Consider the following 52500-nt stretch of genomic DNA (forward strand, 5'->3'; position numbering starts at 1 on the left):
ATGACATGGATTCAAAACAGCTTATTGCCTGCCCTGTCTGCGACGTGCTGCACCGCGATCAGGATGTGGCGGCGCACACGGTGGCCAGATGCGCCCGCTGCGGCACAGTGCTGGCAGCCCCCAGAACCGGCGCCATGACCCGGATCGCGATGCTGTCGCTGACCGCACTGATCCTGCTGGCCGCCGCAGCCGGCTTCCCCTTTCTGGAGCTGAAGGCCCAGGGCCTGACGCACCGGGCCTCGGTGCTGGATGCGGTGATGGCGTTTTCGCGCGGACCGATGGCGCCCTTGTCGCTGGCCACCGGCTTCTTGATCGTGCTGCTGCCTGCTGCGCGCTACAGCGCGCTGATCTACACCTTGGCGCCGATGGCTCTGGGCTGGCGCCCTGCGCCGCGGGCCGCCGCTGTCTACCGCTGGGCGGAGAAGCTGAAACCCTGGGCGATGGCCGAGATATTCATCATCGGCGTGGCGGTGGCCCTTGTCAAAGTCTCCGGCCTGGCGCAGGTCGGGCTGGGGCCTGCGTTCTGGGCCTTTGCAGCACTCCTGGTGGTGACAATCCTGACCGACAACTCGATTTGCAGGCTGACCGTATGGAAAACCCTGAAAACGCGCAGCGTTTCCTGACCGCGGCTGCGGCCGGGCTGGCCGGCTGCCGCGCCTGCGGCACGGCGAACCCAGATGGTGCTCGGTCCTGCACCTGCTGCGGCAGCACCCTGGGCCCTGCGGGGCCGGCCAGCCTCCAGCGGGTCTGGGCCTGGCTGGCGGCGGGGCTGATCGCCTATGTCCCCGCCAACCTGTACCCGATGCTGCGCACCACCACCTTTGGCCGCAGCTCTGAGAACACGCTGATCGGCGGCATAGCCGAACTGTTCAGCCATGGCGCCTATGGGGTTGCCTTCATCGTGTTCTTTGCCAGCATCGTAATCCCGGTCGCTAAATTCCTGGCCATCGCTTATCTTGCGGTCTCGGTCCGCAGGTCCGCAGCCCTTGGCAGTCATGGCCGGCTGGTGCTCTATGAGATTGTCGAATTCATCGGGCGGTGGTCGATGATCGATGTCTTTGTCGTGGCGATCCTGACCGCCCTGGTTCAGCTGGATTTTGCTGCTGCCGTCACGCCGGGGATTGCAGCGGTCAGTTTTGCATTGTCAGTTGCCTTCACCATGCTGGCAGCCCAAAGTTTCGATCCGCGGCTGATCTGGAAAGCGGAAAAGCGAGAACATGAATGAGCACGCCTGAACCCGCCCCGATGACCCTCTCTGCGCAGCGCCTCTCGCCCTGGCGAAACCTTTCTTTGGTCTGGCTGGTGCCGCTGGCAGCACTGGCAGTTTCGCTCGGGGTCGCCTGGAAGGCCTATTCCGACCGGGGCGTGCTGATCAGCATCACATTTGATAACGCCTCCGGCATTGCCGCCAATGAAACGACGGTTCGCTACCGCGACGTGGTGATCGGTCAGGTCGAAGAGGTGGGGTTTGCCGAGGACCTGAGCAAGGTTTCAGTCTGGGCCCGCATCGACAAAGAGATTGCCCCCTATCTGGATCAGGATGCCGCCTTTTGGGTGGTGCGTCCCGAAGTGAGCGCGCGGGGCATCTCGGGCCTTAGCACCGTATTGTCCGGAGTGTACATCGAAGGCGCCTGGGATCAGGATCAGGGCAGTGCCGAAATCAGCTTTGAAGGCGCTGACCGGCCGCCGCTTGTGCAGCCGGGCCGTGGCGGGCGGCGGATCACATTGCGCACCAACGACGGACGGATGATCTCAGAAGGCGCACCGGTGCTATTCCGCGGTATTGAAGTCGGCCGGCTGGAACGCCCGCGCCTGACGGTCAGCGGCAACAGTATCGTTGTCGATGCCTTTATCGAGGCCCCGCATGACCGGCGGATCAATTCCGCGACGCGTTTTTGGGACAGTTCCGGCTTCTCAGTTTCTATTGGCGCCAGCGGGCTGTCGCTTGATGTGGACAGCATTGCTTCGCTGGTGGCCGGCGGGATCGAGTTTGACACCGTGTTCGATGGCGGCCGCCCGGTCAGTTCCGGCGCAGTCTTCGACATTCACCCCGACGAAGCCGCAGCCCGCCGCACAGCCTTTGCCCGCTCGCTGACAGGCGGGGTCGCCGTTTCGGTTGCCTTCGGCGAGTCGGTTGCGGGCCTGACCAGCGGCGCCGCGGTCAGGCTTGGCGGCGTCAAGGTCGGCGAGGTCAGCAGTCTGAACGCCGCTATTCAGAGCGTCAGTGACGAGGCGGAGGTGCGGCTGGTTGCCAAACTGCTGCTTGAACCATCGCTGATGGGCCTGCCGCCCGGAGCGGGGGAAACTGAAGTACTGGACTTTCTGGAACAGGCGGCAGCAGGCGGGCTGCGGGCCCGGCTGGCTGCTGCCGGGCTGTTCAGCTCTGAGCTGATTGTGGAACTGGTCACCTTGGAAAAGGCTGAGCCTGCACTGTTCAATCGCGACGCGGAACCCTTCCCCGAACTGCCCAGTGCTCCCTCCGACCTGCCCGATTTCACAGCAACCGCAGAAGGCGCATTGGAGCGTATCAGCGAGCTGCCGGTCGAAGAACTGATGGCGCAGGCAATCGCCACTCTGGCCAGCATCGAAGCCCTGGCTTCCGCTGACAGCACCCGCCAGGCTCCTGTGGCGGCGGTGGCACTGCTGGAGGATACCCGGGCGCTGGTCGCGGATCCAGAGACCCGCGCGCTGCCCGGCGAGCTGCGTGCAGCAGTGGCTGACCTTCGCACGATTCTGTCAGAGCTGCAGCAAGGCAAAGCCGTGGCCCATCTGACAGCAGCACTGGAGCAGGGCGGCCGGGCCGCTTCCAGCCTCGCTGCGGCAGCGGACGAATTGCCCGCGCTCGTCAGCGATTTCCGCTCCCTGGCGGCCAAAGCCAATGCACTGGAAGCCGAAGAGCTTATCCGCTCTGCCAGCCAGCTGATGAAGAGCGCTGACAACATGATCGATTCCGAGGGCGCCCGCTCGCTGCCCCCGACCCTGACCAGTGCGCTGGATGAATTGCGCCTCACCCTGGCGGAGCTGCGCAGTGGCGGGCTGGTGAGCAACGCCAATGCCACAATGGCCTCTGCCCGCGGCGCTGCCGATGCTGTGGCCGCCGCAGCTGAAGGGCTGCCGGCTCTCTCAGTCCGGCTGGAAAGGCTGGCCGCACAATCTGAGGCCTTGATCACAACCTATGGCGCCCGCTCGACCTTCAACTCCGAAACGCTGGATGCCCTGCGGGAGTTCAAATCAGCCGCACGCTCGGTCTCCCAGCTTGCCCGTAAGATTGAACGTCACCCGAATTCTCTTCTGTTTGGAAAGTAAGATGATAAAAGCCCTGTCTTTGATGCTGCCCCTGACTGTGTTGGCGGCATGCGCTCCGGCCAATGATGCCCGGTATCTGATCTCTGCGGTCCCAGGCGAAAAAATAGCCAACCTGCGCTCCCGTACGGTTGAGGTGCGGCTGGTCTCACTCCCGTCCTATGCCGCCGCGTCCGACATTGTCGCCGAAGGCGAAGGCGGCGCGCTGTTTGCGCTTAGCGGCGCACAATGGGCTGATGACCCGGCCCGCGGCATAGCCGCCGCCCTGGCCCGCGGGCTCACTGAACGGACTGGCGCCTCTGCTGCAATAGAACCCTGGCCGCTGAACACCGGCCCGGACGCGCGTCTGGATGTGCGAGTGGACCAGGCCTACGCGCGCGCCGACGGAGTTTTCGAACTGACAGGCCAGTTCGCGGTTTCCTCGCCCGAAGGCACGGTGCGGGAATTTGTGAAGCGTTTCGACATCCGGACACCGGTCAGCGGTCAAGGGCCATCCGCAACCGCAGATGCGCTCGCCAAGGCCCTGGCAGAGCTCGCCCGGCAGATTTCGTTGGCAATGTAACAGCCTCCTGCGCGCAGGTCATATGGAGGCCACTTCAGCGATCTGCAAAGGTTGCACTACTAAGCCGTGTTGACAAAAGGGATTCACATCGGGTGGCGGTCGTGTTTCAAGCTGGCATCTACGATGGCGACTAGCTTGGCACAAAACCTGCTGTCGGACGAGGAATGGGCCTTCTTTGAATGGTCATCCTGGCAACCCGCGCCCCGAACGGGCGCAAACCTATCAATCACCGTCTTGTTCTCGATGGAATTTTCTGGATTGCTCGAACTGGCACCCCTTGGCGTGATCTGCCCGAGAAGTTCGGCAAGTGGTCTAGCGTCTCCCGTCAGTTCCGGCGCTGGACCTTGCCCGCAGGCCGCATCCATAGGCGAGTGACAGCATCACGCGCGCCTTCAGGCAGGGGGCCATGGCGAGGATGCGCCTGACCTCGTTGCGGCTCAGCGCAACGGGAACCTTCACGGGCTTCTTGAGGTGGAACACTTCGGCCGCCAGGTCATGCCGGCGCAGGGTGACACGGAACAGAAACATCACCCCGGTCATGGTCTGGTTGCGGGTGCAGATACTCGTCCCGCTCTCGATCAGATGCAGTTGGAAATGCTTCACGTCATCCGGTGAAGCTGTCTCCGGAGATCGCCCGAGCCAGGAGGCAAACCGCTTGCAGGCCCGCAGGTGGCTGGTCTGCGACGCCGGTCCGAGATTGCGTGCCGACATATCCGCGATCATGCGCGCGCGGAGGGGTGCCGCCGGTGCAGGGTGCTGATTGGTCATGGGAAAACCCTCTGTCAACCGAGGCAAAATCACCTCGGCCAACAGCACACACCCGACCTCGAAAACCGCGAAACGAATACCGCTTCAGGCCGACACCGGCCAAGCAGAGCCCCCTATCGCGGAGCGATTTAGTGCTCGCGCAGATAGCGTCCTTTGCAAAGTCTGCGGATCTGGCGGCATGGCGAGCGATCCATGCCGCATGCGCACGAGGGAGAGCTGACCTTCGCCGCAGGCGCAGCCGCCGACCACCTTCGAACTGCGGGGATGTAGGACAGTTTGAGCATTCGCTGCGCCAGTGTCTGCAATGGCTTTAAAATGGAGGTGGCCGCATTCTCACCGGGCTGGATTTCACGATAGATGTATTTGTCGTCGCCATCCGGCTGAATGTTTCTAGCAGCGAGTCCAGTTCGCCAATCTCTTTCAACAAGATACGAACCACGAAACCATCCTCCCCAGTAACCTTGTCGCATTGTACGATCCTGTCGGTCTCCTGAATTTGCACTTCCAGCACATGGCGCTTGCCGGGGAGTGGCCGAAACCTCACTACGGCTTCGAGTGAGAAACCCAACGCGGCTGGAGCAATCTCAACCGCGAAGCTCTGAATTACACCTGTGTCCTGAAGCCGTTTCACGCGATCGCGGATGGTTGGCGCCGAGACCCCCGCCTCGGTGGCGAGGTCTTTCCAACTGACGCGCGCGTCACGCGCCAGAGCGGTCAAAATGCAGCGGTCAAGATCGTCCAGAGGGCTTCTCATAAAAAGCTAACTAGCACATTCAGCCTAATAAAGCACTATCCTTTTAGCGACAGACTTTTCTTAATGAAAGTACGGGCGGCCGGTTGAATGGTAGATTTTCTGCAATCTGACCTCATCAGCAGGAGACACCATGAACTGGGCACTTTGGATATCGTTCGCAACCTTATCGGCCGTGAATATCGTGACACCGGGACCGGCAAATCTGAACACGGTGCGCCGAGCCGTGCAATTGGGCGGCAAACGTGTCTTGCCAACAATTTTTGGCAACGCCCTCGGCCTTGCCGTTGGCGGGGCAATTTGTGCGGCACGGATCGCGTCCTTTGTGATAGCCTCGGGCCTTTTGTGGTCACTCTTTCGCTGGTTGGGCGTTACCTATCTTGCCTGGCTTGGCCTCAAGCTGATCTTTAGAAAAGAAAGGTTGTCCCTGACGGCACAGGCAGAGGCGCCTGTGGGCGCCAAGGCGCTGTTCTCTGAGGCATTCCTGCTTGCCGCGTCCAACCCCAAGGCGCTGCTCTTCTATATGGCGCTGTTCCCGCAAATCCTCGAGGCGGAGCGCGGTCTAGCGCCGCAGGCGGGTATCTTGATCCTGACCTATTGCAGCCTGTCCATCCTGTCTCTCAGCACCTATTCCGCGTTGGCCCATGTTCTGCGCACCCGGTTTATGACCCAGGCGAGATACGACAGGTTTCGGCAGGTTTCGGGGGTCGTTCTGTTGGGTTTTGCGGCCAAGCTTCTCACCGACTTGAGTTAGAGTAATGAAATACGGCCTTTTGCTCCTGCTGGGGGTGCTGTGGAGCATGCGCTTCGCAGCCATCAAGTCAGCGGGACAGTCGGGTATCCCGCCTCATGTGGTCGCCCCGGTGTCGATCCTGGGTATAGCGATCATCTATTCCGCAACCTCGGCCGTTGATCATGCGCAATCAGAACGAGGAGGGCCGCGCATCGCACGGCACAGCTACTTAGAAACCGGCATTGGACATCCTGCAGCATTGATAAATGAGGGCTCACTGCCGCCTTGCGGCGCCGCAATGACCAGACCACTGCCCTGAAAGACAGAGTGGATCTCGGGAGCTCCCTGGTAGGATGGGAACCAGCCCGAAGCGGCCGTAGACAAGGGATGCCGCACCAAGAATGCTGCCGGTGCGAAATTCTATGGTCAGTTTCCCAGAAGCGGACCCTCGGCAGAGCCAAGCTAGCCTCACGGGATGCTGCGGGTTGCACCGGTGGCAGCGGAGCGCAGATAGCGACCTTTGCAAAGTCGCGGAATCTGACAACCGAGTGGCGATCCTATGCTGCATGAGCACTGGACAGAGCCGACCTTCGCTGCGGGTGCAGCCACCAATCATCATCGAACGGACGGGATGCGGGACAGAGCTGCCGTTCGCGGCAGGTGCAGTATGGGCGAAGTCAAACGGCAGCAATGCTGAGTTCTCGACACCTGACTGTTTACTGGTTGCTTTGCAGTGAATGCTTGGTTTCGTGACAAACTGAGCAACAAGTAAGAATTAGAAGTGCAGGAAAGCTTGCAGCTCAGGGGGAAGAATAAGGAGCAATAGAAACGTGACCCGCTGCAATCATTCAGTGAATCGGTAAACACTCATGCTGGAATGGCCAAGCCGAGCTCTTGCTCCGCTCCAGTCATGCCTAATTAAGTTTTCTGGTGGAATCCAAAACTGGATGGCAGCTTCATCACCCCAAGTGAAGCCCATAACAGGGTCACTTGCCACCTGCAGCAATAGGATGGACTGGTCCTCATCTGTTTCGAGCTTTGGTTGTGTTTCGAAAGGTACTGCGAACAGATGTGGCCCGCGTGCGGAAAACAGATGCGAATTCCAGTAATTCAAAGCTTTTCTTGGAAACTTTGAGAGATCCATTTTGTCTCCAAAAGCTAACTCTGCCAAAACGCCTCGCATCTGGCGGGGTAAACCATGGGATAATTCGTTACTAAACGGAGCTGCTTTCCCCATTTCCACAATCAGGTTGTAGTCATCCATTGACATGGGTTCGAAAGGAGCCCCAGTTGTGAAAATTTCTTTCAGTTTGGATAGGAAAGGTTTCAGGAGTTCTTGGCCAGAGGGTAACATTTCGCTCTTCTCACGACTATCGTTCAAGCCTTCACGTGCCCGTAGAAGCGCATCCCCTGGGTTTCCCTCGATCACAAAGTGTCCGGCTCTTTGGACAGCAGCTTTGAAGTCTGCGCCGCTAAGGTGTTTAGAGCTTTCTATAACTTCTATTAGTGCCCCTTTGCGTTTCATATTCACCAATTCACGCTCGCGGGTTCCATAGAAGGGTCTCTGGGTGAACTCCCGCTGAATGCGGACAAAAAAATGCTTCGCCGCGATACGAAAAGGCGGACCGTCGCGCTCCACATCAAAAATATCGTTGTAACGTGCGCCAACCTCTTTAATCCAAGACTGGTAATCGCCCCAGTCCCTCAGTTGCAGATTGACGGGTGTTCGGTAGAAGCGATTTTTCGGGTGATCAGCGTGGAAGCTGGTAGCGTAATTAAAATTGGAACCGAACACCTGTGGAATGCTGGAGGGGGGTTCGCAAAATTCATACTCCTCAGCGACATAAAGAATATGAGGCTGCAAGCCATGCTTTTGTACTGTTCCTTCAAAATCGGTATCGATGAAGAATGCTAACCAACCGTTCCTTGGCAGGCGTAAATCTTTTGGTTGATCTGTAGCTGCACGTAGATCGATCTGAGCTATGAAATGCAGTGGGAGGCCTGTTTGCTCAGACTTTGGCCAAGCAGACTTGGGAATTTTGGGAAGGCCTCCAATCCAACTTGTGGATTGGCTTCCAGTGATAGCTCTCTCTATCATGTGGAACATTTTTCGCCCTCTTCCCGATCTCAGTTTGAATTTACTGCGACTTTTCAACCCTCCATCTACTCATTTCACCTGTGCGACCGTGTAGAGGATCATAAGCTCCTTGTTCAGAAGGATTGTCACAGCTTTGGTGATCCGTAAAGCATGTAGAAGCCATAGCTCCTGAGCGCCAGATTCCTCAGCGTCGCCCTGGTAGATTGAAGCGTCTTTAGACGCACAAGTTGAAAGCCAAAACCAACAGCGCGTCAGCCCGCCCTGACAACTTTCGGTGTTGGTCATTGAACGGCCGCATAGCGCCGTTCGCAACGTGCTGCACGCGCGAATACCTGGCAAGCGATCAAGGACCGCTATGGGCTCTTTCGACACCTTCGCTGCGCTCTCCCCGAACGGCTGCTGTTCGTATTGGGTCAGAAATGCTTGACGTTTGGGTCAGGATTAAATGACGTGAAACTCTTGTTTTCTGAAGTTTTGGATACCAAAAGAGTCAAAGGTTCGTGACGTCCCACATTACATGTGTCAGGCGACACATAGTTTTGCCTTCTGCGACAGAACCTTTCCATTCTTGAGGCTTGAGCATTTCTGTGCACGTCTCCTGTTGTGATCGATCTGACTGTCCTTCCGGATAATCAGGGCTGATTTGCAGGCCAGACGCCGAAGGCGTCTGCTCCTGCTGATCTGCCACGTGGCGAACGCGGGTGGGGGCGAGGCAATGCTTTTCGACAGGTAGGTGCGGCCCGCAGCTGAAAGCGAGGACATGGCCTGTCTAAAAGCATTACCCGAGGGGGAGGGCAGCGTCCTCACCCTGACGGCCAAGGGCGTTTGGCTTGTCCAAATCCCATTGGCCCTGAAAAAATGCCGGTGAAGTCTACGGTTCAGCCACAAGGGCGGGAACCGGACCTTCTCTGCAGGCGCGAGCCGATCCTGGCGAAACGTTGGAAGCCGACTTTCAGTCAACGCCACATGAGGTTTCTGTTCCGCAGCGCCGCAGGTCAGCTGCGAGCCCACAGCTGCCGTCGGCCGTCAGGCCCCCCCTCGCATCTGCAGCGTGCGGCAACCGGTGCTAAGCGGCCATTCACTGACCAGTTTTGAAAGACCGCGGTGCGGGCTAAGGCTGCCGTTTCCAGTTCGGTTGACCACATCAAGGTTACTTGATTCAATCTATCCAAAGTGATGAAATCATTGAATGTACGGAAAGATCCATATGCTCAAGTACTGTACCTTTGTGATTTGCCTGTTTTTTGGGCACAGTTCTCATGCAGAGGGTGGGCCGTTCCGTTATCTGGTCGATCACTATTTGATAGAAAACTTGGAACGCGACGGTGATTGGGACGTAACATTCTTTGAAACCTCGGTCGTATATGAATGTCTAAAATGCGAAGGGTCAGTTAGGGCGGAAATCGAGGTCTTCCCGGTAAGGGGCAAAGAAAACCGCGCCGAATTCCATGAAAGTTACTTGTACCAGCGGAAGCTGTACTGCACGAATCTCGTCGTTAATGGCAATGGTCGGTGTTTGAACACTCAGGCTAGGAGCATGCGAGTTGGAGCTCTTTCTGGATTCCGCTCGAGCCAAATCATTGGAAATAGAAAGGAAGTCGAAACTGCGTTTTTTAGTTATGACTGGGATCGTCAGCCTATCGTGATGAAGGCTACAGTATCCTCGGATATTGAGGCTGGATTCACCTTCGACATGCTTAGCACGCTGGAGTGGCATATGTGTAGGCTAACAATGTTCTGGTAGCGTTGATTTCGATGTACTTTGGGCTCGATCCTGCCGGGCGCTGCGGTGAGGGCAGACGGGCAGTTGGAGCCCATTGCGGACCTTGGCCATCTGGAGGCTCTTCGCCGGTGCAGAACGTAGTAATCGGCCCGAATTAGTCCTTCAATTCTTGTGCCTTGTAGGGACGGGAGGCCAAGCCCCCACACACGCTCGAGGTGGGGAGGTCGGGCGCAGACAGTCACTGGCCTCGGCCTATTTTAGCTCAGAATGTCCGACAACCTGCCCATTAATCACCCTCTCCAAGGGTGAATTCAATTTGGATTGAATTTTCCCTGCCATCGTGGGTCCTTAAGCCCTTCACTTACCTGATGCACTTTCTGAATAATATCGTCAGCCCCGCCTCCAAAGACTTGTCCGATCTCTTTTCGGGCAGCAATCTCGAGCACCTTCCCATGACAGGAATCGAAGGGAAATGGTTCAGTGCTATCAGCGGGGCGAAATTTTGAACCAAGTTTGCATTTATCAGTAAGGCCTGCGGTGACCCATGCAGGATTCTTTCTATGACGAGGGGTGTCATACAAAGATTCTTTTAACACTAACCTCGCTTTATCCAGTGCTGCTACAAGATCGTCTCTCTTCTGAGCGATTGCCGTCTCGATGACCTTATTGATTTCATCTATATTTCTCTCTGGAAAGCAAAGCTGAAGATGACCCCCTTTACAGAATGCATGCTCAATGTCGTTTCCCGTTGTGAAAATCTCCGCAACGTTATCGACGCCTCGTTCGGAAAACCATGAAGTAGATCGGATCTCTTCAAAAGTCATTTCTTCCTCCGTCCTATAGTCGCGATCTCGATGAATGACGATTGATGCATCGGGTCGCAAATCGCGCAGGAGGATTGCTAACTGCCTTGCTCCCAGAAGATTCCCACAACCGCTGTAAGAAATAAGAGCAAGGCTATCGTCAGCACCGTTGGATTTAGCTACTATCTGGACCAACTTAGTTTCGGTGTCCTCGGTAAGTAATATGACCTTCTTTTGGGGGTTGAAAGCGTCAGCACCAATTCCTAACGCACCAATTCTCATCATTACCGGGATTGCTGGCAAGTTCTTTTTGTCCAATACCACCTTGGCACCGTCATCCATCCAGCACACAGTCACATTTTCTTGCCTGTGCATTTGTTGCAAGAGTTGTGGAGAATGACTTGCCAGTACAATTCTAGTATGAGTTTTTTGAGTGATGCCTCTTAGTGCATCAAATAGTTTAGTTTGACTATCGGCATGTAAATGCGCGTCGGGTTCATCAAGCAGGAGAAGGGGAGGTGCAAAATAACATGCATAAGCCAGAATTTGTATTACTTGAAGCATTCCAGTGGATGCAAGATCTAGAGGCATTTCTTGCCGGTTATATTGGATCTCTATGTCAATGTAGCGATCTACATCATCATCATGACTTATTGTAATTCTTGCGCCTTCATATACCTCATCCAGTAATAAGCAGAAGGACTTCCACTTGCAATCCGGCAAGGAAAAAATCGGAGATGTGTTCCAATCTGCGACATCCCAAAAAATGTCATTATCTTCGTTCCTACCATCCTCGTTTTCGTACAGGTGATATAGCAGGCTCCTTAAGTAGGTGTTTGCATCTCCCTGCATTACACTTGAAGCGAGTGCTCCTTTGGTTCGAAGCTCCTCACGTGTCGAAATACCTGAAAGCCCGGGTGTGAAAACTGACGAACCATTCTCCCCCTCTGCTAGCAGTCCCGCGAAGTCACGATCACCCTCAATCCGTAAATTAATATTGGCATTTTTTCCTCGCTTAACGATTAGGGTAAAGGACTGCACGACTGGCCCTTCACCTTTATCCACGAGACCCTGCAAACCAATCTCGAAACCTTTGGTCTGTGTTGCAGATCTGCCGCGACGAAGATCCAGGAGCTTTTCAGTCGGGCGAAACGCTACTTCGTCATCGGAGACTGAACCTAGGAATTGGGGGACGTCGTTGCGATTTCGCCCCCTGAACGCAGCCTGAAGAAGAGAGATACTCAGCTGAGAAGCTTGTAAAACGCTACTCTTCCCGCTCGTATTTCCACCGACAAGAGCAGTGATAGGCGAAACTTCTAATTCGAGGTTCCCGATACGCTTAAAATCTGAGATCGTTATCTTTGTAATATCAATGGCTGGCAATTTCTTCTACCGAATCTCTGAGGGAGGGCCTCACTGTAGACGCTCATTCAGCCAATACAAGTAGTAGCGCAGCGACGTTATATCAATGATTGAAAGCGGCATGTTTTCAATCCGATACCTTCGGATAGTAGTATGTTTTGAAAGGCGGTGGCACGTCTCTTGTTCAAGGAAGGGTTGGACGCCCAAGTTGAACTCACAATCTCCACAATGCCCGTTATGCTATGTATGCAAGGGATACTATCTGCGCACAGCAGACACGGTGACTCGTCAGTGCTGCAGCTGCAGCGAATGTCAGTAAGGTCCGCAGTGTGTGAATTCACGCAGCATCAGATTTCGGCGTCGCAGCGAATGTCCGCAATGACGGGCCGCAGTGCAGCGGAGGAACGCAGTGGCCAACGGCCGCTTAGTACCGCCAATACCATTGGTTGCGGGGCGCTAAAACGGGCTGCAAGGAGACCTATTCGAATTGAACCCATTAGCAGCTTATGCAGAAGTTCAACCGTTGAAACTATCGGCGATATCCAACCCTTGTCGCTGCTGTGGCCGAGGCTGCACCAACCTGACCCCCAACACCATCAGCCCTAAGGAAACCATCAAGGCGGGCGGCGCCGTCTCGTTCAGGAACAAAGTGCCGGACAAGAAACCGCCAATTGTCACGAAATAGGCCACCTGGCTGGCAAAGACCGCGCCGGTCCGGGCAACGATTGCAAAATAGGCCGCGTAGCACAGAACATGCAGCAGGCCGGAGAGGATGAGTGCCGTAAACGACAGAGAGAGTGTGGCCAGGGCCAGCGGATCGGTGCCGCTGCCAAGGACCAGGGGCAGAGCAAGAAGGCAAGACAGGCCGGACGCATAGAACAGTGTTTCGACAGGGTTGAAGCGGTCGCGAGCGCTGGCGGCAATCACGTTGCTCTCAGCCGCGTAGCACAGCCCGGGCAGCAAGGCGATAGCTATGCCCCAGGCTGCCTGCTGACCCAGCAGCGTGAGCGAAATGCCCAGTAGCAGGAGGATGGACGTGGCGCCTAGGAGCAGACCGGAGCCGCGCCGGAGACTGAGCGTTTCCCGGCCCAGGCCGAGGGCGATCAGGTAGGCTGCCATCGGGGTGACGGCGATGCCGATGGACATCATGTTCGCCTGCACCATGCTGACGGCCGCAAAGCTCAGTCCGTGCGGCAGCAGCGTACCCAGCGACGCAACAATGAAATAGATACCCCATTGCGGTCTGGCCCCTCTGCGTTGCCCTTTCAGCCGCCGGAAAGACTGCCAGGCCAGCAGTAGGGCAAACCCGGCCAGCTGCTGCCAAAAGACCAGGGCAGCAGTGGAATGCCCACCCGCCACGGCGATCTTGTTTAGAGGTATGGTTGCTCCCCAAGCCAGCCCCAGGAAGATCAGAAGCAGTGTCCAGCGCATTGTGGTTTTCTCCTTAAACACATCAATCATTAAGATGCAGGCTGGCGCTGCCTGCCTGGCAGCGTGTGGCGGGACGGATCAGGGCGCAGAGGCCTCTGAGGTGATCCAGGATAAGGGGTTCCGGGCTGCGCGACCGGATGAGCAGGCCGAGAGTGTATATGCCGTTGGCCAGTAGCCCCGCGTTTGTGCGGCGCGCGGGTTCCGAGTCTTCAGGTACCGCACGCTGCAAGAACCTGACAAACCCCTGCGACAGTATCCGGCGGTTGCGGGCTGCCAGTTCGGCTGCCTGCTCATCGGTTCCGGACATTTCGACCATGCTGGTGCAAACGAAGCAGCCCAGCGGCTCGCCGCCCGGGGTCAGCCGCTCTTTTGCTCCCCGCAAGGCATCGCGTAGCCCTTCAGGGCTGGCGTCGGCTCGGGCAACACCGCGGACCAGCGGGCCAGTTACGTCCCGGTTGTAGCGCTCAAAAGCGGCCAAGTATAAACCATGTTTGGAGCCGAAGACTAAAAAAAGCCCGTAGTTGTTGACACCGGTGCCAGCGATCAGATCCTTCAGAGAGGCATCATGGTAGCCTTTGCGCCAGAACACCTTGAGCGCAGATTCCACGGCATCGTCCGGATCGAATTCCTTGTGTCTTCCCATGAGGCCCTTCCTGTTGATTGAGGCCGCGGCAGGCTGAGGCCGCCCACCGCGGCTGCGGGGATCACCACTTTTCCGCAAAGGGTCGGATTGTAGTCTCAAAGGACCAAGTGGTCCGGTGCTGGTGGGTGAGGTGATAGATTTCCTCTGCGATGCCGTCGGGGTGGGCAAAGAAGTCCTCCCTTGCGTGCGGCCAGTCCGCCGGCGGTACCAGCCAGCTGGGGCGTTCTGCGTCGCTGGCGCCCAGCCAGGTCACATCGATGGCGGCATCCACCGACAGGTAGCAGACGTGGATGCCTTCCGGCCCCAGGTCCCGCGCCAGTGCCTCGCACAGATTGCGCTGAGCAGCCTTTGTCGGGGCAAATAGCGCGTAGTTCGGCACACCGCGGTGCGACGCAGTATTGCCGGTGGCCAGAATTGCCCCACCGCCGCTGGCGGCCATTTTGTCCGCAAAGAAGCGGGCCAAGACCAGCAAGGCGGTAGCGTTGACCCGGAAGTTCCGTTCGATCTCCAGCGGGTCCAGCTCGCGGAACCGGCCAAAACTGTGCGACACCGCATTATGCACCAGTACCCGGGGCACACCCATTTCCGCCTCGATTCTGGTCAGGCAGGTTTCGAAGGCCTGAAGATCGGAGATGTCGCAGGCATAAGCCTGCGCGACGGGGTGCTGGTCTGCCAGCGCTTGCAGTCGGTCCGCGTTGCGGGCGATCATGGCTACCTTGTAGCCTTGCGAGATGAACTTGCGCACCGTGGCGCTGCCGGTGGCGTCGCCGACGCCGGTAATGATGCAGAGAGGTCCGGCCATGGTCAGGCCCACTGTTTCTTGCGGATTTCGGTATAAGGCGCGCCGTATTTTCCGTTCTCCTCACCGGCGGTGATGACGGTCATGATCGCGGGGTCGTACTCGTAGGTCCGGATCCACTGGCGGTGGCCCTTTTCCATCAGCATGTGAGAATGGGTCGAGCGCGCACGGCGGGTGTATTCCACCTCGACCATCCGGCAGGACTGGCCACCAAAGCCATAGGAATATTCATCGGCGCCGGGCTGCACAAAGCGGGCATGATACAGTTTCCAGTACTGGCCGTCGTGCTTGTAGATGGCGAAGGTCATCTCGTGGGTGTCGTACTGCCAGTGCCAGGTACTGTCCTGGTAGATCTTTTCCCAATCTGCCAGCAGGCTGCCGTCCCGGAACGAATGGCCTTCGATTTTCCAGCCCAGAGTGTCGGTCATTTTCGTGTCTCCTTAAGTTTTCACATCGATCATTATGAAAAGGCGGAAGCATGTCCCGCTCGCCGCATCGGGTTCCTGAAGGCCGCCGCCTTTATCCGGTCTTTTGTGCGGGTGCGGAGTTCGTCCGGGGTGTTTCCCAGTTGAACAGGGTTGAAACCGCAGCAAGGTCCTGCACGCCCAGCCCGGTCAGGCTGCAAACGATGACTTGGCGTTCGCTGTTGCGCAGCCGGTCATTGCCGGCCCAGGCAGCGCCCAATTCCTGCATCCCAAGTTCTGCCTCCGTCAGGCCAGAAGACAGGGCGTGGGCTGCGTTGCCATAGGCGCGGGCCTGTCCGAGGCTGTCGGTAAAGACCTTGTCGGCCCGGGCGAGCAGAGCGGCGGGTATCTCGCATTTGGTTTCGTCATCAGAGCCAATGCTGATAACTGTCTGTCCGGTCTTCACATCAGCGGCCTGAAACAAGGGTTCTATGGCGGCGGTAGCGCAGACAACCAACCTGGCTCCACGCATCGCTTCGGCAGTGCTGCCGGCGGTGGAGATCCGGCTTGCCGGAAACCCGGCCTGCAACGAAGCTGATAGCGATCTGGCTGCCTCAGGCCGGCGGGCCCAGATGCGGAGGCTGCGGATTTCCCGCAATTGCGCCAGCGCCTGGATCTGATGGCGCGCCTGGGTGCCGGCACCCAGCAGCGCCGCATCCACCGGGCCGGCGGAAAGGCAGCTGTGCGCGGCCAAAGCGCCGGCAGCGCCGGTCCGGTAGTCGGAAATCAGGTGGCCGTCGTGCAGCAGCGCAAGCGGCTGGCAGGTCTTGGAGCAGCAGGCAAGGATCAGCCCGCTATGGCCGCTGCCGGTGTCTGCTTTCAGGCTTTCCGACCAGCCCGCGAGCTTGACGGTGAAAATGGGGGCGCCAGGCAGAACTGCGCTTTTGACATGCACATCGGCGCCCGGCGCCGGGAACAGCACCTGAGCCGCCGCAGTGGCCTTGCCCGTGCTGTAGGCAATCATCGCCTGGCGCACTGGTGACAGCAGGGCTGCGTGGGACAGCCGGGCGGCGATTTCTTCGCGGGTGATATGGCGCAGGGCAAGGGTCATGGCAGCACCTCGAACCGGCCTGTGCCCAGGATTGAAACCTGACCTCCGACTTGGATAGCTCTGATCCCGTCCGGCCCGCTGACGACCCGCACCGAAATCCGGCTGGGGCGGCCTGCATGCTGCCCCTGCTTAAGTTCCAGTCCGCTTGCCGCGTTCAGCAGCCCGTGTTTGTGAGCATAAGCGCCGATGACGCCTGCGGCACTGCCTGTTGCGATGTCTTCGATCCGTCCGTCGTTTGTCCAGTGGCGCCCCTCGTTCCGATGAACATCGAACAGATAGGCAAACTGGGCGCCTACATCCGCCAGCCGATGCTCCAGATCCGGGACCCGGATGGCCGCCCTGTCCAGGCCCTGGTGAACCGGCACCACCAGATAGCGCAGCCCTGTGGAAATGACTTCCAACGGCAGGTCCGGGGCCAGATCCTCCGGCGCCAGCGAGAAACAGCTGGCAAGCTCCCGGGCGGCGGGGCCGTTCAAATCTGCCAGATACAACGGCAGTCCCTGATCCATCTGCACGTCAAACCCGGCTTCACGCCGGCCGGATCGCAGGCTGACCTGCCTTTCTCCCAAGGCAAAGACAGCCTCAGCGGTCTCTGCGGGGTGCTCAAGCTGGTGCAGCACAGCCGCGGCACCCAGCAGCGGATGACCCGCGAAGGGCAGCTCTTCCTCCAGATCGAATACCCGCAGCGGCCGGCTGCCGTCCGGCAGGGCAGGACCGGTCAGAAAGGCGGACTCGAAGTGCTTGAGCTCCCGGGTCAGCTGTAGCATCTGGCGGCTGTTCAGCGCCCGCGCATCAGGGAAAACCGCCAGGCTGTTACCGGAGAACGGGCCGTCCGAGAAAACATCGCATAAGACATAGTGCATGCCGCACCCCCGCTGAACTGAGCATCTGCCTGCTGGCTAGCTCAGAAACAGGGCGCGGGGCGAACTATATGTACATGAGCTCGCCTCATGAATATGAGGGTTAGCCCGTACTGAACAGCTTTGATTGCTGCGCGCGGATTACTGAAATTTCCTCATGCATCCACTTCCGCAGGGCCTGATACCCGTCGGTGGCGGCATTGGCCGGCGTGGTGACCAGCCAGTAGCGGGCGCGGGATTTTACCGGCTTGCCGACAGTTTCCAGGAATCCGGCCTCAAGATCATTTTCCACCAGAAGGCTGCGCCCCAGCGCAATACCCATGCCACCGATGGCGGCCTGAATGGCAAGATCGGCGCGGGCAAAGGCGTTGACCGAGCGCTCGAATTCAATATCCCAGCTGCGGCCAGCGAAATACTCCTGCCAGCTGAAGCCGGTGCCGTCGCTTTCGCCGAAGCGATCCACCAGAAGCCGGGCGCCGGGCTGGCGGCAATAGTCCTGCAGCGGCACCGGCCCCAGGTAGCCGGGCCGGCTGACAGGCAGCAAAACCGCCTGCAGCAGAGGCTCGGAATGCAGCCCGGGATACGGGCCCAGCCCATAGCGGATTGCGGCTTTGGCCTCGCCTGCGTGCAGATCGACTAGTCGATCATCCACGTCGACCAGCAGATCCAGTCCGCTGTCCTGCGCACGCTGCAGGGCGGGCACAACCCATTTCATCGCCACCGAAGAAGACACCGACAGGCGCAGGCTGCGGCTGGTCTTGAGGTCATGCAGCCGGGTGAGAGCAGCACGCCAGGCGCTGCCGCTGTGCTGCGCGGCGTCACACAGGATACGGCCGGCTTCGGTCGGCATGATCCGGCGGGTTGTGCGGTCAAACAGCGGCACTCCGAGCGCGTCTTCCAGGGCCTTGATCCTGTGGCTGACCGCCGATTGCTCGATGCCGAGGCGCTCCGCAGCGCGGGTAAAGTTCTGCTCCTCGGCAATCGCCTCCAGCAGGGGCGAGCTCTGGATCAGCTTGAGCAGAAGGGTGTCGGTCTGTTTCATGAATCTGGATCATAGTTATATCAATGTATTCCTGGCAAGGGATGGATCATGCTGAGGGCAATTCATGAGAAGGAACCGAAAGCATGACCCGCACTGAAGCCATAGTCACCGCCCGTATCGTCAACGGTTTCGTCACGTTCAAGGATTGCGGCGACCCGGAGCTTCTGAAGACCGGGCGCGACGGATTGAGCGACGAAGACCTGAAGCGCCTTGGCGAAGGCGGGGCCGCCCGGCCGTCCGCAACCGGTGGCAATCCTGCTGGCGTTGTGCTGGATGCGGACGGTCTGAGTGACACGCAAATGCTTGAAATTGCGCAGAAGGTCGGCCTGTCCGAAACCGCCTTTGTGTCCCGTTCCGAAACCGAAGGGGTCAAGCTGGATTTCTTCACTCCAACACGCCGCATTGCCCATTGCGGCCATGCAACCATCGCCTCCTTCAGCTATCTTGCTGAGCTCGGACGGGTGAGTGAGGGGGAGACCTCGAAAGAGACCGTGGACGGCCCGCGCAAGATCATCATCCGCAATGGCGCCGCCTATATGGAGCAGCTGGCACCTCGGTACGAAGACCCGTCTGAGTGGGCGGACCGGGGCGTTCAGGAACAGGATGTGCTGAACGCACTGGGGCTGGCACCGGAGGATCTGGATCCGCGCTTCTCTCCCAAGCTGGCCAATACCGGCAACAGTTTTGTGCTGGTTGCAGTCAAAGACGGTGCCGCGCTCAAGGCGGTGAAACCCGGCCTAGCGCAACTCGAGGCCATCAGCGAAGCCTTGGATCTGATCGGCTTTTACGTGTTCACGACGGATCCCGGTGCTACCTCTGCTGACGCCACCGCTCGCATGTTTGCACCGCGTTACGGCATCAGCGAAGAATCGGCCACCGGCATGGCAGCCGGACCGCTGGCCTGCGCGTTGTATGACCACCTCGGCGTGCGCAGGCCAAAGCTGCTGATCGAGCAGGGCCACTTCATGGAGCCCGCTTCGCCCAGCGAGATCACGGTTGAACTGAACCTCGACGCAGGCCGGGTCACCGGGCTGATGGCCGGCGGCTGCGGCGCGGCGATGAAGGAGCTGCAGATTAAGCTGGATCACAGCCCGGTACCGGCAGCGGGAGGGAGAAATGATTGATCTTTACGGATGGACCACCGGCAACACCTACAGGGTGTTGATCGCACTGGAGGAAACCGGGCTGCCCTACCGGACCGTGCCTGTGAACCTGCGCGAGCGGGATCAGGACAGGCCGGGGTTCCTTGCCCTCAACCCGATGGGCCAGGTGCCGCTGATCATCGACAGCGAAGGCCCTTGCGGCGCCCAGATCACCCTGAGCCAATCCATGGCGATCCTACTGTATCTGGCCGAAAAGTCCGGCCAGTTGCTGCCAGCCGCCCGGGCGGACCGCGCCCACGCGCTTGAAGCCCTGAGCCTGGTGATGACCGACCTGGTGGCACCCGTCAATTTCGGGCTCAGCCTGGAGCGCGAAGAGGGCAGCAGCTCTGCCCTGGCCTTCGGCGAGGCGCGGGCAACGCGCGCGCTTGCGGCCATCGAGCAGAGGCTCGGCATCTGCAGTTTCCTCGGAGGCACCCGTTTCGGAGCGGCGGACTGTGCCGTTTTTCCCATGATCCACCTGCTGGGTACCGGCCGCCTTAAGGACTTGCCGGCCACCCGGCGCTGGTACCACGAGGCGCAGGAGCGCGCATCGGTGCAGCGCGCGCTTGCAGCGGTTTTCTAACTTGATGAAAGGAGATTAACATGTGTGGCAATCATCAGAGCTTCGACGCTTATGCCTTTTCCAAGCAACCCGGCTTTGACGAAGCGGCGGTGCGCAAGGAATTCGCCAAGGCAGTGCCGCTGAAAACCGTGGTCGTCTATTGCTATGACCCGCGCATCGTCCAAGTGCCGCGGCTGGTCGCCGAAGAGTTCGGTCATACACACCCCGGAGAGATCGTTACTGATGACAGCGGCAACAAGATCGCTTCAACCACCAACATCTTCGAGGTTTGCGTGGCAGGAGGCCGGGCATATGACGCCCTGCGGTCCGTCACAGTGGCGCAGCACCTGTTCGGGATCGAGAACATCGTCATCGTTCACCACACTCATTGCGGCGCCACGTCCTTCACCAAAGAGGGGATCTTTGACGCTTACAAGCAAGAACATGGTGCCGATATTGAACCGCTTTACCCGGCAGAAAGCATTTGCATTAGCGACTACACTGCCTCCCTTGAGCGTGATGTCCTATTGATGCGGGACTCCGCCGGAACCCCCAAGCACGCCAATATCTACGGTTACATGTACGACATCGACGAGGAAAAGCTGATCAAGGTCGCGCAGTCGCTGGCCGTGTGACTTTTCGGGCCGGCGGCAGAGCCGTCGGCCTGCTGCAGCGCGTAAAGGATACTGCGTTAGCCACTTGCCAAAATTGGAGGTCCGCATGGGAGAACAGGATGTTGAAGACTGGTTGAAGGCCTATGGCAGGGCCTGGATCGAAGGCGACCCGGACGAGGCGGCTGCCCTGTTCACGGTAGCTGCAGAATACCATGAGACCCCGTTCAGCGAACCGCTGAGGGGCCGGGATCAAATCAGGCAGTATTGGCAAGAAGGTGCGGCAGACGCGCAGGAAGACGTCAGGTTTTCAGCGCAGATCTGGTCTATTGCAGGGAACACAGCAATTGCAGGATGGCAGGCCGCATTCAGGCGCAAAGCCTCTGGGAGGCTTGTAAAACTGGACGGGGTATTCCGGTTAGTCTTTTCCAGTTCCCGGAACGGCGTGATCTGCAACCGCCTGGAGGAATGGTGGCACCGAAGGGAGAGCCAGAGCTGATTGGCAACGCTCTGGATTTTCAGGCCAAGCTACCTGCCAATGTCCGATATCACGTGCTGCGCTGCAGAGCCGACCACCCCCACTCAATGTCCGCAAAGGGCCGTCCGCGTCGGTCGGATCCTGTCAAAACTTGTTGTTGACGGAGCGGCGGAGGCTGGCAGCTCTGGTGAAGGTTCTTTGATGTTCGCCGTGGAGTGAGGGTGCGGCTTGGCGTGGCATCGGCCTACTTTGGAAATGGACCATCCGCAGACGTGAGTTCGGTCTGCCTTCGGCGCACATGCGGTAAATCTAGAATAGCCTTTGCCGAGCTCTTATTGAAAAGAAGCCTCTAGCCAGGCCTCAAACAGTTGTTTGGCCGCATCATTTGAAGCCGTCGCTGGAACGTCCAGCAAGTAGTGAGCCTGGTCGACCGCCAACGGCTCACCAGCAATAGTAATCGGCTTCCCGGTCTCAATTGCTGTCTGCGCAAACCGTTCCAGCACCACGGCAAATCCACCGCCTGCTGCAACGATGTCAATCGCCGCGACTGTGGTGTCGACCGCAAAACGGGCAACCTCTTTGGCTGGCGCCAGGCCGGATGCGTTAAGATAACGCAACAGCATGTCCTCAAACCCCAGGATCTGAACCAGCGGCCCCCGCCGCAGCCTCTCTGGGCTCAATTTGCAGCCACCGGCGGCACAAATCGGGACAAGCCGTTCTTTCGATATCTTCTTCACCGCCACCCCGTCCCAGCTGCCAGAGCCGAACCGAAGCTCCACATCCACGTTCTCCGGCGCATCAGACCCGGCCCAGATGTTGGTGACCAGCCGCACTGGTATCCCTGGATGCAGTGCCGCAAACTCCGGCAGCCGGTGCGCGAGCCAAAGCCCTGCAGTGGACATCTGGACCCGTACCGTCAGCATCTGCTCAGCCTCCGCCCCAAACAGGCTGGCGGTAGAAAACGCCATATCCCCCAGCGCCTGGCGCAGCGAATAGGCATATGCCTTGCCCACTTCGGTTAAAGTCAGCCGCCGGGCCGCACGGGTGAACAGCTTGCAGCCCAGCTCCGCCTCTAGTGAACGCACATGCAGACTGACCGCGGTCTGGGTTAGCCCCAACTCCTGCGCGGCCTCAGTGAAGCTTAGATGCTGCGCTGCACTTTCGAAGGAGCGCAGCCAGATCAGATTGGGCAGTTTCCGCATTTATCACCAAATTTACTTTGTGATTATACTTCGATTTACTCGTTTTACTTTGCGCGTGTCACGCTCTTATCTCTTTCCCTGAACGATCACCGCGGCAGGGAGGCCGCTGAGTTATGAAACGCATCTATACCTTCGGCGGCTACCCGGCGCTGCGCAACCTGACCGTTGCGGACATTGTCGCCGGAAAGGGGCAGCGCAAGTTCGTCCAGACCACGGCCACCAGCCGAATTGAGGCCGCCGCAGCGGAGGCGGCGGGCATCGATCACCTGTCCATTGTCGACCATGACATTGCCGAAGCCCGGGCCGGTGCCCTCAACACCTTTACCACCGCCGCGCTGATGGCCAGCGATTATGCCACTCATGACGAGATTCTGCGGGCAGGCATCAGCGCCGCCGCCGCGGGGGCAGATGCGGTCTACACCCTGCGCAGCTTCGAGGCAGTTGAGAAACTCGCCGACGAAGGCCTCAGCGCTCAGGGGCACCTGGGCCTGGTGCCGCGTCTGTCGACAAATATCGGCGGCCTGCGCGCCTATGGCCGTACCGCAGACGAGGCGATGAAACTCGCCGAGGATCTGCGCCGCCTGGAAGACGCCGGAGCCTATGCGGTGGAACTTGAATGCGTGGCGGATGAGGCTATCGCCGAAATCAGCCCGCGCACCGGCCTGGTCACCCATTCCATCGGCTCAGGCGGGGCGGCAGATGTGATTTTTCTGTTTCAGGAGGACGCCTGCGGTGACACTCCGAACCCGCCGCGCCATGCCAAGGCGTTCGCGGACATGGCGGGCATCCGCAACCGGCTTGAGGCTGAGCGGCTGCTGGGCCTTCAGGCCTACCGCGCCGCAGTGCTGGACGGCTCTTATCCTGATGCCGCAACCAGCATCGCGATGAAACCCGGCGAACATGAAAAACTGCGCGAGGCTCTGGACAAGCGCATGCCCTTTCACCGCTGACCCCGCAGCGCATTCAGAACAGGACCGCCGACATGACCACCACTGATGTCAATACTGCCGCCCCGCAGGCCGAAAGCAGCGAACCCGGCCCGATGAGCCGCGAATGGCACTGGCACCCCGAACTGCCGGTGAAACACGCCCCCTATTGGCATTGGCCGCCCAAGCCCGGCAAGCTGGCCAAATGGCTTTGGCGGAACTGGCTGCAAGTTTCCGACCGCTCGATCTATCTGGCCCTGGCCTTTGCGGTCGCCTATTGGCTGCAGCCTGTCACCGCTGATCAGGCAGATTTTGCTTTCGGCTGGATGTCTTGGGTCTTCCTGCGCAACTGGCTGCTGCTGCTGATCGTCGCTGGGGGGCTGCATATGTGGTTCTATGGCATCGACGGCCAGGGCAAACTGTTGAAGTACGACCCGCGCCCCTATGCCAAGCGCAAGAACGCGCTTTACAAATTCGGCTATCAGACCTGGGACAACATCTATTACTCAATGGTCTTTGGCGCGACTTTCCTGTCTGTCCTGGAATGTGGCCTGCGCTGGAGCTACGCCAGCGGCCTAATCGGCACCCTCAGCTTTGCCGAGCATCCCGTCTGGTTCATCGCCCTGTTCCCGGTGCTGGCGCTTTGGCAGAGCTTCCACTTCTACGTGGTGCATCTGTTCCTGCATCAGCCCTTCATCTACCGCCATGTCCACGCGGTGCATCACCGCAACGTCAACACCGGACCCTGGTCCGGCATGTCGATGCACCCGGTGGAGGCCTTCGGATACCTCAGTGCAATCCTGATAGTACTGATCCTGCCGAGCCACCCTGTCCACATGGTCTTCCTCGGCTACTGGCTGATGTTGGGCGCGGCCTCGTCCCATTCGGGGTATGAGGCGATCTGGGCCCGCGACCGCCAGACCCTGCTGCTGGGCGCTTTCTTCCACCAGCTGCACCACCGCTACTACGAGTGCAACTACGGCAATGCAGAGATGCCCTGGGACAAGTGGTTCGGCACCTACCACAATGGCTCAGAGGAGGCGACCCGCCGTACCCGAGACCGCAAACGCCAGATGCACGCGCAAGGTAAAGAATAAAAATTGAAGCCCTGAGGATCCTGAACGGTGCAGAGCGCCGGTCAGGCCTTCCTTAGTGTCGAAGGTTTGATGCCGGGCCAATGAATAAGCCGGATTGTCTAACCTTGTGCTGGTGCGCAGAAATAGGCGCTCTGATCTGCTCGGCGATCAATGAAGACTCAATCGGGAACAAATGGCGTCTCCGTCCCGCACTGTGATGGAGTGGATGCCCCCTCCGACGGCATCGCGATGCGCCATGCTGGTGCTGTTTTAACAGACCAGAAACAGAGGAGGCGACAATGGAAATGGTTGCAATTATCGGAGTAGACTTGGCAAAGCGCAGTTTTCAGGTGCATGGGGCGACAGCTGGTGGCGATGTCTTGTTCCGCAATAGACTGTCCCGGGCGCAAGTTGTGCCATTTTTGGCACAACAACCAAACTGCACCGTTGCTATGGAGGCCTGCGCGACCGCGCATGACTGGGGGCGTCAGATCGGGGCACTCGGCCATGAGGTGAAGTTAATACCGCCCATCTATGTGAAACCTTTCGTCAAACGGCATAAAAACGATGCTGCTGATGCAGAAGCGATTGCTGAGACTGCATCACGTCCGACGATGCGAACAGTCGCCGTGAAAACACATGAGCAGCAAAGTAGGGCGGTTTTGTTCCGAACACGTGACCTGCTCCTGAGGCAACGCACGCAGCTGATCAACGCCTTGCGAGCTCATTTCGCCGAGTTTGGCAGAGTTGCGCCGAAGGCGACGACAAATATCAAACGTCTGAGAGAAATCTTGGAAGATCCGAAGAATGGCCTGCCACAAATGGTGACGGATATTGGATCGATCTATATTGGCCAGATCGCCACGCTGACAGAACAAATAGGCAGGCTTGAAAAACAGGTGCGCATCGAAGCGACAAGAGACGATGCTGCACGCCGTCTCCAGACCATGCCAGGCATTGGCCCGATCACTGCCATGGCTGTCTCTGCCTTCGCCCCGCCCAAGGAAATCTTTCGTCGGGGCCGGGATTTTGCTGCGTGGGTAGGGCTGGTACCGAAGCAACGCTCGACGGGTGGAAAGCAAAAGTTGGGCCGAACGTCGAAGATGGGGCAGAGAGATATCCGCAGGCTCTTGGTCATCGGTGCCATGTCCCTCGTGAAGGTGGCGGTTCACAAGGGTGCCCGAGAAGGATCTTGGCTCCAAAGAATGCTTGCAAGAAAACCACGTATGGTCGTCGCTATTGCGCTCGCAAATAAAATGGCGCGCCGGTTATGGGCCATGTTGGTGAGGAACGAAGATTACAGGGATCCGGCCATCGCCGCCGCGTAAGCGTTACGGTGGACGGTACGTCGGCAATGTAAGGAGGTCTTTGAGTGTAAGGGCAAATGATCGGAAAGATCGGGTTCAGTAAAACCAGGAACTCACACCGGGATAATCAACCCGCCACTGTGATGTGGAATTGAACCGCGTATCTCCATACCGGCCAGCGGCATCTGAAACGCCGCACAAACAGGCCTGACAGATGACCGCATCCGTTCACATTCCCAAAACGCTCAAAAAACAACTTGCATAAATAGGGGCATCCACAGATGTGAGTTCGCATGTCGCGTGACTATGTGCGCGCAGCGAATGCCTCATCTGAAGTGCCGCACCGCAGCACCCGGATACCGTGGCGAGTGATCGCTCTGGGCCGCGAGCGCGTGTAGTCTTAGATTGGAGGTGCTGCGCGCTCAGTGACCAACTGTCTAGCTGTGACCCTTTCGCGATGGATCATGTACAGCCCGGCACTGATGATGATGGCAATACCAAGCAGGCTAAGCATGTTCGGGAAGTCATTGAAGACAAGATAGCCGAACAGGGCCGCTACCGGCAGTTCAAAGTACTGCAGGGGAGCCAATGTAGCTGAAGGTGCAAAGGAGAGGGCATAGGTCATCATCATGTGGCTCACCGTCGCGAAAAAGCCTGCCCCCAGAAGCCACAACAACGCGAGGTCCGCCGGCCAAACAGGATCGAACAGCTCGGTGCCGGAACCTTGGGCAGCTATCAGCACTGGAACGCAGAACAGACTGGCGATCAGGCCAGTGTGAAATTGCAAAGCCACAGGATGCATCCGGCGTGACAATCCCCGCGTCACAAGAATGTAGAAAGCAAAGGCGACCGCGGTACCAAGCGGGATTATGGCAACAGCGCCAAAGGCCGCGAAGCTGGGCTGGATAACGAACAAAACCCCAACAAATCCCACAAGAGCCGCCCCGACACGACGAGGACCGACATCCTCGCCGAAATAAATCTTGCCGACCAGCAAGACAATGAACGGGGCCACAAACACGATTGCCAAAGCGTCGGCGAGAGGCATCACACGGATCGCTGCAATAAAGCAAAAAGTTGCAAACAGCAAAAGTAGTGAGCGGATTGTGAGTGCCATCAACTGACTTCGCGCCACACGCAACGGCAGCCTCATTATCCAGATGAACGGTGCCATCAACGCGCACTGCACTAAAAAGCGGGCAGCCGTAATCTGCCCAACTGGCACACTCGCTGATGCGAGTTTCGCAGCTACATCCAGCAACGGAGCAGTCAGGCAAAATCCAAGCATCAGAGCAACGCCTGCCAGGATGCGATCCGTAGATTGAGGTATGGAAGCAGTGGTGGTCATTCGATCATGTAGAAATGTCGCCCAATGCGTGTCTGCTCTCAACGCGACACCAGGCAAAAGTCTCGTAAACCCCGAGCTCTGGTTGGATTGGATTTCGCGCCTGCAGCTAACGTCTCCTTCGGCGGGCCGCATCGCAGTGTGCGAAAAGTAAGGGAATGGCAGGTTTGGGCCGCAATACTCCTCTAGGCCGTAGTTAGTGTACCGGGAGGTCTACCCAGGCGCTTTGGTGGGTGCTTGGGTGCTGGAAGGCTATTATCCTTGTGGATGGCGAATGCAGTTTGCCAATGAACCCCGAGCGCGCGAGCGAAGCCATTGAAGGTTGCAGCCCTGTACCAAATTTTCTGGAGTTTTTTGCGTGGTATCGCTGGTCGGGAGTGTCGCCGGAAAACGCTTAGCCCATTGTCTTTGAAGAGTTTTGACAGAGTGGCAGGTTTCATTCCGTTTCGCCTGGCGAGGGTTCCACAGCATCTCTTTGCTAAGTAGTGATTGTAGAGATCCCGTGCGAAATCGATGCCAGCCAAGGTCAGCATCCTTCGTACCAGCAGAGGGCTTACGTCAATGCGGTTGGCCAGTTCTCTTAAATCCGCGCATTCGAAATAGAGCTTGCGGATTTCACGCAGCTTGTATGGCTTCCAATCGTTGGGTTCCTTGCTCACGTAAACATGCAAAACCCCGCGGTATTTCGCTGCGAATACCCTGCTTGGCATCTCTCTGCTCCTCCCTCAGGCAGCTTTATCCTCCCTTTACTGCGTTGATCCACAGCCTTCTTACTTCAAAACGCAAGTTTCGGGTCATCCGGTTATAAAGATGGAAATTCGAGGCGTGTGGTGTAACTTGCTGAAAGTAAATAATAATTTGAAAGATTGGGAATGCCTTGCTATCGCTTCCGGTACTGGATTCGACAGGAGGATGACGCATATGACCTAGCCCACTGCCACCCCCTAAAACGGGAAAGGCCCCTCAGGGCGGCAACCCTGCGAGGCCTTTGAAATCCGTGTCGATGATACCCGACACGCTTTCTTCACCCGACATCGCAGCAGAGTCAACCTTCCCGTCGCCAAATTGAGGCGACGGGCCGGGAAAACTTTGCCTCAGACCAAAGTCAAAGAAGGGAGCGCCATGCTCAGCTTCCCTGCAGGCATGGCCAAATCAAACATGAAAGATGATATCGATCTAATGGAGGGCCTGAACTCTCCGCTTCCCAGCCGCGCATCACGCCGCATTGCGAAACGCTCGAAGGCAAGCTCGCGCGGCGTTGTTGCTGTGCATTTACCTGGCCAGAACAGGCCAAGGATCATCCTATTTGAAAGTAAGCTGGAGCAGCGGGTTCTGTTTCTTCTGTTAGCAAACGCTGCTGTCAAAGACATTCGTGAACAGCCTGAACCTTTCAAGTACGCCGGATCAGACGGGCGGCGAAAACACCATTTCTTCGACTTTCTGGTGGTTCTTGCGAGCGGCCGCACCATTGCTGTCGCGATAAAGCCCATGGCCCGCGTCAGGAAAACACGGTTCCTGGCGGAGCTCGAAGACATTCGGGCGGCGATGACAAGCAAGTTTGCAGACGATGTGGTTCTGATCACCGACCAAGATTTCACAAAGGCGGAGGCTTTGAATGCAGAACGCTTCAATGCCTTTGCCCGTACCCGCAACACCGCTTTGCAGCGTCAGCTTGCTGAGCTTGCCGCCTCAATCAGATTTCCCATGACAGTAGCAGAACTTCAGAGACGGCTTGGAGGTGGCGCCGAGTGCTTCAGAGCAATTTTTCTGGCGATCTTTGACGGCGTTTTGAACGCTGACATGGCCCGAGAAATAGATCCTTCCACCATAGTGACGCTGGGAGAATGCTCATGAACCATCGGATGCGTGTCACCTCTAACGATAGATTGACCATCAACGGGCAGTTTCTGCGGCTACGGATCGAAACGGACACCGGGTATGCCTTCGAGAACGTGGATGGGGCAGAAGGGGAGACCTATTTCAGCTTCGAGGACTTCGACGCCCTTCTTTCGGATCCAGATGTAACCTTCCAGCCGGGTTACTTTCTCATCGGGCAAATAGAAGCCCGTATGCATGCAGGCGCGGAAGCTTCTGAGCTTTCGCGCCAAGATATCCAGGATCGTGTTGTCTACCGGTTCATATGGGTTTCCGTTTCAATGCACTTCCTTGCCAACGAAGGCATGACCAAAACTGACCAGTCGATTGAGAAATTCATGCCGCAAATGGAAGCGCATGTGAATGCACTCGCACGGGCAGCCCAGCAGAAATGGAAAGCACCTCGGGCCGGACGCACAAGCTTGTTTCGTGATCCGCCTTCGACACGGACGCTGCGCACTTGGCTCAAAAGATACGAGAAAGGCGACTATTCCTATTTGGCGCTCATGCCCCGCACCCATCGATCAGGCAACAGGGAAAACAGGTTTTGCTTGGCTGCGACCCGGCTTCTAGGGGATTGTGTTTCGACCTATCTTTCGCGCCAGCGATTATCCAAGAAGCAAGTCGCGGACCTTTGCAAGACGCGCTTTAGAAAGGTGAATGAAGATCGTGAGGCTGAGGGCAAGCCTGCTTTGCCGGTGCCATCCCGCCGGGCGGTCGAACGCGCGATAAAAAAGCTCGATCCCTATTTTACATATGTTCAGCGCCAGGCTGCGCATTCCGACAGTATCCGGCCACTGAATCCGATGGCATCCGGCCACCCGTTCCGATTTGATCCGGCCACCGATTCCGGAGCATCCGGCCACCCTATTTGATGGGGGTTTGGCATCCGTTTTGAGGTGATCTTTCACCGGCTACGCTGCCGCTCATTTTCGAGCGGGAGAGAGCCCTATGAAGAGATTGCCAATGCGGAAGATCAAAGAAGTCCTGCGGCTTCGTGCCGATGGTTTGTCGTTGCGCCAGGTGGCGCGCAGCCTGTCCCTGGGGCGGGCGACGGTATCGGATTATCTGCGGCGCGCGGAGATAGCCAAATTGACCTGGCCGCTGCCAGAGGAGTTGTCGGACACGGAACTTGAAGCCCGGCTCTTTCCACCCTTGGCAGGCCAGGCCTCACGCCAAATTCCGCTGCCGGATTGGGCCTATGTCCATGCCGAACTGCGCCGCAAAGGGGTGACGCTGGCGCTCTTGTGGCAGGAGTACCGGGAGGTTCATCCTGACGGTTATGGCTACAGCCAGTATTGCAGCCTGTACTCTGGCTGGGAGGGCAAGCTTGCCCCGGTGATGCGGCAGCGCCACCCGGCAGGTGAACGGCTGTTTGTCGATTATGCAGGCCAGACGGTGGATGTGGTCTGCCCTGAGACTGGCGAGGTGCGGACGGCGCAGATCTTCGTCACCGCCCTTGGAGCCTCGAACTACACCTATGTCGAGGCGACCTGGACGCAAAGCCTGCCGGATTGGCTCAGCAGCCATGTGCGGGCCTTCAGCTTCTTTGGCGGCGTGCCTGCAATGATCGTCTCGGACAATCTCAAGTCTGCCGTCATCAAAGCCTGTTTCCATGACCCTGCCATCAACCGCACCTATGGGGATATGGCGGCGCATTACGACACCGCCGTGGTCCCGGCGCGGCCCCGCAAACCCAAGGACAAAGCCAAGGTCGAGACGGCAGTGCAATTGGCTGAGCGATGGATTTTGGCACGCCTGCGCAATCAGACATTTTTTGGCCTGGATGAACTCAACGCGGCGATCCGCCCTCTGCAGGACCGGCTCAATGCAAAGGTCACCCGGCATCTGGGAGCCAGCCGCCGGGCACTGTTTGATGACCTGGACAAACCGGCTCTCAAACCGTTGCCGCCGGAACCTTACGTCTTCGCCGAATGGAAGCAGCGCCGCGCCGGGATCGACTATCACATCGATGTGGACAGGCATTACTACTCAGTGCCGCATCAGCTGATCAAACAGAAGCTCTGGGTACGTATCACCGCACGGACGGTGGAAGTCTTCCATAAAGGTCAAAGGGTTGCAGCCCATGCCCGCACATCCGGCAACCGTCAGCATTCCACCGTGCGCGAGCACATGCCGCCCAATCACCGCCACCGCGCCGGCTGGACACCAGAGAGCATCCGCAGACAGGCCGCCCGGATCGGCCCGAATGTGGAGGCCTATGCCGAGGTCATCATGCGCCGCCGCAAGCACCCCGAGCAGGCCTGTCGCAGCTGTCTTGGTGTGATGAAGCTCGCGCGCAGTTTCGGCAATGGCCGCCTCGATGCTGCCTGCGAACGGGCGCTCGAGATCAACAGTTATACCTACCAATCCCTGCATTCCATTCTGAAGAATGGTCTGGATCGCGCCCCTCGGCACCGCACCACGGACGAGCCCGCGATCACACATCCCAACATCCGTGGTGCGGATTACTTCCATTGAAAGGACCAAATATGCTGACACATCCAACGCTGGAACAGCTCAAGACCCTCAAGCTTGACGGCATGGCCGAAGCCTTTGCAGAGATGGAGCGCCAGGACGGAACCGCCGCCCTCAGCCACGCCGAATGGCTGGCGCTGCTGATCGACCGGGAAACCGCCAGCCGTGAGACCAAACGCTTTGAAAGCCGCATGCGCACGGCGCGCCTGCGCCACGCCGGGGCGTCACCGGAGGATGTCGATTACAAGTCGCGCCGGGGCCTGGACAAGGCACTCTTCCAGAGCTTGCTGGGTGCCAAGTGGATCAAGGACAAGCGCAACCTGATGATCACCGGCCCCTGCGGCGTCGGCAAAACCTGGCTCGCCTGCGCTCTGGCGCAAGCCGCCTGCCGGGATGGCATCACCGTGCTCTACAAACGTGTTCCGCGGCTGTTCAATGAACTCGAAACGGCCCATGGCGACGGGCGCTTCCCGCGCGTCTTCAAAGCTCTGACGAAAACCCAGCTTTTGATCCTGGACGACTGGGGGCCGGATCGTCTCAACGCCAATCAGCGCCGTGATTTGATGGAGATTGTCGAGGATCGCTACGGCACCGGATCAACCCTGATCACCAGCCAGCTGCCGCTCAATACCTGGCACGAGGTGATCGGCGAACCCACCTTCGCAGATGCCATACTCGACAGGCTCGTTCACAATGCCTACCGCCTCGAGCTCGAAGGCCAGTCCTTCAGAAAGAAAGCCGCCAAAATGGATGACGAAAAGGCCCAAAACTGATACCCGAAACCTCAAGCCGCAAGACGGACCGCCGAGGGTGGCCGGATACGCCGGATTGAGTGGCCGGATGTCATCGGAATGACCGGCCGGATGCTCCGGAATGCGCAGCATGGCGTTGATGCAGCGAACCGCAAGTTCGCGGTTTACGAGACGGGCATTTCCGCCAGCTACCCAATGGAACGCGTTGAGATTGACGAATGGAAAGTCGATCTCATCTCAATCCTGGCAGAACGCGGTGCGCTGGATCATCTCTCAGACCAAGAACTGGCGGAGCTGGATCGGGGGCGCAGATGGCTTTACCTTGCCGTAGACTGCGCAACCCGCTGTGTCGTGGGGATGCGGCTGGCAGCAACCCCGAATAGCGAAGATGCCTATGCGCTCCTGCGCGACATCACCCGGGACAAGACTGAAATCGCCGCAGCGGCTGGATGTAAATCGGCCTGGCACCATTTTGGAGGCCTGGGAGCGATCTGCACCGATAACGGCGCTGCGTTCATGGACGATTTGTTCCGCTTCGCCATTCTGGAAGCCCATGGAAATCCAGAGTCTCCACCCACTGGTTTGCCTCATCTGCGGGGGCGTGTTGAACGCATTTTCGGAACGTTCGGAACATCCCTGATGCCGCATTTGGCGGGCCGGACATTTTCCAACAGTTTGGAGCGTGGAGATTACCCATCCGAACACCTCGCCTCGTTGCACGACGAGGTCCTTATGCAAACCCTCACGCTCTATGTGGTGGACGTCTATCACAACACGCCGCATCGGGGATTGAACGGCGAAACGCCAAACAATTGCTGGGACCGTCTGAGCAAGCAGATAGGTGTTGTCCCAAAACTTGCGGAAACCACACGCCGCCGCGCCTTCGGGGAGAGAGATCGCCGAACCGCCAACGGCCGGGGTATCAAGAAATTCGGTATCGATTATGCCTGCCCCGCGCTCCAGCATGTCTTTCTTCATGCCGATGATCATGAGGTGGAAATCAGGTGCAGCCTGGAGGATTTGGGATGGATTCTGGTCTACGTCGACGGAAAGTGGCGGCCGGCCCGAGCACTTCAGAAATGCTTCGAAGGCGTATCCTATGAGGAATGGCAGCGGACTGCTCGTGAGTTGCGTTTGCGGCATAAGGCGGAGGCGCAATTGCATGAGGCTGTTGTTGCGGACGCGCTTTCTAAGATCATTGAAATCAATGCACGGGAACAGGCGCGGTTTGGCACTGTTCTGAAAGCGCAAACACCTGCCGGACTGAAGCGGGCACGCGATGACCTGTTCGTGGGCTTGTCGATTATTCCTGAACAGGGAGAAGAGGACTTCGATCTGCCACCCGATCTAGATCTGTTTGGACATATCATTCCGCATTGCGGCGAGGGCGAACAATCCCACGCCTCCGAGACCTCTTCCGACAAGAGCGACAGCCCCAGCCACAGTCAACGATCCACCCGTTGGAGGCTCGACGATGACACATGATCACAAGCTGCCGCACGGCGAAGATCTGCATCTTCTTCTCGCCCGGTTGAGGGCGGAGTTCGTTTATTATAGCGGTTACGAACAGCTTTCAGAGACGTTTCACCGACAACTAATGCATCGCCGTGCGTCGGCCAGGCTGGGCACAAACGAGGAAGCGGAATGCATAGCGGTTGTGGGAGCAGCGGGCAGCGGGAAGACCACTGCAGTTGATCGACTGTTCGCAAAGTTTTCCGGTCTTGCGCTGCCCCAAGCAGGTTCAGAAATCGCCGAAGTGATTTGCATGCGGATCCCGTCCCCCGCGACTCTGAAGCATGTTGGAACGGCTCTTCTGCACGCTTTGGGGTACCCGCTTACGCGGGATCGTCCCACTGCATTCATCTGGGATCAGGTCCGCCATCTCTTGCGGCAAAGGCAAACGCTCTTCTTGCATCTTGATGAAGCGCAGGACCTGCATGCAACCAAGGGCGCTACAGTGCGCATCGATGTGGTGAACACACTTAAGTCACTGATGAACGACAAGGACTGGCCCGTTGGGCTGGTCCTCTCCGGCACGCCGGAACTCGTCGAGATGATTAACTCTGACCACCAGTTTGCGCGGCGGGCGCATATTGTCAGCCTGAGTGCCATTTCATGGGAGACCGACCATGAAAACCTGCGTCTGGTTCTCGAGCGGTACACTGAGAAAGCGGGGCTGTTTTTCGCTCCGGATCTTGATCTCTCAGATTTCGAACGGCGCCTCATTCACGCAGGTGCCAATGAGTTCGGGCTGACCCTCAAGATGTTCCTTATGGGCATCGAAGAAGCTTTACTGGACGGCTGTGTTGAGCTCAGGCGAGCGCATTTCGCGGAGGTCTATCATCGGAAAGCAGGGGGTATTCCAGCGTTCAACCCCTTTGTTGCTGAGGATTATTGGACGATTGATGCGCGCAGGCTTTGGGGAATGGGAGGAATGGAGGGATGAGTGCAATGGAAAGCAAGCAAGCGCCAGATCTTTGTTTCCCGATCCAGAGTGATGAGACTGCCACCTCCTACGTATCCCGGCTCAGCGGCTATTGCGGCCTGGGCTCACCTTCGGATCTGTCTCTGGACCTGGGTTTTCGCTGGCAGGATTTCATCCGGGGTGATGAAACCTGTATGCTCAGGCTGGCGCAGGTGACGGGAATAACCAAGGAAACGCTTCTGGCTCAGGCGATCCGGACGATTGCGCGAGGGCGCTTTCTGGTCTCCGGCCATGTATGCGCACGGGGCGTATTTGTCAGATCACGCCTTCGGGTGTGCCCTCGTTGCCTTGTCGCCGATCAGGAGCAGAATGGGCGGTTGGGGCGGTACCGGCGTCCCATTTGGCAGTTCACTTCCGTACGGTCCTGCCCGATCCACCACGTGCCACTGATCGCCCTTCCTGCGGAAAAGTACACAATCAACAACTATGATTTTCTGAACCAGACAGAGAAGCATTTCGGCCAGATACACCAAGCTGCCAACAGCGATGACAGCCTCGCGTTCACCGCTCTGGAAGTCTATCTGGCGCAGCGTCTGAAAGGGCAAAAGGCGAATGCTTTTCTTGACGCCATGCCCATCCATCTTGCCATGCGGCTCTGTGAAATGCTTGGTTTCGTTCTGGCCTTTGGTCCGGAACGGATGGTGTCGGAAGCCAGCGATGCCGATATGTCTGCTGCAGGCGAACAAGGGTTTCAGGCCCTGAAATTTGGTGAAGAGGGGCTCTTTCGGGCGCTGGATACGCTTGTGTCCCCGATCTCCCGCCGCACGGTACGTCATCAGAAGGATTTCGGTGCCTTTTTCGAATGGCTGCGGAACGCGTCCCTGGGCTCCGAGTTCGAAAACCTGAAGGACAAGGTGCGTGCCTATATCTTCCGGAACTATCCGTTTCGGGAGGGCGATACGGTTCTGGGGAAGCCGTCGCCTTCACCTGTTGTCTATTCGATCAATGGGGCTTGCAGGCAACTCAAAATGGAAAGGCAGCGCATGAACCGGTTTCTGCTCGAAACCGGCGAGGCCGTTGTTGATCGCACAGCCCAGGAGGTCTGGCTGAAAGACAAGATTTCAGCAGCGGAGCTGGAGCGCATAAAGTGTGAGATGTCAGGGCGGCTGTCTGCTGAGGTAGCTGCGCAAGCACTCAGAATTAGCATTGACCTGCTGACGGAGCTTCGTGGGGCTGGTCATCTGGCACCAGTCACGGATGCATTGGATCAGAGGCCGAAATTCCGGCAGGCGGAACTTGAGGCCATTGCTGCTGGCTTGCTTTCAGGCGTGGAGGATCCTGCACCGGTGGCAACGGATACCGTATCTCTCGTCAGTGCCGCCATGCGTGTGAGGTGCCGCAGCGTTGATATCGTGGAGCTGGTGCAGGCGGGCCGCTTGAAGACCTATGATTTAGGAGATGAAAAAAACGGGTTCGATAGAGTGGGCATCTCACTAGCCGAACTGAAAACTGTTCTGCCTCCTTTGGAGATGGCAGCGCTCCCAAAGGGGGACGCTGCCCGAAGGCTTCATGTGACTTACCAGACCATCATTTATCTTGCGCAGCATGGGATGCTGACGCTGCAGCGCCTGAGAAACCCCAAATCACGTCAGTTTCTGGCAGCTGTAACCGAGACAAGCCTTGAGCAATTCGAAAGCACATTTGTGACTTTGGGTCAGCTCGCGAGGCTGAACTGCCGGGCCTCGGGGCCGCTCAAATCACATCTTGAAGCCAAAGGTATTTGTCCGGCCGGCGTGCCAGCGGGGATTAGCTGTTACTACGACAGATACAGCACAGGGTTTCGGCTGAAACAATTCGGTCTCACGTTGCCATGCGTGCAAGGAGGACATTGATATGACTGCAGATCTGACCGACGAAGAACTTGCTGACGATTTGGAAGCGCAGCTCAGACTGATCACCGATGCCTACCGGCGCGGTGGCGACGATTATGAAGTGGATCAGGTGCTCTCGCATGTGAGCTGGGTACGGCGCATGAAGCGCAGGGGGATTTATGAGGTTTTCTCGGATGTTCCTGAAGGGGAGGAAGACCATGAGGATCCGGAGTGACTCAACCGGAGATCGGTTCACATAAAACCCGTTCGGCGACGTTCGCCTTTAGTTGCACCGGCTCCAAACATCCATGGGTTGCGAATGCCCGGACGCTGTGACGATCTCACAGCGCCCGGATCGACGTCAAATTTCTAACTGTCGTCTTTCTCATTCTCAGCGAGTGACTTGTCCACAGCCTCGAAGAAGAGCTGCTCCATTCGAAGCGGCATTTCGTAGATACTCCAGGCCCTCCGCGGATCCGGCCAGAGCTGGTCGAAGAGCTCCTCGGCCAAAACCACATATGAGACCCGCCCGCCATGGCGAAGGAAGGTGGGGCCGTTGTCGGCTTGCTTCATGAGACTGACGGCATTGTACTGAAGCGTTTCGATGTCGAAACGCTTGTCCTGGATTGGTGGAAAGTTGGAATGTTGCATGTGTTTTCCTTTCAAATACGCACGACGATTTCCACGGAAAGGTCCGTGCTCGGTGCGAAAATAGGGAAAACAGTCAGATCATAGGTTCTGGTAGCACAGCTGTTTTGCTCTGTCATCTCCGAGGCAGGAATTCAGTATCCGGCATTTGGTGTGCTGGCCCCTCTATCCGCAATGCGGGACAAAACCGGATTTTGTTTATTGCCTGCGGTCCAACCGCAGATGCGCTGTCAGGACTGATCCGCACTGAAGTGCCTGCGCGCGTCATGTTAAGAACTTGAGGCGCGCAAGCATCTCTCGAAATTTGCCGGGCATCTGGCCCGGCGTGGCGGGCTCAAACGGGTTCGCCGCCATTCCCCGCCGCCGCACTTGATCCGCCCCGCCGTGCGGCGTCTCCTGCGGTCCCCGCGCTTGAAGGGTCCGGGTCCCCAATGCGTTTCAAAGTCAGGTGCCGCTCAGGTCGCGAAGGCTTCCTTCTCGACAATCTTCTCGAACGCGGGGAGGAATTCGTCGTGATGGAGCGATAGATAGCGAATGACTGGCTCATTACTCATGAGCTTTGAAATATACCCACGTGCCAGAACCAGTTCGAGATGGTCTGTCCCGTAATTCTCTTCAACAAGGCGAACCTCCCGCTCAAGATTGGCTGACTCACGTTCCATGAGATCCAACTGTTCCCGGGATATGCCTTTGATCTTCTTGGGTGTCGCAGCTGATACAAGCAGGGCCTCTGGTGTCGCAGCCAAAAGCGAACGCGCGTAGTTGATGGTGAACTTGTTCATTGCGACCATCAGCTGTGCAGCTTCAATTTGCCGGATCGGTTTCATTTTTTTTAGAATTCGAAAGCCCGTGAGAGCCACCTGCTTGTCTTTCAGCAAGTCCGCTGCCTCTTCACATATCCCGTCAAGCAGCTGACGCTTTTGCTGCAAGGTTTTGACATTGATGTTGAGCGCATTTGCCAAGCGCGCTTCGGGCACGCCGAGAGATAGAGCCCTCAAAATCATCTTGTGTTCTTGAATTGGAGCCAGACGGCTGATCCGCTTGTTGTAGGTGTAGGCTTCGTCATCGGTTGAAACCAAACAACGGGTGTGATCGTGGCCAAAGTCCTTCAAAACCTCCAGTCTTAGATGGCCATCCAGCAACGTGTATTGAGACTTGTTGTGCTGATCGCGCGCAACAACAATAGGTTCTACCAAACCGGTTTCCTGGATAGATGACGCGATCAGTTTGTATTTCACACTGGCCTTCTTATGCTCGCTCACAAGGTAAAGCGGGGCAATCTGGTGGAAAGGCAGGGTGATCAGCTCTCGCTCGAAAGCTGCGGCTACTGTCTGTTCTTTGTCCGTCAAAGTCATGAAGCCGCTCCTGGAGAAGCAATTAGCCGCTCTGCAACTTGCTTTGGCAAACTATCCAGACCTTCTGCGCGTAGAAGAGTGACGAAGTTCTCGTCCGCCATCAAGGTTTTGAGCGCTTGGATAAGAAACAGCATCTCGCTGCGTGTTGCATTGGCCTTCCGCAAGAGCACTTTCTTCTTTTCTACGTCGTTCTGATAGGTCTTGATCAGGTTCTCGACTGATAGGCTTTTCGAACGTTGTGTGCGGAAAGATGAACTGCCCTTACCGTGCTTTTGGCGCACTTCCACCAACCGTTTCGCAGCTAAGAGCCGGGCTCCGCGCAGGAGTTTTTTCTCATAAGCTTGTCGTAGAACGCGCTGCACATCCACATCCTTCGCGTCAGCGATTTCCACCGCCACGCTTACTGGGATATTCCCGCTTTCCACTGCCCGAAGAAGGCGATGCTCGTTACTTTCCAATAGTTTAATCACACCTTGCACGTATTTCTTGGACAGTTGTGTCTTGGTTGCGATCTCAGAGTATGTATAGCCTTTGTCCTTGAGACGTTTGATATCTCGAAGCAAATCGAGTGAATGATGCTGACGGCGTGCCAGATTTTCGACCAGGCTCATGACGAGACAATCTTCGCTGCTTGCGTTGATCACAATTGCCGGGATTTTTGATTGGCCTAGGAACTTAAATGCTTCCAATCGACCCTGACCACACACGAGGTCATATGCTGGCTCTCCTCCAGTTTCAGGCTCACGTGCCGCTACAGTGATTGGCCTTTTCAATCCGAGCTTTGCGATGTTCGCAGTGATTTCGTTAAAGACTCTTTTGCTTCGGATCCTCGGGTTCACCACCGTGATGGCATCGACGGGCACAAGCACTGTATGTTCGAGTGAAGACTGATGCATCATGCCACTCCAAGGATAGGTGTTCGTTCCGCCATGGCAAAAAACTGCGTCAGATCTTCGTGACGGAATGCGTCCAAGGAAAGACCGTTGTTCTCCGATAGGCGCAGTTTGGACGTGTTCATGTCGAATGTGGGCAGGAGGTAGTAGTCGAGGGGGCTTTGGTTTGTCTGGTCCATCCGAACCACAATGGACAAGTCCGGCAATTGACCCGTGTTTAAGCGGATATTCCAGCGGTAGGCACCTGCACCAGTTTGCATGCAGCGCGCTATCACGATGGAGATAGAGAACTCGCCATTGATGGTGAGGATATCTGCCTGGTGACCATGACTGACATCGCCCCCGACAGCTTCGGTCCCAGTGATGATGTCTCGGATGACATCAGAGTGCAGACGGCGTAGACGCCTGTTGATTTCGATGTACCGATAATCTCTATCCGGCTTAAACCCGACCAGACGATAGGCACGCAGCAGGCTCCCAAATCGATGCTGATAAGCCCCACTGGATGGCAGTGATTTTGCTTCATTGATGACGAAACCAGACAGAAAGCCGTTTTGTTCTAAGGCGTCTTTCAATCCCTCCAGCATCTCTTCGTCAGACAACTGCTTTGCGCGTGCCGCTATGATCGCAGCTGCCGATTTGAACAGCTCGATATCTACTATAGCTTCAAAGGCGCCTTCGGAGCGGATCCAAGTGTCCGGATCATTCTGAACATGGCGTTTTTTCAGCTTAAACGATCTGCGGTTCCACAGATTGTTGCCGATGTACTTCTCGTTCGACAGGATTTGCCGGACAACGCTGGGCGTCCACGCACGCCCTAGATCGGTCAGGATACTTCGGTTGTTAAGGTCCGCCGCAATGTCCGTTTCATTCCACCCGCCGCCCACAAAACGCTGGAAAATTTGGTTCACCAGAGCGACCTCTTCAGCCGGGCCTGGCACAAGTGTCACCCGGTCAGTTTGAATGCTCTTGTGCGCTCCCCTCGAGAGAACGCCCTTTGTGCGACCGGCTTCATCAATCAGCATCCGTCGCAGCCCGAAGCCAGGAGCGCCACCCTGCCGGTACCCCAGCTCAATCAGGCGGCGCTGTCCGGCGAAGACCTTCTGTGAGAGCTCACGGCTGTACTCACCTGCCATCGCGCGCTTGACGCCTTTTACGATGGTGGACACAGGGCTACCGTCGTTTTCGAACTGTTCAGCACAGTATTCTACCGATATGCCTGCGCGCTTGCAGATGTACTCATAGTAGGCGCTTTCGTCAGCGTCCTGAAAACGGCCCCAACGGCTGACATCATATACCAGCACTGTCCTGAAATTTGTTTGCCCGGTTTCGATGTCATCAATCAGTTGGCTCAGACCGGCACGGCCCTCAATGCGCAATCCACTTTTTCCAGCATCTGAGTAAGTTCGCACGATTTCATATCCGCGCTCATCAGCGTATCGCGCGATTTCATCCGACTGGTTTTCAGTCGAATAGCGCTGGTGCTCAGTCGACATGCGCACATATTGCGCCGCGGCAATTAGGAGTCTGTCTCTTCTGTGGTCGTCGTTTGGCCAACTCAATGCCCTGGCCCTCCGTTTTCCAAATTTGCAAATCTGCACAGTTGAGTTGCGATTCTGCCCACAGTTTTAGCGGTAGAGGGCCGGAAACATGTTTCATAAAACGGGCAATACGTTTCATCGAACGGGTCAAGGAGCGGTTTCTGCGGCAGAATACCGGGAAGCAATCAGCGCAGCATTGTCGCAAGAACTTGGCGGTGCGGGCCGTGCGGCAAAAACCACAATGAGGTGGACGAATGTGAGCGAACGGACCGCAAAGAACTGGATAGCAGGATCGTATGGGCCGACAGGCGAAAATCTGATCGAGCTCCTGAGGCGTTCAGATGCTGTCTTGGTTGTCGTCTTGGAACTGGCGGGGCGGCAAGAGGTGCTTGCGGCCCATCGCATGGGCCTCCTGAGGCGAGAACTGGCTAGCATTCTATGCCGTTTGGACGAAATTTGCGGTGTCAGCGAAAGCTAGCCAGTAAGTCTAACGGTCAACGGAACCCGAAGTGCTGCTCACCCAAGTGGAAAAGTTATGAGTCGCAAAAGGTAACTTTGCTGCGGTAGTGGAGAATTTTTCCCTTTAAAATCAATCCATCATGTTTCCCAAAAAGGAAAAACTATGTGTCGCCCCACAACATGTTGTCAGGCGACACATAGTTCTGCCTCTTGCGACAGAACATTGCCTTTGCGCCGCATAGTGTTGCCTTCGGCCCTGTGATGACGCTGATCATATTTCCCTCTTTCAAAACTGGTTTTGAGCGAAGCCCTTCAGGGCGCTCGTCTCCAAAACCTGCTCCCGGTGAGGGTTGGGGATGGCATTGTTGCAGAACTCGCTCTTGAGGCCTGGCTCCCCCTTTCCCCTCCGAACTTAGGCGACGCGGATAATCTCAGCGGTGCCGAGTGCGTTGAAGCGGTTGATGAGTGCGATGCGGATATGGATCTCGGCGGTTTGGCGGTCGGGGTCTCTTGCGGCAATGCGCTCGCCGAATGCCTTTAAGCAGCGCATCTTTGCCTCGATCCGGCTTCGGACGTGGTATCCTGTCCAGCGCTTCCAGAAGGCTCGACCGTAGTGTCGGGTGGCTCGCAGAGTTTCGTTTCTGACCTGCGCAGCCGGACAATCTTCTTTCCACAACCGGCCATTCTTGCGGATCGGGATGATCGGGGCCGCGTCGCGTTCGAGGATCGCGGCATGGCAGCGTCGCGTGTCATAGGCACCATCGGCGATCACGGTGCCGATGTCTTCGTCCTCGGGGAACTGACCCAACAAGTCCGGTAAGACCGGGCTGTCCACTGCCCGGCAGTGGTTTGCGCAGCATAACCACGAGAGGGGCCGTCGCGGCTGGGGGTGAATTCGACGGCACGGATGTCAGACGTGGCAGCGTCCATCGCAAGAGGAACCTTGCGCCCCTCTCATTGATTGCTCTGCAATCAACTGCCGGGCAGCCATTGGCGCCGCCCCTGAGGGCCGTGCTTGCGGGCCTGCCACTCACCATCGCCAAGGAACTTGATCCCGGTGCTGTCCACAAGCAGGTTCAGCGGCCCATCGGCGCGGCGATATGGGATCTGGACGGCCAGCGTTCTATGGGCTTACGCGGCCCCACTGGGGCCACGGTCCCATCTCACTCTGTCGGCGGCACAGCGTAGAGAAATCCGGAACGGGCCAGTCCAGACCCGCCAGGTGCAAAAGGCTGGTGACCATCCCGACGGTCTGCCGGAGAGGCAGCTTGAACAGAACCTTGATCGACAGGCAGAACTGGATTGCCGCATCCGAGAAAACCGCAGGGCGACCGGGGCTGCCATCATGCGGCGCGAGCCAGGTCATCTCTTCGTCCAACCAACCTCTTGGGACATTGCTGCGCAATACCCTGCCGGTCAGTGGATCAGAAGCGACCCGTGCTTTCTGAGCGCATCGTTGTAGCTGGACCAATTCGTCGTACGGTAGCGGGCAGGTGCGGGCTTGCTCATCTGCCCCGTCTAACCGCATGGATTCGTGATGTGAATCCTTAGAACTCAGAGTTCTGCAACAACGCCAATGCCAAGCAAAACTGACTTTTCTGTCAGATCGTTGACCCAATTTCCGCTTTTGGCCCGCGCGTCCAGTTGCTTTTGATCTGATCTTCCTTCCGGAAAGTCAGGGCTGATTTGCAGGTTCAGTTGGCGAAGCCGCCTGTTCCTGCTGATCTGTCAAGTGGTGAACGCGAGAGTCCACCGGAGCATGCCCTTATTTGTCGCCGGTTTGTTGCTGGTGTTGCGCAACAGATGGCGACGCCGGGTATTGAAATCTCTTGGATTTGGTTGGATATGTTGCGGGTAATTTGAGCAGGTTTTTCAGAAGGACTTCCGACGCCGCCGCTACATGCAGGGATTGACTGCATGCTGTTGCCAAACAGGCGGCTTTGGGCAGAGATATTTTCTGATCCGCTGTCTTCATGCCTTTTCAGGGCAGCTATAATTTATTTTTTTCGGAGTTGTTCGTTGGATAACAAAGTCGACCGTTCCCCTTTATCTTGTTTGACTGCTGGCCTGGCCGCTGACACGGCTGTTGAGATGTCGCCGGATGGCGGGTTGCATATGCTGGAAATGGCGATTCAAAGGGCGGGAGAGGGTTTGACCCGATGGCAGGCTGGCAGTTTTGAGCAGCTCAGCACCATGTCCTTGGCAAGTGCAGAGATTACTCTGCTGCAGTTGATCGGCAAGGGCGGCCAGTCCAAAACAATCAAGGAACTGGCCCGGGCCACCAACCGGACCGACATTCCCAACATTCAGTATTCCTTGCGCAAACTTGCCTCTGCCGGGCTGACCCGCAAACAAGGGGCGGGCCGCTCCGGAGTCACCTACAGCTTGACTGAGGAAGGCTGCCATGTGTCAGAGAGCCTGCAGGATTTCCGTGAACGCCTGCTGCTGCAGGCACTGGCGGAGCACCCGGATCTAACCGGACGGTTGCACAGCGCTGCGGAAACCCTGGAAGAATTGACTGAGCTTTTCGGCGCGGCTGCTCGTCAGGCCGAAGCGCACAGCGGCTCCTGAGGGCGCAGCAGATCCCATTGCGCAGTGCGGCAGCGGCAGCGTAAGGTTTGGTCATGATCGAACTTAAAGACCTTCAGCTGCTGACGGCGCTGGCGCGGCATCAGCATTTCGCCAAGGCCGCTGCTGATTGCGGTATTTCGCAGCCTGCGTTTTCGATGCGGATCCGCAATCTGGAGGAACGGCTGGGTCTGTCCATCGTGCGCCGGGCCAACCGGTTCCAAGGGCTGACCGAGGAAGGCATGATGATTGTGCGCCGGGCGCGCTCGATCCTGGACGATGCCAAGGCATTGGAGCAGGAGATTGCGGCATCCCGCGGCGAAGTGACTGGCACTCTGGTGCTGGGGGTGGTGCCGACTGCCACCGCTTGGGCCGCGCAGCTGGTGGATCAGGTGCATCAGGCCTATCCGCGGATCCTGGCCCGCGTGGAAGTCACCACATCGCTGGCTATTCAGCAGCGCCTTTATGATGGTACAATTGATGCCGGGATCACCTATTCCGACAGCATGGGCCGGGATCTGGTGACAGTTCAGCCGCTCTATGAGGAAAGCTATGTTCTGCTGGCGCCGGAGCAGATGGTGGCGGGCCGGGGCGACGCGATCAGCTGGGCAGAAGCAGCAGAACTGCCGCTCAGCTTGCTGGATCAGCAGATGCAGAACCGCCGCATTCTGGACCGGATCTTTGCCGATCTAGGGTTGAAGCCGGAGATTGTGTCCGAATCCAACGGTTTCATGGCGTCGATGGTGCTGGCGCGTGAAGGCTCGGTGGCGACGATTCTGCCGCGTGCGTTGATGCACGCCTTGGGAAACCTCGGCGGAACCCGGGTTCTGACGCTGAACAAGCCGGAACAAACCCGGCAGATTTGCATCGCTTCTTTGGACCGGACACCGGAACTCACAACTGTGCATGCTTTAAAAGAGGTGGTTGCGACGTTTGTGGACGATGGGATGCCGCAAATGGCGTGATAAGCTAGGCTTATCGTGCAATCCAATTTCCAGATTTGACGATATTCATTCTTGATGGCATTTCGGGTTGAATTACGTGCTGACTGGAGGACCCCATGGCACCATTGGATGATAGCAAGGGCGTATGGAAGTCCGGCAAGGGCAAAGGGCGCAAGACGCCCAAAGGCCGCCAGGTTGACGACATTGCGCTGAGCGAGGTTCAGGAGCTGCTGGGTGACCGCCCGCGCAACCGTGACCTCTTGATCGAGTTCCTGCACCTGATTCAGGACAAATACGGCTGCCTCAGCGCCGCGCATATCCGGGCGCTGGCGGAGGAGATGCGCACCGGCCAGGCGGAAATCTATGAAGTGGCCACCTTCTATGCCCATTTCGATGTGGTGAAGGAGGGCGAGACCCCGCCGCCCGCGCTGACCATCCGGGTTTGCGATTCGCTGTCTTGCGAACTGGCAGGTGCCGAAGCGCTGCAGAAGGCGCTGGAAGACGGTCTTGATGCCTCTCAGGTCCGCGTGCTGCGCGCGCCCTGCATGGGCCGCTGCGATACCGCGCCGGTGCTGGAGATCGGCCACAACCACATCGACCACGCCACCGTCGAAAAGGTGGAAGCGGCGATTGCGGCGGATGATACCCACGCCCATGTTCCCGAGTATGAGACCTTTGCGGCCTACGAGGCCGAAGGCGGTTACGCCACGCTGAAAGACCTGCGTGCGGGTGGCGACTGGGAAGCGGTTCAGGCGAAAGTCAAAGAAGCCGGCCTGCGCGGCCTTGGCGGCGCTGGCTTCCCGTCCGGAACCAAATGGGGCTTTGTGCGCGCCAACGAAGGCCCGCGTTACCTTGCCGTGAACGGCGACGAGGGCGAGCCCGGCACCTTCAAGGATCGCTACTACCTGGAACGCACGCCGCATGTCTTCCTGGAAGGCATGCTGATGGCGGCTTGGGCTGTTGAGGCCGAGAAAGCCTTTATCTACATGCGCGACGAATATCCGGCGGTGCTGGAAATTCTGCGCCGTGAGATCGCCGCGCTGGAAGAGGCGGGCATCGTCGAGGCGGGCTATATCGACCTGCGCCGCGGGGCAGGGGCCTATATCTGCGGTGAAGAAAGCGCGATGATTGAATCGATCGAAGGCAAGCGCGGCGAGCCGCGCCACCGTCCGCCGTTTGTGGCGCAGGTGGGCATCTTCGGCCGTCCGACGTTGGTTCACAACGTCGAGACCCTGTATTGGGTCTGCAAGATCAACCGCGAAGGTCCGGAATGCCTGAATTCGGTTGAAAAGAACGGCCGCAAGGGTCTGCGCAGCTATTCGGTGTCGGGTCGGGTGAAGAACCCGGGCGTGCATCTGCTGCCTGCCGGTTCCACCATCACCGATGTTATCGAGGCCTGCGGCGGCATGCTGGATGGCCATACCTTCAAGGCATACCAGCCGGGCGGCCCTTCCTCCGGTCTGCTGCCCGCGTCGATGCATGACATCCCGCTCGATTTTGACACGCTGCAGCCGCATGGCACCTTTATTGGCTCCGCTGCCGTTGTGGTTCTGTCCGACAAGGACTCGGCCCGCGATGCGGCGCTGAACATGCTGCGCTTTTTCGAGGATGAAAGCTGCGGTCAATGCACTCCGTGCCGGGTGGGCTGCGAAAAAGCCGTCAAGCTGATGGGCGAAAAGAAGTGGGATCAGGGGCTGTTGGAAGAGCTGAGTGCCGCGATGGTTGATACGTCGATCTGCGGTCTTGGCCAGGCAGCACCCAACCCGATCCGCCTGACCGTCAAACACTTCCCCGAGGAGGTATAAGCCATGAGCGATAAAATCACTTTCACACTCGATGGCGAACAGGTCACGGCAGACGCAGGCCTGACCATCTGGGAAGTCGCCAACGGCCGCGGGCTGAAGATCCCGCATCTGTGCCACAAGCCGCAGCCGGGCTACCGTCCGGACGGCAATTGCCGGGCTTGTATGGTCGAGATCGAAGGCGAGCGCACGCTGGCGGCCTCCTGTATCCGCGAGCCTGCTGATGGCATGGTTGTCACCACCAATAACGCGCGGGCTGAGAATGCTCGCAAGATGGTGATGGAACTTCTGGTAGCTGACCAGCCGAAGAAGGAAGAGGCGCACGACAAGTCCTCCCACATGTGGGACATGGCCGAGTTGAACGGTGTTACGGAATCCCGCTTCCCCAAGCTGGAAGAAGGCCGCATTCCGCTGCTGGATGACAGCCATGTGGCGATGTCAGTGAACCTGGATGCCTGTATTTCCTGCGGTCTGTGCGTCCGCGCCTGCCGCGAGGTTCAGGTCAATGACGTGATTGGCATGGCGGGACGCGGGCATGATGCCTATCCGACCTTTGACATTGCCGACCCGATGGGCGCGTCCACCTGTGTGGCCTGCGGTGAATGTGTGCAGGCCTGCCCGACCGGCGCGCTGATGCCTTCTGCGGTACTGGACGATGCAGGTCAGGGCGACCTGAAAGACTATGACAGCGAGACCGAAAGCGTCTGCCCGTTCTGCGGCGTCGGCTGCAAGGTGTCGCTCAAGGTCAAGGATGGCAAGGTCAAGCATATTGAGGGCATCAACGGCCCGGCAAACGAAGGTCGCCTGTGCGTCAAGGGCCGCTTTGGCTTTGACTACATCCACCACCCGCACCGCCTGACCAAGCCGCTGATCCGCCGCGACGATGCGCCGGCCAAGGGGCTGAATGTCGATCCGGGCAACCTCTCCACCCATTTTCGCGAAGCGACCTGGGAAGAGGCGATGGATCTGGCTGGCAAAAGCCTGATGAAGCTGCGCGATGAAGATCCGAAATCGGTTGCAGGCTTCGGCTCGGCAAAATGCACCAACGAAGAGGCCTATCTCTTCCAGAAGTTCATCCGCCAGGGGTTCAAGCACAACAACGTCGACCACTGCACCCGTCTGTGCCACGCGTCGTCCGTTGCGGCGCTGATCGAAAACGTTGGCTCCGGTGCTGTGACCGCGACCTTCAACGAGATTGAAAACGCGGATGTGGCGATCATCATCGGCTCCAACCCGATCGAAAACCACCCGGTGGCTGCGACCTACTTCAAGCAATTCACCAAACGCGGCGGCAAGCTGATTGTGATGGATCCGCGCGGCGTGGGCATGCGTCGCTTTGCGACCGAGATGCTGCAGTTCCGCCCGGGCGCGGATGTTTCGATGCTGAATGCGATCATGCATGTGATCGTCGAGGAAGAGCTGTATGACAGCCAGTATATCCACCGCTGGACCGAGAACTGGGAAGCTGAAAAAGAGCACCTGAAGCAGTTCACACCCGAGAAGATGTCGGAGATCTGCGGCATCGAACCGGACCAGCTGCGCCGTGTCGCGCGGATCTTTGCCAATGCCAATGCGGGCCTGATCTTCTGGGGCATGGGCATCTCCCAGCACATTCACGGCACCGACAACTCGCGCTGCCTGATCTCGCTGGCCCTGATGACTGGTAACGTCGGCAAGCCGGGTGCCGGCCTACACCCGCTGCGCGGCCAGAACAACGTGCAGGGCGCGTCCGACGCGGGCCTGATCCCGATGTTCCTGCCGGATTACCAGACCGTGACCTCGGATGATGTGCGCAAATCCTTCACCGATGTCTGGGGCGGTGGCGACTTCTCAAACGAGAAGGGTCTCACCGTGACCGAGATTGTCGACCAGGCCTATGCCGGCAACATCAAGGGCATGTACATCCAGGGTGAAAACCCGGCGATGTCCGACCCGGATGCGGATCACGCCCGCGATGCGTTTGCCAAGCTGGAGCTGATGATCGTTCAGGATATCTTCCTGACCGAGACGGCGAACTATGCCGACATCATCCTGCCGGCCTCGGCGCTCTATGAAAAGAACGGCACCGTGTCCAACACCAACCGTCAGGTCCAGCGGGTGCGCCCCGCCGTGGCGCCTCCGGGTGAAGCGCGCGAGGACTGGAAAGTCACCGTGGAACTGGCGCAGCGCATTGGCCTGCCCTGGGACTACAAGGATGTCAGCGAAGTCTTTAACGAGATGAAGCTGAACATGAAGTCCCTGAACAACATCACTTGGGAGCGTCTGGAGACTGAGACCATCACCTATCCGTCGCTGCATGAGACCGACCCGGGTCAGGCGATTGTGTTCGGCGATGGCTTCCCGCGTCCCGAAGGCCGTGCCCGCTTTACTCCGGCTTCGGTGATCCCGCCGGATGAGGCGCCGGATGCAGAGTACCCGATGATCATGACCACCGGCCGCCAGCTGGAGCATTGGCACACCGGCTCGATGACGCGCCGGTCACTGGTTCTGGATGCGGTGGAGCCGGAAGCGAACTGCTCGCTCAACCCCAAAACCCTGCGGGCGATGGGCGTGGAACCGGGCGAGATGGTGCGTCTGTCCACCCGCCGCGGTTCGATCGAGATCATGGCGCGGGCCGACCGGGCAATTGCCGAGGATATGGTGTTTGTGCCCTTTGCCTATGTTGAGGCTGCAGCCAACATCCTGACCAACCCTGCGGTCGACCCCTACGGCAAGATCCCCGAGTTCAAGTTCTCGGCGGTCCGGGTTGAGAAGGTAGAAAGCCAGATCGCTGCCGAGTAATCCCGGCCGCGTGTGAGCGAGATCAGAGCGGGCGCGGAGCTGATGGCTTCGCGCCCGTTTTGAGTTTGAGGTTTCAGGTTATCCAGCAGAACATCTGAGGCAGGCGGCCGGCCTGTGCCCCGAGCGGTCAGTTACATCAGCTGTGGCGGGCCAGAAAACGGTCCAGATCCCGCTTTGACGGTGGCGCGCCGGTGAAAACCTCAACCCAGCCGGGCATAAGTGAAATCCGGTATTCCGTGCTTTCGTGCACCTGCATCGAGATATAGCCGATCTGGGTGTAGATCATCGCCCGGGCGCGTATCAGTGCGACGCCGGCGTCGAAACCAAAGCGGATGAACATCTCTGTTAGTGCCTTCTCGCGCCGGGTATCGGCCTGGTCCAGCCGTGCCTGCAGGTCAGGATCGTTGCGCGCCCAATTGCGGATCGCCAGATCCAGCCGGGAGTCGAACAGGCCTGCATCAATCCAGCAGTCAAAAAGGTTGAACAGCGCCTCGGCAATGGTTTCGGCATAAGCCTCGGATCGGGCGATCAGGTTCCCGGTGTTCTTTTCCTCCCAGCGCCGCACCATCGCCTCCAGCAGCGCCTCGCGGTCTTTGAAGTGCCAGTAGAAACTGGTGCGGGCCACGCCAAGCCGCTTGGCCAGTGGCATCACCTTCACGGCTTCCACGCCGCTCTCGGTCAATACTTCGTAAGCGGCTGATAGCCAGTCTTCGTCACCCAGCCGGGTGCGGGTAATGTCCTGAGTGTCCATGTGGCAGCCATAACAGCGGGGCAGGGCGGGTGCAACTTTTCTTGACAGGTATGATTGTTTAATCGACACATATGTCAAGATCGGTTGGCGACTCGCCAATGCCGCGCTTGCCCAGACATCGTTCCAGGAGACCCGCATCATGTCCAAGGACCCGCTGCTGCAGCCTTATCAGCTGAAGCACCTGACGTTTCGCAATCGGATCATGACCACCAGCCATGAACCGGCTTACCCTGAGGACGGGATGCCCAAGGCACGCTATGCCGCCTATCACGCGGAGCGGGCCAGGGCGGGCGTGGCGCTAACGATGACCGCCGGGTCTGCTGCAGTCAGCAAGGACAGCCCGCCGGTGTTCAACAATATCCTGGCCTATAAGGATGAGGTGGTGCCGTGGATCCGCAGCCTGACGGATCAGGTGCATGAACATGGCGCCGCCGTGATGATCCAGCTTACCCACCTTGGACGCCGCACCGGCTGGAACAAAGGCGACTGGCTGCCCTCAGTCAGCTCGTCCAGGCACCGCGAACCGGCTCACCGCGTCTTTCCGAAACTGGCCGAGGATTGGGATATCGCCCGGATCATCAGCGATTTCGCCGATGCCGCAGAGCGGATGAAAGACGGCGGCATGGATGGGATCGAACTCCAGGTCTATGGCCATCTGATGGATCAGTTCTGGTCGCCGCTGACCAATGATCTGGACGGGCCATACGGCGGCCAGACGCTGGAGAGCCGGATGAAATTCCCGATGGACGTGCTGCAGGCCGTGCGGGACCGGGTCGGAGAGAAATTCATCGTCGGCCTGCGCTACACGGCGGATGAGGCGCAGAAGGGTGGCATCACACCGCAAGAAGGCCTTGAGATATCCAAGCGCCTGGCGGGCAGCGGTATGGTGGATTTTCTGAACGTGATCCGCGGCCGCATCCATACTGACCCTGCGATGACCGACGTGATCCCGATTCAGGGTATGAAATCAGCCCCGCATTTAGATTTTGCCGGGGAGGTGAAGAAGGCAACCGGCATGCCCACATTCCACGCCGCCCGCATCCCGGATGTGGCAACTGCCCGCCATGCGGTTGCCGCGGGGCTTTTGGACATGGTTGGCATGACCCGCGCCCATATGGCTGATCCGCATGTGGTGAAGAAAATCATTGAGGGGCGCGAGGATGAGATCCGCCCCTGTGTGGGGGCGACCTATTGCCTGGACCGGATCTATCAGGCCGGGGATGCGCTGTGCATCCACAATGCAGCGACGGGCCGCGAGTTGTCGATGCCGCATGAGATTGCACCTGCTAAGGCCCGCAAGAAGATTGTGATCGTTGGTGCCGGACCCGCCGGGCTTGAGGCTGCGCGGGTGGCGGCAGAGCGCGGTCATCATGTAACCGTGTTTGAAGCTGCGGCAGAGCCGGGAGGCCAAGTGCGTTTGACCGCACGGAACCCGCGCCGGGCAGAAATGATCGGGATCATTGACTGGCGCATGGCTCAATGCGCCGCGCGGGACGTGGAGTTCCGCTTCAGCACTTGGGCTGAGGCCGCAGACGTGACAGCGCTGAACCCGGATGTGGTCATCGTTGCGACGGGAGGTTTGCCAAACACCGAACTGTTCGAAACCCGCGGCGAGACTTCGCATGTTGTTTCTGCCTGGGACATCATTTCCGGTGACGTGAAACCGGCAGCAAATGTGCTGATTTATGACGAGAGCGGCGACCATCCTGGGCTGATGGCAGCAGAGATCGCCGCCAATGCTGGTGCCAGAGTAGAAGTGATGACGCCTGACCGGACCTTTGCCCCCGACATCATGGCGATGAACCTGGTGCCCTACATGCGGGCGCTGCAGGACAAGGACGTCACTTTCACCGTGACCCGCCGCTTGCTGGAGGTAGCGCGCAGCGGCAATAAGCTGACAGCCTCCATCGGGACAGACTACAGCGGTCATGTGTATGAGGCCGGTTATGATCAGGTGGTTCTCAATTACGGGACGCTGCCGCTGGATGACCTGTACTTCGACCTGAAGGAGCAGTCGTCCAATCGTGGTGAGATCGAACAAGGGGCAATAATTGCAGGCCGCCCGCAGAAGATACTCTCCAACCCGCAAGGGCAGTTTCAGCTGTTCCGCATCGGCGATGCGGTTTCTGCCCGCAACACCCATGCGGCAGTTTATGATGCGCTACGGCTGATGAAGGATATCTGATATGCGTTTGGGATTTTTGGGATGCGGCACCATCGCTTCTGCCGTGGTGCAGGGACTGGCCGGCAAGGGCCACCAGATCACGGTTTCGGAGCGCAGCAAGGCGCAGTCCGCGGCGCTTGCTGAGGCTTAC

Annotated in this window: 47 protein-coding genes and 2 pseudogenes (1 of these 49 only partly in view); 28 read left to right on the plus strand and 21 right to left on the minus strand. The window is 58.1% G+C overall.

Translation table 11 applies throughout. The features are described from left to right. Window positions 1-5 precede the first annotated feature (5 nt). From K3557_RS00005 to K3557_RS00025, 5 genes and pseudogenes are all read left to right on the plus strand, one after another. Complete coding sequence (locus tag K3557_RS00005) at window positions 6-623, plus strand: paraquat-inducible protein A (protein WP_259996520.1); 618 nt, start codon at window positions 6-8, stop codon at window positions 621-623. Continuing rightward, window positions 590-1225 carry a paraquat-inducible protein A gene (locus tag K3557_RS00010; protein ID WP_259996521.1) on the plus strand — a complete coding sequence of 212 codons (636 nt, stop codon included), beginning with the start codon at window positions 590-592 and terminating at the stop codon, window positions 1223-1225. The genes K3557_RS00005 and K3557_RS00010 overlap by 34 nt, the downstream gene beginning before the upstream one ends. Continuing rightward, window positions 1222-3306: an MlaD family protein gene (locus K3557_RS00015; RefSeq protein ID WP_259996530.1), complete on the plus strand. Its 2085-nt coding sequence runs from the start codon at window positions 1222-1224 to the stop codon at window positions 3304-3306. Before K3557_RS00010 ends, K3557_RS00015 begins: the two co-directional genes overlap by 4 nt. A gap of 1 nt (window position 3307) precedes the next feature. Then, window positions 3308-3865: a membrane integrity-associated transporter subunit PqiC gene (locus K3557_RS00020; protein WP_259996532.1), complete on the plus strand. Its 558-nt coding sequence runs from the start codon at window positions 3308-3310 to the stop codon at window positions 3863-3865. 123 nt (window positions 3866-3988) lie between these two features. Next, window positions 3989-4212, plus strand: a pseudogene (locus K3557_RS00025) (transposase); the annotation flags it as partial. Here K3557_RS00025 and K3557_RS00030 read toward each other — a convergent pair. Beyond that, window positions 4178-4633: a phage integrase N-terminal SAM-like domain-containing protein gene (locus K3557_RS00030; protein WP_311198482.1), complete on the minus strand. Its 456-nt coding sequence runs from the start codon at window positions 4631-4633 to the stop codon at window positions 4178-4180. The pseudogene K3557_RS00025 and the gene K3557_RS00030 sit on opposite strands and share 35 nt — an antisense overlap. A gap of 310 nt (window positions 4634-4943) precedes the next feature. Next, window positions 4944-5351, minus strand: a complete 408-nt coding sequence (locus K3557_RS00035; protein ID WP_259987378.1) for an Lrp/AsnC family transcriptional regulator — start codon at window positions 5349-5351, stop codon at window positions 4944-4946. Window positions 5352-5517: 166 nt separating this feature from the next. Between K3557_RS00035 and K3557_RS00040 the strand changes: the two genes are divergently transcribed. Together K3557_RS00040 and K3557_RS00045 are read left to right on the plus strand one after the other, a co-directional pair. Next, on the plus strand, window positions 5518-6138 hold the full coding sequence (locus K3557_RS00040; protein WP_259996534.1) for a LysE family translocator: 621 nt from the start codon (window positions 5518-5520) through the stop codon (window positions 6136-6138). 4 nt (window positions 6139-6142) lie between these two features. Next, window positions 6143-6436, plus strand: a complete 294-nt coding sequence (locus tag K3557_RS00045; RefSeq protein WP_259996536.1) for a hypothetical protein — start codon at window positions 6143-6145, stop codon at window positions 6434-6436. Window positions 6437-6961: 525 nt separating this feature from the next. Here the strand turns inward: K3557_RS00045 and K3557_RS00050 are convergent. The 10 genes from K3557_RS00050 to K3557_RS00095 all read right to left on the minus strand — a co-directional run bounded on the left by K3557_RS00050 (window position 6962) and on the right by K3557_RS00095 (window position 18393). Then, window positions 6962-8224, minus strand: coding sequence for a YwqG family protein (locus K3557_RS00050; protein ID WP_259996538.1), 1263 nt, complete (start codon window positions 8222-8224; stop codon window positions 6962-6964). Window positions 8225-8284: 60 nt separating this feature from the next. Then, window positions 8285-8500 (minus strand): hypothetical protein, encoded by a 216-nt coding sequence (locus K3557_RS00055; protein ID WP_259996540.1) that lies wholly within the window; start codon window positions 8498-8500, stop codon window positions 8285-8287. 1749 nt (window positions 8501-10249) lie between these two features. Continuing rightward, window positions 10250-12124: an AAA family ATPase gene (locus K3557_RS00060; RefSeq protein ID WP_259996542.1), complete on the minus strand. Its 1875-nt coding sequence runs from the start codon at window positions 12122-12124 to the stop codon at window positions 10250-10252. A gap of 495 nt (window positions 12125-12619) precedes the next feature. After that, complete coding sequence (locus K3557_RS00065) at window positions 12620-13534, minus strand: DMT family transporter (RefSeq protein WP_259996544.1); 915 nt, start codon at window positions 13532-13534, stop codon at window positions 12620-12622. 22 nt (window positions 13535-13556) lie between these two features. Continuing rightward, the gene (locus tag K3557_RS00070; RefSeq protein ID WP_259996546.1) at window positions 13557-14177 is read right to left on the minus strand and encodes a TetR/AcrR family transcriptional regulator; all 621 of its coding nucleotides are present in this window, start codon (window positions 14175-14177) and stop codon (window positions 13557-13559) included. Between the two features lie 61 nt (window positions 14178-14238). Next, complete coding sequence (locus K3557_RS00075) at window positions 14239-14979, minus strand: SDR family NAD(P)-dependent oxidoreductase (protein WP_259996549.1); 741 nt, start codon at window positions 14977-14979, stop codon at window positions 14239-14241. A 2-nt stretch (window positions 14980-14981) separates the two neighbouring features. Then, window positions 14982-15404 carry a hypothetical protein gene (locus tag K3557_RS00080; protein WP_259996551.1) on the minus strand — a complete coding sequence of 141 codons (423 nt, stop codon included), beginning with the start codon at window positions 15402-15404 and terminating at the stop codon, window positions 14982-14984. A gap of 91 nt (window positions 15405-15495) precedes the next feature. Continuing rightward, on the minus strand, window positions 15496-16491 hold the full coding sequence (locus tag K3557_RS00085) for an ornithine cyclodeaminase family protein (RefSeq protein WP_259996553.1): 996 nt from the start codon (window positions 16489-16491) through the stop codon (window positions 15496-15498). Further along, complete coding sequence (locus tag K3557_RS00090) at window positions 16488-17354, minus strand: PhzF family phenazine biosynthesis protein (RefSeq protein WP_259996555.1); 867 nt, start codon at window positions 17352-17354, stop codon at window positions 16488-16490. Before K3557_RS00090 ends, K3557_RS00085 begins: the two co-directional genes overlap by 4 nt. 100 nt (window positions 17355-17454) lie before the next feature. Next, window positions 17455-18393, minus strand: a complete 939-nt coding sequence (locus K3557_RS00095; RefSeq protein ID WP_259996557.1) for a LysR family transcriptional regulator — start codon at window positions 18391-18393, stop codon at window positions 17455-17457. A gap of 83 nt (window positions 18394-18476) precedes the next feature. On the opposite strand from K3557_RS00095, the gene K3557_RS00100 reads away from it, so the two are divergent. From K3557_RS00100 to K3557_RS00115, 4 genes are all read left to right on the plus strand, one after another. Further along, the gene (locus tag K3557_RS00100; protein ID WP_259996559.1) at window positions 18477-19517 is read left to right on the plus strand and encodes a PhzF family phenazine biosynthesis protein; all 1041 of its coding nucleotides are present in this window, start codon (window positions 18477-18479) and stop codon (window positions 19515-19517) included. Further along, a complete protein-coding gene (locus K3557_RS00105; protein ID WP_259996561.1) occupies window positions 19510-20118 on the plus strand; it encodes a glutathione S-transferase family protein in 609 nt (202 codons plus the stop codon). The genes K3557_RS00100 and K3557_RS00105 overlap by 8 nt, the downstream gene beginning before the upstream one ends. A 20-nt stretch (window positions 20119-20138) precedes the next feature. After that, window positions 20139-20732: a hypothetical protein gene (locus K3557_RS00110; protein WP_259996563.1), complete on the plus strand. Its 594-nt coding sequence runs from the start codon at window positions 20139-20141 to the stop codon at window positions 20730-20732. An 85-nt stretch (window positions 20733-20817) separates the two neighbouring features. Further along, the gene (locus K3557_RS00115) at window positions 20818-21207 is read left to right on the plus strand and encodes a nuclear transport factor 2 family protein (RefSeq protein ID WP_259996565.1); all 390 of its coding nucleotides are present in this window, start codon (window positions 20818-20820) and stop codon (window positions 21205-21207) included. Window positions 21208-21518: 311 nt separating this feature from the next. Here K3557_RS00115 and K3557_RS00120 read toward each other — a convergent pair whose 3' ends face one another. Continuing rightward, the gene (locus tag K3557_RS00120; RefSeq protein ID WP_259996570.1) at window positions 21519-22388 is read right to left on the minus strand and encodes a LysR family transcriptional regulator; all 870 of its coding nucleotides are present in this window, start codon (window positions 22386-22388) and stop codon (window positions 21519-21521) included. Window positions 22389-22501: 113 nt separating this feature from the next. Between K3557_RS00120 and K3557_RS00125 the strand changes: the two genes are divergently transcribed. From K3557_RS00125 to K3557_RS00135, 3 genes are all read left to right on the plus strand, one after another. Then, window positions 22502-23338: a 3-methyl-2-oxobutanoate hydroxymethyltransferase gene (locus K3557_RS00125; protein WP_259996571.1), complete on the plus strand. Its 837-nt coding sequence runs from the start codon at window positions 22502-22504 to the stop codon at window positions 23336-23338. A 32-nt stretch (window positions 23339-23370) separates the two neighbouring features. After that, on the plus strand, window positions 23371-24411 hold the full coding sequence (locus K3557_RS00130) for a sterol desaturase family protein (protein WP_259996580.1): 1041 nt from the start codon (window positions 23371-23373) through the stop codon (window positions 24409-24411). Between the two features lie 278 nt (window positions 24412-24689). Beyond that, on the plus strand, window positions 24690-25718 hold the full coding sequence (locus K3557_RS00135; protein ID WP_259996589.1) for an IS110 family transposase: 1029 nt from the start codon (window positions 24690-24692) through the stop codon (window positions 25716-25718). Window positions 25719-26097: 379 nt separating this feature from the next. Here the strand turns inward: K3557_RS00135 and K3557_RS00140 are convergent, their stop codons facing one another. Next, window positions 26098-27045 carry a DMT family transporter gene (locus K3557_RS00140; RefSeq protein WP_259996591.1) on the minus strand — a complete coding sequence of 316 codons (948 nt, stop codon included), beginning with the start codon at window positions 27043-27045 and terminating at the stop codon, window positions 26098-26100. Between the two features lie 1155 nt (window positions 27046-28200). On the opposite strand from K3557_RS00140, the gene K3557_RS00145 reads away from it, so the two are divergent. The 8 genes from K3557_RS00145 to K3557_RS00180 all read left to right on the plus strand — a co-directional run bounded on the left by K3557_RS00145 (window position 28201) and on the right by K3557_RS00180 (window position 36678). Beyond that, on the plus strand, window positions 28201-28896 hold the full coding sequence (locus K3557_RS00145; RefSeq protein ID WP_259996593.1) for a TnsA endonuclease N-terminal domain-containing protein: 696 nt from the start codon (window positions 28201-28203) through the stop codon (window positions 28894-28896). Further along, entirely contained in the window at window positions 28893-29792 is a 900-nt protein-coding gene (locus K3557_RS00150; protein ID WP_259996595.1) for a hypothetical protein, read from the plus strand. Before K3557_RS00145 ends, K3557_RS00150 begins: the two co-directional genes overlap by 4 nt. A 76-nt stretch (window positions 29793-29868) precedes the next feature. Further along, window positions 29869-31398, plus strand: a complete 1530-nt coding sequence (gene istA / locus K3557_RS00155) for an IS21 family transposase (protein WP_259996598.1) — start codon at window positions 29869-29871, stop codon at window positions 31396-31398. A gap of 11 nt (window positions 31399-31409) precedes the next feature. After that, on the plus strand, window positions 31410-32168 hold the full coding sequence (gene istB, locus K3557_RS00160) for an IS21-like element helper ATPase IstB (RefSeq protein ID WP_259996600.1): 759 nt from the start codon (window positions 31410-31412) through the stop codon (window positions 32166-32168). Between the two features lie 78 nt (window positions 32169-32246). Continuing rightward, the gene (locus K3557_RS00165) at window positions 32247-33632 is read left to right on the plus strand and encodes a Mu transposase C-terminal domain-containing protein (protein ID WP_259996602.1); all 1386 of its coding nucleotides are present in this window, start codon (window positions 32247-32249) and stop codon (window positions 33630-33632) included. Continuing rightward, window positions 33622-34593 carry a TniB family NTP-binding protein gene (locus K3557_RS00170; protein WP_259996604.1) on the plus strand — a complete coding sequence of 324 codons (972 nt, stop codon included), beginning with the start codon at window positions 33622-33624 and terminating at the stop codon, window positions 34591-34593. Before K3557_RS00165 ends, K3557_RS00170 begins: the two co-directional genes overlap by 11 nt. Further along, window positions 34590-36464 carry a TniQ family protein gene (locus K3557_RS00175; protein WP_259996606.1) on the plus strand — a complete coding sequence of 625 codons (1875 nt, stop codon included), beginning with the start codon at window positions 34590-34592 and terminating at the stop codon, window positions 36462-36464. Before K3557_RS00170 ends, K3557_RS00175 begins: the two co-directional genes overlap by 4 nt. 1 nt (window position 36465) lies before the next feature. Continuing rightward, complete coding sequence (locus K3557_RS00180; RefSeq protein WP_259996608.1) at window positions 36466-36678, plus strand: hypothetical protein; 213 nt, start codon at window positions 36466-36468, stop codon at window positions 36676-36678. Window positions 36679-36812: 134 nt separating this feature from the next. On the opposite strand, the gene K3557_RS00185 is transcribed toward K3557_RS00180, so the two are convergent. From K3557_RS00185 to K3557_RS00210, 6 genes and pseudogenes are all read right to left on the minus strand, one after another. Beyond that, window positions 36813-37094, minus strand: a complete 282-nt coding sequence (locus K3557_RS00185) for a hypothetical protein (RefSeq protein ID WP_259996610.1) — start codon at window positions 37092-37094, stop codon at window positions 36813-36815. Between the two features lie 452 nt (window positions 37095-37546). Then, window positions 37547-38446 (minus strand): plasmid partitioning protein RepB C-terminal domain-containing protein, encoded by a 900-nt coding sequence (locus tag K3557_RS00190; RefSeq protein WP_259996612.1) that lies wholly within the window; start codon window positions 38444-38446, stop codon window positions 37547-37549. Then, window positions 38443-39345: a plasmid partitioning protein RepB C-terminal domain-containing protein gene (locus K3557_RS00195; protein WP_259996614.1), complete on the minus strand. Its 903-nt coding sequence runs from the start codon at window positions 39343-39345 to the stop codon at window positions 38443-38445. Before K3557_RS00195 ends, K3557_RS00190 begins: the two co-directional genes overlap by 4 nt. Then, window positions 39342-40835: a recombinase family protein gene (locus K3557_RS00200; protein WP_259996616.1), complete on the minus strand. Its 1494-nt coding sequence runs from the start codon at window positions 40833-40835 to the stop codon at window positions 39342-39344. The genes K3557_RS00195 and K3557_RS00200 overlap by 4 nt, the downstream gene beginning before the upstream one ends. A gap of 916 nt (window positions 40836-41751) precedes the next feature. Next, window positions 41752-42848 (minus strand): annotated as a pseudogene (locus tag K3557_RS00205) (IS5 family transposase). Window positions 42849-43104: 256 nt separating this feature from the next. After that, on the minus strand, window positions 43105-43314 hold the full coding sequence (locus K3557_RS00210; protein WP_259996618.1) for a hypothetical protein: 210 nt from the start codon (window positions 43312-43314) through the stop codon (window positions 43105-43107). Window positions 43315-43394: 80 nt separating this feature from the next. Between K3557_RS00210 and K3557_RS00215 the strand changes: the two genes are divergently transcribed. From K3557_RS00215 to fdhF, 4 genes are all read left to right on the plus strand, one after another. After that, complete coding sequence (locus K3557_RS00215) at window positions 43395-43910, plus strand: winged helix DNA-binding protein (protein WP_259987832.1); 516 nt, start codon at window positions 43395-43397, stop codon at window positions 43908-43910. Window positions 43911-43963: 53 nt separating this feature from the next. After that, a complete protein-coding gene (locus tag K3557_RS00220; RefSeq protein WP_259996620.1) occupies window positions 43964-44872 on the plus strand; it encodes a LysR family transcriptional regulator in 909 nt (302 codons plus the stop codon). Window positions 44873-44967: 95 nt separating this feature from the next. After that, window positions 44968-46656 (plus strand): NAD(P)H-dependent oxidoreductase subunit E, encoded by a 1689-nt coding sequence (locus K3557_RS00225; protein ID WP_259996623.1) that lies wholly within the window; start codon window positions 44968-44970, stop codon window positions 46654-46656. 3 nt (window positions 46657-46659) lie between these two features. Further along, window positions 46660-49434 (plus strand): formate dehydrogenase subunit alpha, encoded by a 2775-nt coding sequence (gene fdhF, locus K3557_RS00230; protein WP_259987826.1) that lies wholly within the window; start codon window positions 46660-46662, stop codon window positions 49432-49434. Between the two features lie 136 nt (window positions 49435-49570). Here fdhF and K3557_RS00235 read toward each other — a convergent pair whose 3' ends face one another. Continuing rightward, a complete protein-coding gene (locus K3557_RS00235) occupies window positions 49571-50185 on the minus strand; it encodes a TetR/AcrR family transcriptional regulator (RefSeq protein WP_129369429.1) in 615 nt (204 codons plus the stop codon). A 139-nt stretch (window positions 50186-50324) separates the two neighbouring features. Between K3557_RS00235 and K3557_RS00240 the strand changes: the two genes are divergently transcribed. Both K3557_RS00240 and K3557_RS00245 read left to right on the plus strand, forming a co-directional pair. Continuing rightward, entirely contained in the window at window positions 50325-52370 is a 2046-nt protein-coding gene (locus K3557_RS00240; RefSeq protein ID WP_259996627.1) for an NADH:flavin oxidoreductase, read from the plus strand. Window position 52371: 1 nt separating this feature from the next. Next, window positions 52372-52500 carry the 5' portion of an NAD(P)-binding domain-containing protein gene (locus tag K3557_RS00245; RefSeq protein ID WP_259996629.1) on the plus strand. Its footprint extends 597 nt past the window's final position, so the window shows 129 of its 726 coding nt (coding positions 1-129); the start codon lies at window positions 52372-52374; the stop codon falls past the right edge of the window.

Source organism: Leisingera sp. M523 (assembly GCF_025141335.1).
Classification (GTDB): Bacteria; Pseudomonadota; Alphaproteobacteria; order Rhodobacterales; family Rhodobacteraceae; genus Leisingera.

What these genes read in the sequence shown, in the direction of transcription:
- K3557_RS00020 (WP_259996532.1), top strand. Translation starts at nt 3,308, where the DNA reads ATGATAAAAGCCCTGTCTTTGATGCTGCCCCTGACTGTGTTGGCGGCA.
- K3557_RS00070 (WP_259996546.1), bottom strand. Translation starts at nt 14,177, where the DNA reads ATGGGAAGACACAAGGAATTCGATCCGGACGATGCCGTGGAATCTGCG.
- K3557_RS00005 (WP_259996520.1), top strand. Translation starts at nt 6, where the DNA reads ATGGATTCAAAACAGCTTATTGCCTGCCCTGTCTGCGACGTGCTGCAC.
- K3557_RS00190 (WP_259996612.1), bottom strand. Translation starts at nt 38,446, where the DNA reads ATGACTTTGACGGACAAAGAACAGACAGTAGCCGCAGCTTTCGAGCGA.
- istB (WP_259996600.1), top strand. Translation starts at nt 31,410, where the DNA reads ATGCTGACACATCCAACGCTGGAACAGCTCAAGACCCTCAAGCTTGAC.
- K3557_RS00200 (WP_259996616.1), bottom strand. Translation starts at nt 40,835, where the DNA reads ATGTCGACTGAGCACCAGCGCTATTCGACTGAAAACCAGTCGGATGAA.
- K3557_RS00040 (WP_259996534.1), top strand. Translation starts at nt 5,518, where the DNA reads ATGAACTGGGCACTTTGGATATCGTTCGCAACCTTATCGGCCGTGAAT.
- K3557_RS00120 (WP_259996570.1), bottom strand. Translation starts at nt 22,388, where the DNA reads ATGCGGAAACTGCCCAATCTGATCTGGCTGCGCTCCTTCGAAAGTGCA.
- K3557_RS00110 (WP_259996563.1), top strand. Translation starts at nt 20,139, where the DNA reads ATGTGTGGCAATCATCAGAGCTTCGACGCTTATGCCTTTTCCAAGCAA.
- K3557_RS00105 (WP_259996561.1), top strand. Translation starts at nt 19,510, where the DNA reads ATGATTGATCTTTACGGATGGACCACCGGCAACACCTACAGGGTGTTG.
- K3557_RS00050 (WP_259996538.1), bottom strand. Translation starts at nt 8,224, where the DNA reads ATGTTCCACATGATAGAGAGAGCTATCACTGGAAGCCAATCCACAAGT.
- K3557_RS00195 (WP_259996614.1), bottom strand. Translation starts at nt 39,345, where the DNA reads ATGATGCATCAGTCTTCACTCGAACATACAGTGCTTGTGCCCGTCGAT.
- K3557_RS00210 (WP_259996618.1), bottom strand. Translation starts at nt 43,314, where the DNA reads ATGAAGACAGCGGATCAGAAAATATCTCTGCCCAAAGCCGCCTGTTTG.
- K3557_RS00140 (WP_259996591.1), bottom strand. Translation starts at nt 27,045, where the DNA reads ATGACCACCACTGCTTCCATACCTCAATCTACGGATCGCATCCTGGCA.
- K3557_RS00235 (WP_129369429.1), bottom strand. Translation starts at nt 50,185, where the DNA reads ATGGACACTCAGGACATTACCCGCACCCGGCTGGGTGACGAAGACTGG.
- istA (WP_259996598.1), top strand. Translation starts at nt 29,869, where the DNA reads ATGAAGAGATTGCCAATGCGGAAGATCAAAGAAGTCCTGCGGCTTCGT.
- K3557_RS00090 (WP_259996555.1), bottom strand. Translation starts at nt 17,354, where the DNA reads ATGCACTATGTCTTATGCGATGTTTTCTCGGACGGCCCGTTCTCCGGT.
- K3557_RS00030 (WP_311198482.1), bottom strand. Translation starts at nt 4,633, where the DNA reads ATGACCAATCAGCACCCTGCACCGGCGGCACCCCTCCGCGCGCGCATG.
- K3557_RS00065 (WP_259996544.1), bottom strand. Translation starts at nt 13,534, where the DNA reads ATGCGCTGGACACTGCTTCTGATCTTCCTGGGGCTGGCTTGGGGAGCA.
- K3557_RS00055 (WP_259996540.1), bottom strand. Translation starts at nt 8,500, where the DNA reads ATGACCAACACCGAAAGTTGTCAGGGCGGGCTGACGCGCTGTTGGTTT.
- K3557_RS00075 (WP_259996549.1), bottom strand. Translation starts at nt 14,979, where the DNA reads ATGGCCGGACCTCTCTGCATCATTACCGGCGTCGGCGACGCCACCGGC.
- K3557_RS00220 (WP_259996620.1), top strand. Translation starts at nt 43,964, where the DNA reads ATGATCGAACTTAAAGACCTTCAGCTGCTGACGGCGCTGGCGCGGCAT.
- K3557_RS00130 (WP_259996580.1), top strand. Translation starts at nt 23,371, where the DNA reads ATGACCACCACTGATGTCAATACTGCCGCCCCGCAGGCCGAAAGCAGC.
- K3557_RS00150 (WP_259996595.1), top strand. Translation starts at nt 28,893, where the DNA reads ATGAACCATCGGATGCGTGTCACCTCTAACGATAGATTGACCATCAAC.
- K3557_RS00225 (WP_259996623.1), top strand. Translation starts at nt 44,968, where the DNA reads ATGGCACCATTGGATGATAGCAAGGGCGTATGGAAGTCCGGCAAGGGC.
- K3557_RS00080 (WP_259996551.1), bottom strand. Translation starts at nt 15,404, where the DNA reads ATGACCGACACTCTGGGCTGGAAAATCGAAGGCCATTCGTTCCGGGAC.
- K3557_RS00010 (WP_259996521.1), top strand. Translation starts at nt 590, where the DNA reads ATGGAAAACCCTGAAAACGCGCAGCGTTTCCTGACCGCGGCTGCGGCC.
- K3557_RS00175 (WP_259996606.1), top strand. Translation starts at nt 34,590, where the DNA reads ATGAGTGCAATGGAAAGCAAGCAAGCGCCAGATCTTTGTTTCCCGATC.
- K3557_RS00135 (WP_259996589.1), top strand. Translation starts at nt 24,690, where the DNA reads ATGGAAATGGTTGCAATTATCGGAGTAGACTTGGCAAAGCGCAGTTTT.
- K3557_RS00015 (WP_259996530.1), top strand. Translation starts at nt 1,222, where the DNA reads ATGAGCACGCCTGAACCCGCCCCGATGACCCTCTCTGCGCAGCGCCTC.
- K3557_RS00180 (WP_259996608.1), top strand. Translation starts at nt 36,466, where the DNA reads ATGACTGCAGATCTGACCGACGAAGAACTTGCTGACGATTTGGAAGCG.
- K3557_RS00145 (WP_259996593.1), top strand. Translation starts at nt 28,201, where the DNA reads ATGAAAGATGATATCGATCTAATGGAGGGCCTGAACTCTCCGCTTCCC.
- K3557_RS00045 (WP_259996536.1), top strand. Translation starts at nt 6,143, where the DNA reads ATGAAATACGGCCTTTTGCTCCTGCTGGGGGTGCTGTGGAGCATGCGC.
- K3557_RS00185 (WP_259996610.1), bottom strand. Translation starts at nt 37,094, where the DNA reads ATGCAACATTCCAACTTTCCACCAATCCAGGACAAGCGTTTCGACATC.
- fdhF (WP_259987826.1), top strand. Translation starts at nt 46,660, where the DNA reads ATGAGCGATAAAATCACTTTCACACTCGATGGCGAACAGGTCACGGCA.
- K3557_RS00115 (WP_259996565.1), top strand. Translation starts at nt 20,818, where the DNA reads ATGGGAGAACAGGATGTTGAAGACTGGTTGAAGGCCTATGGCAGGGCC.
- K3557_RS00240 (WP_259996627.1), top strand. Translation starts at nt 50,325, where the DNA reads ATGTCCAAGGACCCGCTGCTGCAGCCTTATCAGCTGAAGCACCTGACG.
- K3557_RS00095 (WP_259996557.1), bottom strand. Translation starts at nt 18,393, where the DNA reads ATGAAACAGACCGACACCCTTCTGCTCAAGCTGATCCAGAGCTCGCCC.
- K3557_RS00125 (WP_259996571.1), top strand. Translation starts at nt 22,502, where the DNA reads ATGAAACGCATCTATACCTTCGGCGGCTACCCGGCGCTGCGCAACCTG.
- K3557_RS00165 (WP_259996602.1), top strand. Translation starts at nt 32,247, where the DNA reads ATGACCGGCCGGATGCTCCGGAATGCGCAGCATGGCGTTGATGCAGCG.
- K3557_RS00100 (WP_259996559.1), top strand. Translation starts at nt 18,477, where the DNA reads ATGACCCGCACTGAAGCCATAGTCACCGCCCGTATCGTCAACGGTTTC.
- K3557_RS00085 (WP_259996553.1), bottom strand. Translation starts at nt 16,491, where the DNA reads ATGACCCTTGCCCTGCGCCATATCACCCGCGAAGAAATCGCCGCCCGG.
- K3557_RS00170 (WP_259996604.1), top strand. Translation starts at nt 33,622, where the DNA reads ATGACACATGATCACAAGCTGCCGCACGGCGAAGATCTGCATCTTCTT.